General features: G+C 57.8%; 47 protein-coding genes. 16 read left to right on the plus strand and 31 right to left on the minus strand.

Translation table 11 applies throughout. The features are described 5' to 3' along the window. The first annotated feature begins 282 nt into the window (after positions 1–282). The gene (locus HFD87_RS17810) at positions 283–1,602 is read left to right on the plus strand and encodes a PAS domain-containing methyl-accepting chemotaxis protein (protein ID WP_033769877.1); all 1,320 of its coding nucleotides are present in this window, start codon (positions 283–285) and stop codon (positions 1,600–1,602) included. Positions 1,603–1,628: 26 nt separating this feature from the next. Here the strand turns inward: HFD87_RS17810 and mrdA are convergent, their stop codons facing one another. The 13 genes from mrdA to HFD87_RS17875 form a co-directional block, all read right to left on the minus strand. Further along, positions 1,629–3,500, minus strand: coding sequence for a penicillin-binding protein 2 (gene mrdA / locus HFD87_RS17815; RefSeq protein ID WP_010248949.1), 1,872 nt, complete (start codon positions 3,498–3,500; stop codon positions 1,629–1,631). Positions 3,501–3,719: 219 nt separating this feature from the next. Next, positions 3,720–4,433, minus strand: coding sequence for a purine-nucleoside phosphorylase (gene deoD, locus HFD87_RS17820; RefSeq protein WP_010248951.1), 714 nt, complete (start codon positions 4,431–4,433; stop codon positions 3,720–3,722). A gap of 26 nt (positions 4,434–4,459) precedes the next feature. After that, positions 4,460–5,683 carry a phosphopentomutase gene (deoB, locus tag HFD87_RS17825; RefSeq protein ID WP_010671093.1) on the minus strand — a complete coding sequence of 408 codons (1,224 nt, stop codon included), beginning with the start codon at positions 5,681–5,683 and terminating at the stop codon, positions 4,460–4,462. A 95-nt stretch (positions 5,684–5,778) separates the two neighbouring features. Then, complete coding sequence (gene deoA / locus HFD87_RS17830) at positions 5,779–7,107, minus strand: thymidine phosphorylase (protein WP_111534626.1); 1,329 nt, start codon at positions 7,105–7,107, stop codon at positions 5,779–5,781. 62 nt (positions 7,108–7,169) lie between these two features. Further along, entirely contained in the window at positions 7,170–7,949 is a 780-nt protein-coding gene (gene deoC, locus HFD87_RS17835; protein ID WP_010248957.1) for a deoxyribose-phosphate aldolase, read from the minus strand. A gap of 248 nt (positions 7,950–8,197) precedes the next feature. Next, on the minus strand, positions 8,198–8,995 hold the full coding sequence (locus tag HFD87_RS17840) for a TatD family hydrolase (RefSeq protein WP_167423738.1): 798 nt from the start codon (positions 8,993–8,995) through the stop codon (positions 8,198–8,200). Continuing rightward, entirely contained in the window at positions 8,992–10,044 is a 1,053-nt protein-coding gene (locus tag HFD87_RS17845) for a patatin family protein (protein ID WP_033769872.1), read from the minus strand. The genes HFD87_RS17840 and HFD87_RS17845 overlap by 4 nt, the downstream gene beginning before the upstream one ends. A gap of 220 nt (positions 10,045–10,264) precedes the next feature. After that, positions 10,265–10,426: a DUF1328 domain-containing protein gene (locus HFD87_RS17850; protein WP_003848537.1), complete on the minus strand. Its 162-nt coding sequence runs from the start codon at positions 10,424–10,426 to the stop codon at positions 10,265–10,267. A 112-nt stretch (positions 10,427–10,538) separates the two neighbouring features. Then, positions 10,539–11,153, minus strand: a complete 615-nt coding sequence (gene osmY / locus HFD87_RS17855; RefSeq protein ID WP_010671097.1) for a molecular chaperone OsmY — start codon at positions 11,151–11,153, stop codon at positions 10,539–10,541. 258 nt (positions 11,154–11,411) lie between these two features. After that, entirely contained in the window at positions 11,412–12,998 is a 1,587-nt protein-coding gene (gene prfC, locus HFD87_RS17860) for a peptide chain release factor 3 (protein WP_010671098.1), read from the minus strand. Between the two features lie 293 nt (positions 12,999–13,291). Next, the gene (locus tag HFD87_RS17865; protein ID WP_062758406.1) at positions 13,292–14,395 is read right to left on the minus strand and encodes a M20 peptidase aminoacylase family protein; all 1,104 of its coding nucleotides are present in this window, start codon (positions 14,393–14,395) and stop codon (positions 13,292–13,294) included. 4 nt (positions 14,396–14,399) lie between these two features. Beyond that, on the minus strand, positions 14,400–14,873 hold the full coding sequence (locus tag HFD87_RS17870) for a YjiG family protein (RefSeq protein ID WP_010248980.1): 474 nt from the start codon (positions 14,871–14,873) through the stop codon (positions 14,400–14,402). Further along, entirely contained in the window at positions 14,863–15,531 is a 669-nt protein-coding gene (locus HFD87_RS17875; protein WP_033772583.1) for a nucleoside recognition domain-containing protein, read from the minus strand. Before HFD87_RS17875 ends, HFD87_RS17870 begins: the two co-directional genes overlap by 11 nt. A gap of 489 nt (positions 15,532–16,020) precedes the next feature. Here HFD87_RS17875 and ftnA point away from each other — a divergent pair, with 489 nt between their 5' ends. Next, positions 16,021–16,527, plus strand: coding sequence for a non-heme ferritin (gene ftnA / locus HFD87_RS17880; RefSeq protein ID WP_010248984.1), 507 nt, complete (start codon positions 16,021–16,023; stop codon positions 16,525–16,527). 60 nt (positions 16,528–16,587) lie between these two features. Here ftnA and HFD87_RS17885 read toward each other — a convergent pair whose 3' ends face one another. Both HFD87_RS17885 and HFD87_RS17890 read right to left on the minus strand, forming a co-directional pair. Continuing rightward, positions 16,588–18,951, minus strand: a complete 2,364-nt coding sequence (locus HFD87_RS17885; RefSeq protein WP_167423739.1) for a TIM-barrel domain-containing protein — start codon at positions 18,949–18,951, stop codon at positions 16,588–16,590. Positions 18,952–18,961: 10 nt separating this feature from the next. Continuing rightward, positions 18,962–20,272 (minus strand): MFS transporter, encoded by a 1,311-nt coding sequence (locus HFD87_RS17890; protein WP_010248988.1) that lies wholly within the window; start codon positions 20,270–20,272, stop codon positions 18,962–18,964. Here HFD87_RS17890 and HFD87_RS17895 point away from each other — a divergent pair. After that, the gene (locus HFD87_RS17895; RefSeq protein ID WP_010671102.1) at positions 20,244–20,498 is read left to right on the plus strand and encodes a hypothetical protein; all 255 of its coding nucleotides are present in this window, start codon (positions 20,244–20,246) and stop codon (positions 20,496–20,498) included. The genes HFD87_RS17890 and HFD87_RS17895 overlap by 29 nt on opposite strands. Then, positions 20,495–21,559 carry a LacI family DNA-binding transcriptional regulator gene (locus HFD87_RS17900; RefSeq protein ID WP_010248992.1) on the plus strand — a complete coding sequence of 355 codons (1,065 nt, stop codon included), beginning with the start codon at positions 20,495–20,497 and terminating at the stop codon, positions 21,557–21,559. The genes HFD87_RS17895 and HFD87_RS17900 overlap by 4 nt, the downstream gene beginning before the upstream one ends. An 11-nt stretch (positions 21,560–21,570) precedes the next feature. On the opposite strand, the gene HFD87_RS17905 is transcribed toward HFD87_RS17900, so the two are convergent. The 6 genes from HFD87_RS17905 to HFD87_RS17930 form a co-directional block, all read right to left on the minus strand. Beyond that, entirely contained in the window at positions 21,571–24,420 is a 2,850-nt protein-coding gene (locus HFD87_RS17905; protein WP_167423740.1) for a bifunctional diguanylate cyclase/phosphodiesterase, read from the minus strand. A 178-nt stretch (positions 24,421–24,598) separates the two neighbouring features. Beyond that, the gene (locus tag HFD87_RS17910; RefSeq protein ID WP_022623869.1) at positions 24,599–25,687 is read right to left on the minus strand and encodes an MBL fold metallo-hydrolase; all 1,089 of its coding nucleotides are present in this window, start codon (positions 25,685–25,687) and stop codon (positions 24,599–24,601) included. Continuing rightward, a complete protein-coding gene (locus HFD87_RS17915) occupies positions 25,675–27,414 on the minus strand; it encodes an iron ABC transporter permease (RefSeq protein ID WP_167423741.1) in 1,740 nt (579 codons plus the stop codon). Before HFD87_RS17915 ends, HFD87_RS17910 begins: the two co-directional genes overlap by 13 nt. 2 nt (positions 27,415–27,416) lie before the next feature. After that, positions 27,417–28,418, minus strand: a complete 1,002-nt coding sequence (locus tag HFD87_RS17920; RefSeq protein ID WP_129063139.1) for an ABC transporter substrate-binding protein — start codon at positions 28,416–28,418, stop codon at positions 27,417–27,419. A gap of 15 nt (positions 28,419–28,433) precedes the next feature. Then, positions 28,434–29,501, minus strand: coding sequence for an ABC transporter ATP-binding protein (locus tag HFD87_RS17925; RefSeq protein WP_167423742.1), 1,068 nt, complete (start codon positions 29,499–29,501; stop codon positions 28,434–28,436). A gap of 133 nt (positions 29,502–29,634) precedes the next feature. Beyond that, complete coding sequence (locus HFD87_RS17930) at positions 29,635–30,234, minus strand: cupin domain-containing protein (protein ID WP_010249001.1); 600 nt, start codon at positions 30,232–30,234, stop codon at positions 29,635–29,637. Between the two features lie 330 nt (positions 30,235–30,564). Here HFD87_RS17930 and HFD87_RS17935 point away from each other — a divergent pair, with 330 nt between their 5' ends. Further along, a complete protein-coding gene (locus HFD87_RS17935) occupies positions 30,565–31,047 on the plus strand; it encodes a YlaC family protein (protein WP_010249002.1) in 483 nt (160 codons plus the stop codon). Here the strand turns inward: HFD87_RS17935 and HFD87_RS17940 are convergent. From HFD87_RS17940 to HFD87_RS17950, 3 genes are all read right to left on the minus strand, one after another. Then, a complete protein-coding gene (locus HFD87_RS17940) occupies positions 31,044–32,447 on the minus strand; it encodes a PLP-dependent aminotransferase family protein (RefSeq protein ID WP_010249003.1) in 1,404 nt (467 codons plus the stop codon). The genes HFD87_RS17935 and HFD87_RS17940 overlap by 4 nt on opposite strands. A 125-nt stretch (positions 32,448–32,572) precedes the next feature. Continuing rightward, complete coding sequence (locus tag HFD87_RS17945) at positions 32,573–34,747, minus strand: bifunctional diguanylate cyclase/phosphodiesterase (protein WP_167423743.1); 2,175 nt, start codon at positions 34,745–34,747, stop codon at positions 32,573–32,575. A 154-nt stretch (positions 34,748–34,901) separates the two neighbouring features. After that, complete coding sequence (locus tag HFD87_RS17950; RefSeq protein ID WP_167423744.1) at positions 34,902–36,983, minus strand: bifunctional diguanylate cyclase/phosphodiesterase; 2,082 nt, start codon at positions 36,981–36,983, stop codon at positions 34,902–34,904. Positions 36,984–37,526: 543 nt separating this feature from the next. Between HFD87_RS17950 and HFD87_RS17955 the strand changes: the two genes are divergently transcribed. From HFD87_RS17955 to HFD87_RS17975, 5 genes are read left to right on the plus strand one after another with little or no spacing between them, the layout of a single operon-like run. Then, entirely contained in the window at positions 37,527–38,096 is a 570-nt protein-coding gene (locus HFD87_RS17955; RefSeq protein WP_167423745.1) for a spore coat protein U domain-containing protein, read from the plus strand. A gap of 22 nt (positions 38,097–38,118) precedes the next feature. Next, positions 38,119–38,634 (plus strand): spore coat U domain-containing protein, encoded by a 516-nt coding sequence (locus HFD87_RS17960; RefSeq protein ID WP_010249007.1) that lies wholly within the window; start codon positions 38,119–38,121, stop codon positions 38,632–38,634. A gap of 25 nt (positions 38,635–38,659) precedes the next feature. Continuing rightward, a complete protein-coding gene (locus HFD87_RS17965) occupies positions 38,660–39,358 on the plus strand; it encodes a molecular chaperone (protein WP_167423746.1) in 699 nt (232 codons plus the stop codon). 7 nt (positions 39,359–39,365) lie between these two features. Next, a complete protein-coding gene (locus HFD87_RS17970) occupies positions 39,366–41,813 on the plus strand; it encodes a fimbria/pilus outer membrane usher protein (protein ID WP_163640212.1) in 2,448 nt (815 codons plus the stop codon). Further along, positions 41,810–42,787 (plus strand): spore coat U domain-containing protein, encoded by a 978-nt coding sequence (locus HFD87_RS17975; RefSeq protein ID WP_010249011.1) that lies wholly within the window; start codon positions 41,810–41,812, stop codon positions 42,785–42,787. Before HFD87_RS17970 ends, HFD87_RS17975 begins: the two co-directional genes overlap by 4 nt. Here HFD87_RS17975 and HFD87_RS17980 read toward each other — a convergent pair. The 3 genes from HFD87_RS17980 to exbB form a co-directional block, all read right to left on the minus strand. Continuing rightward, positions 42,784–44,106, minus strand: coding sequence for an MFS transporter (locus HFD87_RS17980; protein WP_060681082.1), 1,323 nt, complete (start codon positions 44,104–44,106; stop codon positions 42,784–42,786). The two genes, HFD87_RS17975 and HFD87_RS17980, sit on opposite strands and share 4 nt — an antisense overlap. A gap of 235 nt (positions 44,107–44,341) precedes the next feature. Beyond that, positions 44,342–44,764, minus strand: coding sequence for a TonB system transport protein ExbD (gene exbD, locus HFD87_RS17985; protein ID WP_167423747.1), 423 nt, complete (start codon positions 44,762–44,764; stop codon positions 44,342–44,344). Between the two features lie 6 nt (positions 44,765–44,770). After that, a complete protein-coding gene (gene exbB, locus HFD87_RS17990) occupies positions 44,771–45,493 on the minus strand; it encodes a tol-pal system-associated acyl-CoA thioesterase (protein ID WP_010249014.1) in 723 nt (240 codons plus the stop codon). Between the two features lie 352 nt (positions 45,494–45,845). On the opposite strand from exbB, the gene HFD87_RS17995 reads away from it, so the two are divergent. The 5 genes from HFD87_RS17995 (at position 45,846) to HFD87_RS18015 (ending at position 50,872) form a co-directional block, all read left to right on the plus strand. After that, positions 45,846–46,817, plus strand: a complete 972-nt coding sequence (locus HFD87_RS17995) for a TRAP transporter substrate-binding protein (RefSeq protein ID WP_022623878.1) — start codon at positions 45,846–45,848, stop codon at positions 46,815–46,817. Between the two features lie 48 nt (positions 46,818–46,865). Continuing rightward, on the plus strand, positions 46,866–47,372 hold the full coding sequence (locus HFD87_RS18000; RefSeq protein ID WP_010671117.1) for a TRAP transporter small permease: 507 nt from the start codon (positions 46,866–46,868) through the stop codon (positions 47,370–47,372). 14 nt (positions 47,373–47,386) lie between these two features. Further along, positions 47,387–48,673 (plus strand): TRAP transporter large permease, encoded by a 1,287-nt coding sequence (locus HFD87_RS18005; protein WP_010249018.1) that lies wholly within the window; start codon positions 47,387–47,389, stop codon positions 48,671–48,673. 135 nt (positions 48,674–48,808) lie between these two features. Beyond that, a complete protein-coding gene (metC, locus tag HFD87_RS18010) occupies positions 48,809–49,999 on the plus strand; it encodes a cystathionine beta-lyase (RefSeq protein WP_069025384.1) in 1,191 nt (396 codons plus the stop codon). A gap of 210 nt (positions 50,000–50,209) precedes the next feature. Further along, the gene (locus HFD87_RS18015; RefSeq protein WP_010249020.1) at positions 50,210–50,872 is read left to right on the plus strand and encodes a DedA family protein; all 663 of its coding nucleotides are present in this window, start codon (positions 50,210–50,212) and stop codon (positions 50,870–50,872) included. Positions 50,873–50,904: 32 nt separating this feature from the next. Here the strand turns inward: HFD87_RS18015 and HFD87_RS18020 are convergent, their stop codons facing one another. Continuing rightward, complete coding sequence (locus HFD87_RS18020) at positions 50,905–51,813, minus strand: AraC family transcriptional regulator (RefSeq protein WP_010249021.1); 909 nt, start codon at positions 51,811–51,813, stop codon at positions 50,905–50,907. A gap of 204 nt (positions 51,814–52,017) precedes the next feature. On the opposite strand from HFD87_RS18020, the gene dkgA reads away from it, so the two are divergent. Beyond that, positions 52,018–52,842 carry a 2,5-didehydrogluconate reductase DkgA gene (gene dkgA, locus HFD87_RS18025; RefSeq protein WP_010249022.1) on the plus strand — a complete coding sequence of 275 codons (825 nt, stop codon included), beginning with the start codon at positions 52,018–52,020 and terminating at the stop codon, positions 52,840–52,842. Positions 52,843–52,940: 98 nt separating this feature from the next. Here the strand turns inward: dkgA and ftsP are convergent, their stop codons facing one another. The 3 genes from ftsP to parC form a co-directional block, all read right to left on the minus strand. Beyond that, positions 52,941–54,371 (minus strand): cell division protein FtsP, encoded by a 1,431-nt coding sequence (ftsP, locus tag HFD87_RS18030; RefSeq protein ID WP_010249023.1) that lies wholly within the window; start codon positions 54,369–54,371, stop codon positions 52,941–52,943. Positions 54,372–54,512: 141 nt separating this feature from the next. Further along, entirely contained in the window at positions 54,513–55,250 is a 738-nt protein-coding gene (locus HFD87_RS18035; protein WP_010671121.1) for a 1-acylglycerol-3-phosphate O-acyltransferase, read from the minus strand. 45 nt (positions 55,251–55,295) lie between these two features. Further along, positions 55,296–57,569 (minus strand): DNA topoisomerase IV subunit A, encoded by a 2,274-nt coding sequence (gene parC / locus HFD87_RS18040; protein WP_010671122.1) that lies wholly within the window; start codon positions 57,567–57,569, stop codon positions 55,296–55,298. Positions 57,570–57,671 lie beyond the last annotated feature (102 nt).

The following is a 57,671-nucleotide window of genomic DNA, read 5'->3' on the forward strand; positions in this document are numbered from 1 at the left end:
ATCGAACCAGGGACACGGGGATTTTCAATCCCCTGCTCTACCGACTGAGCTATTCGGGCAACGGGGCGCATTAAACCAAAGCGGCCAGGCAGCGTCAAACGCTTTTCACCAAAATCAAATCGACTGACCGCTTTTCCATCAACCCAAAGAGTGGGTCTGACCTGCCGCCATAAACCTCTCTGTTGGCCGGATATATTTTAGTCAGAAAGCAGGCAGAGTCTGCATTGTGACGCGAAATTGCCGATATAGCATGCGAGACCAACACTAATAATAAGGATCGCCATGTTTTCCACCATTACATCAGGTATCGCTTCCCGTCACAGCTGGCAGAAGCGTTCACACTCAGCGGCAACGCTGAGCTCTCTCAATGGCTCCATCGCCATGATTGAATTCTCTCCCGATGGCTCCATTCTCAGCGCGAATGCGCTGTTTCTGGCGCGCATGGGCTACGCGCTGGCGGAGATCGAAGACCAGCACCACAGCCTGTTTTGTACCGCAGAGCAGCTTGAGTCGCGGGACTACCAGGATTTCTGGCTGCGACTGAACCGGGGCGAAAGCTTCAGCGATAAGTTCCTGCGCGTGGCGAAAAACGGCCGACCGGTATGGCTCGAAGCCAACTATGTGCCGGTGCAGAACCGCCATGGCCGGGTGATTAAAATCGTCAAACTGGCAACCGACATCACCGATCATATCAACGATGCGCAGGAGCAGCGCGCCATCACCACCGCCATAGAACGGTCGATGGCGGTAATCGCTTTTAACCTCAAAGGTGAAGTGCTGAAAGCCAATGACAACTTCCTGAAAACCATGGGTTATCGTCGTGAGGAGGTAGAAGGTGTTCACCACCGCCGCTTCTGCTCGCAGGCGCTGCGCGACAGCCGCGAATATAGCGAGTTCTGGCAGCAGCTGAACCGCGGCGAATTTGTCTCAGGTCAGTTTCCCCGAGTCAATAAACGGGGCGAGACTATCTGGCTGCGCGCCACCTACAATCCGGTATTTGACGAACAGGGCAGGCTCTACAAAATCGTGAAATTCGCCACCGATGTGACCGCGCAGGTGGAAAAGAATCAGCAGGAACATGATGCGGCACAGCGGGCTTATCACACCGCGCTGCAAACGGATGAAAGCACAAAGCTGGGTGCCGATGTTATCGCCAGCAGCGTGCAGACCATGAACGCCCTGGCGGGTGAACTGCAGGGGATCTCCGGTGATATTACCGGCCTGAGTGAATCCTCAGAGCGTATTGGCGCGATTGTGGAAGGTATCCGCCGGATAGCCGATCAGACTAACCTGCTGGCGTTAAATGCCGCTATTGAAGCGGCGCGGGCCGGAACCCATGGCCGCAGCTTTGCGGTAGTGGCTAATGAAGTCCGCACGCTGGCAGCAAACATCAACCGCGCCACCACCGACATCGAAAATCGGATACAGCAAAACCATCTGCTGGCGAGCCGGGCACTGAAAGGAATTGAATCCAACCTGAAGCGCGCCGATCAGGGCGTACAGCTGGCCCAGGAGGCGGGCGGCGTGATTGCGGAAATCCGTGAAGGCGCAACCGATGTAGTACGCGCCATCGGCCAGGTGACCAAAACGCTTAAAGTCTGACGCTCTGCGGGGGCAACCGCCCCCTTTTAAGGTGTTGCCTGAACCGGCGCTTCTGGCACCGGCGGGATAAAGATATGATCCAGAATCGCCCGCATTACAGGTGCCGCAGTAATTCCTTCGTTGCCACCATTCTCCAGAATTAACGCTACCGCCACTTTCGGGTCATTAAAGGGCGCAAAGGCGGTGTAGAAGATATGGTCACGCAGCCGTACCGGTATCATCTTCGCGTTATAGGTCTGGTTCTGGCGCAGGCTGAACACCTGCGACGTCCCGCTTTTCGCAGCGATGCCATAGGGTGCCGTGTGGAAATATTTATAACCGGTGCCGTTGGGTGCGTTAGCCATGCCAAACATCGCGTGGCGTACCAGCGACCAGTAAGGTGAATGAGGATCGCCAATCTGCGCTTCATGCTGCTGCGGATGATAGTTCTCCACCAGCGTGCCGCGCTGGGTTTTCTCCAGCAGATGGGGAGCAATGACCCGACCGTTATTAATCAGCGCCACCATCGCTTTCACCATCTGAATGGGTGTCGCAATCCAGTAACCCTGTCCGATACCGACTGAAACCGTATCGCCCTGATACCAGGCCTTTTTATGCACCTTCTGCTTCCACTCACGGCTCGGCAGTAAACCGCTGTACTCCTCATTCAGATCGATACCGGTCGATTTACCATAGCCAAACTGGCTGAGCATGGTGTGAATGCGATCAATGCCCATCATAAACGCCACCTGGTAGAAGAAGGTGTCGGCGGACTCTTCGATTGCCCGCGTCACATCCAGCATGCCGTGCCCGGTTTTTTTCCAGTCGCGATAGCGCCGGTCCGTGCCTGGCAGCGTCCAGGTGGGTGCGCCAAAGAATTGCGACTGCGGCGTAATCACATGAGTCAGCAGCGCCGACATCGCCATGTAAGGCTTCACCGTGGAGGCGGGCGGATAGAGTCCCTGCGTGACGCGGTTAATCAACGGCAGGTCTTTATCCTGTAGCAGCTTTTTATAGGCCTGATAGCTGATGCCTTTCACAAACGGATTGGGATCGTAGCTGGGGCTGGAGACCATCGCCAGCACGGAGCCGTCGTGCGGATCTTCAATCAGCAGCGCCGCACGCTGCCCCGCCAGCAGGCTTTCCACATACTGTTGCAGGTGCAGATCCAGCGTCAGCGTCAGGTTTTTACCCGCGACCGGCGGCACCTCTTTCAGCACCCGCACAATGCGGCCATGATTATCCACTTCCACTTCCTGATAACCCGGCTTGCCGTGCAGCAGCGCTTCGTAATAACCCTCAATCCCCTGCTTACCAATGTTATGGTCAGCCGCATAGTTTTCAGCGATGCCTTCCGCATTCAGCCGTTTATAGTCGTTATCGTTGATTTTCGACACATAGCCGATCACATGCGCCAGATCCGCGCCATAGGGATATTCACGATCCTGGTAGGTCTCAATGCTGGCGCCGGTGAAGTGAAACTGATTGACTGCAAAGCGGGCGACCTGCTCTTCAGTCAGCTCCTCTTTCAGCACCACCGGCTTGTAACGGCTGGTCTGCTTCAGCGCATGGCGGAAGGTGTCGATTTCGTCCGGCGTCAGATTAACGATCGGCGTGAGTGCCCGCAGCGTGGCGTCCATGTCGCTGATTTTGTAAGGCGTCAGCGTAATGGCGTACCAGCTGACGTTTCGCACCAGCGGAATGCCATTGCGGTCATAAATCAGCCCACGCGTCGGCGCAATGGGGATCATTTTGATGTCGTTCTGGTTGGAGCGCGTCTGGTAATAGCCATGGTCGCGCACCTGTAAGCGAAAAAGGTTTACGCCAAGAATGGTGAAACAGAGACAGACCAGAGCAAAGGCTATTGCAGCGCGGCGGGCAAACAGCTTCTCTTCAGCTTGGAAATTACGAAAGTTCATCAGGGGGCATTATCAGGCGATTAATTATTATCTGTTATTGCGCACCATGATAAAGCGCGATCGCGGGCGTGCCAGCGCGAAGATGCACAAGCCTGACCAAAAGTGTGTCATTTGATGTGAATGTTACCGGGACGGCGAGGCGGGAAAATGCAGATCCCCCGGTTAAGGGGGATCTGCGCAAGGGGATCGGGCAGCAGGCGTCAATGCCTGCCACGCTGATTAATCACCCAGCAGAACAGACTCCAGCGCAATCTTGATCATGTCGTTGAAGGTGGTCTGACGCTCAGCAGCGGTGGTCTGCTCGTGCGTACGGATGTGGTCTGATACGGTGCAGATGGTCAGCGCTTTAGCACCGAACTCTGCGGCCACACCGTAGATACCTGCAGCTTCCATCTCAACGCCGAGGATGCCATATTTTTCCATCACGTCGAACATCTGCGGATCCGGGGTGTAGAAGAGATCGGCAGAGAAGATGTTACCCACGCGCGCTTCAACACCCAGGTTTTTCGCCGCATCAACCGCGTTACGCACCATGTCGAAGTCAGCAATCGCAGCAAAATCGTGATCTTTGAAACGCATACGGTTCACTTTGGAATCGGTGCAGGCACCCATACCAATCACGATGTCACGCAGTTTTACATCGGCACGCACGGCACCACAGGAGCCCACACGGATGATCTTTTTCACGCCGAAGTCGGTGATCAGCTCTTTGGTGTAGATGGAGCAGGAAGGAATACCCATTCCGTGGCCCATTACAGAGACTTTGCGGCCTTTATAGGTGCCGGTGTAGCCCAGCATCCCGCGCACGTTGTTCACTTCTACCGGATTTTCCAGGAAGGTTTCAGCAATGTGCTTTGCACGCAGCGGATCGCCAGGCATCAGCACGACGTCTGCGAAATCGCCCATTTCAGCATTAATATGAGGGGTTGCCATTGTTTAATCCTTATTAAATTGCTGATTTACAGCATGTTCTTGCCATAGTCCATCTCGGACAGGCCAAAATAGTGTGCAATTGTCTGACCAATATCGGCGAAAGTTTCACGGTAACCGAGTGAACCCGGCTCGACTTTCGGTCCGTAGATAAGAATCGGAATGTGCTCACGCGTGTGTTCAGTACCTTCCCACGTTGGGTCACAGCCGTGGTCAGCGGTCAGAATCAGAATGTCATCTTCTCCGACTAACTCCATCAGCTCAGGCAGACGACGGTCAAACAGCTCCAGCCCGCCCGCATAACCGGCAACATCACGACGATGTCCCCAGGTTGAGTCGAAATCAACGAAGTTAGTGAAAACAATCGCCTGATCCGGCGCGGTTTTCATCTCCTGAATCGTCGCGTCAAACAGCGCATCCAGACCGGTCGCTTTGACCTTTTTGGTAATGCCCTGCTCAGCATAGATATCGGCGATTTTACCCACGGAGATCACGTGACCGCCCTTCTCATCCACCAGCTTTTTCAGCATGGTGGCGGATGGCGGCTCGACTGCCAGGTCGTGACGATTACCGGTACGCTCGAACTGACCCGCTTTGTCGCCCACAAACGGACGGGCGATAACCCGGCCAATGTTGTAGCCACCTTCGGTCAGCTCTTCACGGGCGATTTCGCACAGCGCATAGAGACGATCCAGACCAAAAGTCTCTTCGTGACAGGCTATCTGGAACACCGAGTCCGCAGAGGTATAGAAAATCGGCTTGCCGGTTTTCATGTGCTCTTCGCCCAGCTGGTCGAGGATCACCGTACCTGAAGAGTGGCAGTTACCGAGATAGCCCGGCAGATCTGCGCGCTCGACCAGTTTGTCCAGCAGTTCCTGAGGGAAGCTGTTCTCTTTGTCGCTGAAGTAGCCCCAGTCAAACAGCACCGGCACACCGGCGATCTCCCAGTGGCCTGACGGCGTATCTTTACCTGACGAAAGCTCGCTGGCGTAAGCGTACGCGCCGGTGATTTTCGCCTCAGGATCCAGACCTGCCGGGAAGCGGCCGGTCGACAGCTCTGCGGCTTTGCCCAGACCCAGCGCGGTAAGATTAGGCAGATGCAATGGGCCTTTACGTCCCTTGTCTGCTTCACCCCTGAAACAGGCTTCGGCGATGTGACCTAACGTATCCGAACCTGCGTCGCCGAATTTATCGGCATCTTTACTGGAGCCAATTCCAAAGGAATCGAGAACCATAATAAAAGCACGTTTCATGCAAGTCTCCTGCGCATCGGCGCGTGACAAGTCAAAAAAAAGCGATCAGATCAGTATACCCGAATGCATCGCGGCTGGCACCGGTTACCGGTCAGTTAGCTGATATCGCTCACACGGCGATAGACAACCGGCGTCTCAGCCGGGGCGGAATTACCGAGCACCAGCGCGGCTTTGACCGCGGCGGCGGCCTGCTGCCATTTGTCTTCGCTGCTGGCGTGAATGATCGCCAGTGGACGCTGCGCATCGGCACGTTCGCCCAGGGTGATCATGTCGCTTAAGCCGACGCTGTAATCAATACTGTCGCTGGCACGCTGACGTCCGCCGCCCATTGCCACCACCGCCAGACCCAGCGCACGGGTATCCATGCTGCTGACGATGCCTGGCTGGTCGGCATACACCGGCTTGCTCAGCATTGGCGCGGGCAGATAAGCGTCGTAGCGTTCCACGAAATCGGCAGGTCCCTGCTGGGCAGTGACCATACGACCAAATACCTCGGCTGCTTTGCCGTTATCCAGCACCGTCATCAGCTTCTGACGCGCTTCGGTGTCGCTGGCGGCCAGTTTGCCGGAGACCAGCATTTCGCTGCAGAGCGCCAGCGTCACTTCCAGCAGGCGCGGATTCCGCTCTTCGCCCGTCAGGAAGCGAACCGCTTCACGCACTTCCAGCGCGTTCCCGGCTGAGGAGGCGAGAACCTGGTTCATATCCGTCAGCAGTGCGGTGGTCTGGCAACCTGCGCCATTGGCGACGCCAACAATTGACTGCGCCAGACTTTCTGACGCCTCGTAGGTTGGCATAAACGCGCCGGAACCCACTTTGACATCCATCACCAGTGCATCCAGCCCTTCTGCCAGCTTCTTCGCCAGAATCGAGGCGGTAATCAGCGGGATCGAATCGACGGTGGCGGTGATGTCACGCGTGGCGTAGAAACGCTTATCCGCCGGTGCCAGCGAGCTGGTCTGGCCGATAATCGCCACACCCACCTGCTTGATGATCTCGCGGAAGCGATCATCGCTCGGGAAGATATCGAAGCCCGGAATCGCTTCCAGTTTATCCAGCGTGCCGCCGGTATGGCCAAGGCCACGACCCGAGATCATCGGAACATATCCGCCGCAGGCCGCGACCATCGGCCCTAACATCAGCGACGTCACATCGCCGACGCCGCCGGTCGAGTGCTTATCCACCACCGGGCCATTGAGATTAAGTGATTTCCAGTTCAGTACCGTACCGGAATCACGCATCGCCATAGTCAGCGCGACCCGCTCAGGCAGCGTCATGTCGTGGAAATAGATGGTCATCGCCAGCGCGGCAATCTGACCTTCCGAAACGGTGTTATCACGCACGCCATTGATGAAGAAGCGAATCTCCTCTTCAGTCAGCGCATGGCCGTCACGTTTTTTGCGAATTATTTCTTGTGGCAGGAACAAGGTAACCCCCTGGTTCAGGGAAATCAGGATGGGGAACAGGCGGTCAGCGACCGCCTGAAGGATCAGTAACCCGCTTTGCTGGTGTCGCTGTCATGGCCCAGGGTGTTGAGCAGGCTCGCCAGCAGGCTTGAAGCACCAAAGCGGAAATGACGCGCATCGGCCCAGTCGGCACCCAGCGTCTCTTCCGCCATTTTCAGATAGATAGCGGCATCTTCAGCGGTGCGCACGCCACCAGCGGGCTTAAAGCCAACCTGCTGGCTGACGCCTTTATCACGGATCACGTTCATCATGATCTGCGCCACTTCAGGAGTGGCGTTAACCGGCACTTTACCGGTAGAGGTTTTGATGAAATCGGCACCGGCATCAATGGCAATCTCAGAGGCCTGACGGATCAGCGCTTCCTGCTTCAGTTCACCGGTTTCGATGATCACTTTCAGCAGCACATCGGCTTCGGCACAGGCGGTTTTACAGGCTTTCACCAGATCGAAACCGACCTGACTGTTACCGGCGATCAGCGCACGATACGGGAACACCACATCCACTTCATCGGCACCGTAGGCGATAGCGGCGCGGGTTTCTGCCAGCGCAATATCAATGTCGTCATTGCCGTGCGGGAAGTTAGTCACCGTGGCGATGCGGATCTCCGGAGTTCCCTGCTCGCGCAGCGTTTTACGGGCAATCGGAATAAAACGCGGATAGATACAGATTGCGGCGGTGTTGCCTGCCGGGGATTTGGCCTGATGACACAGAGCGATCACTTTTGCGTCGGTGTCGTCGTCATTCAGGGTGGTTAAATCCATCAGTTTCAGGGCGCGCAGGGCAAGGTCTTTGATATCGGTCATGAGGCTCTCCAAAGGATCGGGGTGCAACCCACCGGCTCGCCGGCGGAATGTTATAATAATAACACTCTGATGCGGCCTGATATGTGCCAGGAGTCACATAGGAATAAGAAATTAGTGCAACATTGCCACGTTTACTGTGACTAACATTACAGATAACAGGGCTTGGTGGTTATTATACGCCAGCGGGTGCAATGTTACTATTATCACATTTAAGCGCGAAGGCTGCAGGTCGGGTGAGACGCGGGGGGTCAGTTGCGCAGCGCCGGGAAAGCGGGGTCGAGCTGAAATAGCTGCTGACTGTTGTGCCACAGCGCATCAGCAATCTCCTCCGGTGACTCTTCACGCAGGCTGCAGAGCACCTCCCACACCTGACGCGCCCGCTCCGGACGATTAGGCTGGCCCTGAAAGCCCTGCAGCGGCATATCGGGTGCATCGGTTTCCAGCAGCAGCGAAGAGAGCGGCAGCTGCGCCACGGTCTGACGGGTTTTGCTGGCGCGTTCATAGGTAATGGTCCCGCCGATGCCAATCGCATAACCCAGCTTAATAAAGGCCTGCGCCTGCTGCAGACTGCCCGCAAAACCATGCACCACGCCACGGCGCGGCAGATCGTAACGACGCAGAATCTGCGCCAGTTTGTCATGAGTGCGGCGCGAATGCAGGATCACCGGCAGCTGATACGCTTTCGCCAGCTTAAGCTGCGCCTCAAGAAAGCGTTGCTGCTTATCAAACTGCGGATCGTCGCGATAGAGATCCAGCCCGATCTCGCCGATCGCCACCAGCTTACGCGGCCGCTGTTGCAGTAAGGTTTCCAGCTGGTCGAGATGGGCCTCCTGATGATTTTCGATGACGATCGGATGCAGGCCCAGCGCGGCATAGAGCGGCGGATGCGCCGAGGCTAACGCGCAGACCCGCTCAAAGCGGCTGGCATCGATCGCCGGAACGATAATCTTTTCCACGCCCGCTTCTGCAGCACGTGCCAGGCTGCCAGAGATATCCCCTTCAAACGGCGGGAAATCGAAGTGGCAGTGCGTATCAATAAACTTCATGCCAGCGATCCTTTGTCGTAATCAGCATCATTATCCGCCAGCGGCGGTGTGATGATGAGGCGGGTATCGGGTGCATTGGCTGCCGGAGCAGGCGGCGTTACGATACGCGCCGTGGTCATCGGTTCCGCATCACTCAGCCACTGGCCCAGCGTGGCGAGGAAATAGCGACCGCAACGCCGTCCCAGATGATAATCCTGATTCAGTGAAGCGATGCGGCTGCCCAGCGCACTGCTGGCCAGCGCATGCGGCGGAAAGATTTCGATAATGCGCAAATCATCGGGCGGATTCTCAATGAACTGCTGAATTTCCCGATAGCTCTGCTCATGCTTATTCAGCACGTTGATCATCGGCTGCAGTGCGCCGGTGCTGAGCCAGCGTTCCATCCGCTTAAACCATTTCGGGGTGTAGAACATCTGCGAGGGCACGGTGCGGATCACCACAATGGTATCAGCGCCACGGCGGGCGGCTTCACGCACCGGAATCGCATCGCTGATGCCGCCATCGAGATAGCTGATCCCTTCCAGACTGACCCCCAGCCGGTAAAAACCGGGAATGGCACTGGAGGCTTTGATCAGATCCAGCCAGTTATCGGCGGTCGGATTGAAGTAGCCGGGCGTGTAGTCGTCACTGCGGCAGGCGCACATATAAAACTCGCGGCCGCTGGAGAACAGCTGCTCCGCGCTGCTCATCGCCAGCGGAAATTCACTGCGGGTAATATCTATCAGCCAGTCGAGGTCGATCAGATTGCCACCACGCACAAAGCGCAGCGGATCAAAAAAGAGTTTACTGGTGGTATAGCGGGTAATCACACGTCGGGCATAGCCGGGCTGACCACAGACAAAGGCAGAAAGATTTTGTGCACCGGCAGAGGTGCCGAGCATCAGCTGAAAGGGGTTGAATCGGGCACGCTGAAATTCATCTAACACGCCTGCGGTGAAAATGCCGCGTTGACCGCCGCCTTCACAAACCAGCGCAATTTTCTGAGATTTAAACGGAGTCAGGGCCAGAGGTTCAATGGCGCCGAGCGTGACAGGAATGCGTATACCCACTGTACGAAACTCAAAAAGGGGTTCCGGGTCTGCTGGAGGATCGATCCGTTAAAGACGGCAGCATTCCGGAGAACCAGTCATATGTTCCTTTAACCGGCAGGCCAGCAGGGCTGGCTTACCTTGCAGCGATGTGAAGGTGTCCCTCTCTTCACGTCAGTCGCTACAGATGACTGGTCTCCGCTCTATGCTTTGCGTTGCATTACACTGCAGGACTCATCGGCTAAAGCTTTTTACGGCCGGTAAACAGGCTGATGAGGAACAGGATAATACCAACGACGAAGACAACTTTAGCTGCCCATGCTGCTGTGCCCGCTAAACCGCCAAAACCTAACGCTGCAGCGATCAGTGCGATCACCAGAAAAATAATGCCCCAACGAAACATAAGCCTCTCCTTACCCTATTTAAAAATCGAATATTTTAAAATCGATCTGCTTATTTCATCCCCGGATGGGTATCTTTTATTCGTACGGCCACAGAAGTGGCCGTACGCAAGCTTAAGATTTAACCGTCAGGTCATTCTTAACGCTTTTCACGCCTTCAATGGCTTTAGCAATGCTTTCTGCACGATCTGACTGTGCCTGATTAGCAACCTGCCCTGAAAGCTGAACAACGCCGTCTGTGGTCTCAACTTTTACGTTGCGCGACGGAACAATGTCATCCGCTAATAGCTTAGCTTTAATTTCGCTGGTCGTGGCGGTATCGCCCGCATAACCTTTCATTGATGATGCTTTGCTGTCTCTGACGTGTAGTTTGTCGCTGACGGATTTAACACCTTCGATTTTCTGCACCACAGCCACAGCCTTCTCAGCCTGATCCTGTGAGGTGACGAAACCGCTTAAGGTCACGACGCCGCTATGCGTTTTTACCGAGATATCCGTGCTTTTAATTGCGTCATCATCTACCAGCGCCGCTTTGGCTTTGGCGGTGATGCCGCTGTCATCCATATAACCATCGACTTTTTTCATAGAACTATCGATTTTTGAACCCGCGCTGTCGGCTGTCTGTGACGCTTTCTGCGACATTGATTCGTCAGCCAGTGCGCTGCCGCTGATCAGTGCTGAGCCAATCATGGCGGCCATCAGGGTTTTAGCAATCTTAGTCTTGTTCATCGATATCTTCCTTCTATCAGTTAACTCACCCAAAAACTGTGGGCGCAACAGAGGCACAGGTGCCGCTGCGTTACAGGACGTAAGGACAAGAGAAGTCTCTTCCGCCGTCCGATAGAGTAATCATAGACGGCATTTTGCAATTTGCCTGGCTAACTGGTTGATCACACGTCAAAACAGAAGAAAAACGGGGTTTTTAGGAGGAGTCTGGAAGGAGGAAAACAGGGCCACTCCCAGCTGGAATGGCCCGGAAACAGGCGATTAGTGCTCGCGCGTTTTGCGGAAACGGACGTCAGGGTAACGTTCCTGCGTAATATTAAGATTAACCATGGTTGGCGCGATATAAGTCAAATTATTGCCGCCATCGAGTGCCAGGTTAACTTCGTTTTTACGCTGGAAGTCCTCAAACTTTTTCGCGTCGCTGCATTCAACCCAGCGCGCCGTAGAGACGTTGATCGCTTCGTAGATCGCTTCGACGTTATATTCGCTTTTCAGACGGGCAACCACCACATCGAACTGCAGCACCCCGACCGCGCCCACGATCAGATCGTTGTTATGCACCGGGCGGAACACCTGTACCGCACCCTCTTCCGACAGCTGAACCAGCCCTTTAAGCAGCTGTTTCTGCTTCAGCGGATCGCGCAGACGAATACGGCGGAACAGCTCTGGCGCGAAGTTCGGAATACCGGTGAACTTCATGTTTTCACCCTGAGTAAAGGTGTCGCCAATCTGAATGGTGCCGTGGTTATGCAGGCCGATGATATCGCCAGGATACGCTTCTTCAACGTGCGAACGGTCGCCCGCCATAAAGGTCAGGGCGTCGGAGATCACCACATCTTTGCCGGTGCGCACCTGACGCAGCTTCATCCCTTTTTCATATTTACCGGACACCACACGCATAAAGGCCACGCGGTCGCGGTGTTTCGGGTCCATGTTGGCCTGGATCTTAAACACGAAACCGGTGAACTTCTCTTCTTTCGCTTCTACCGTGCGGGTGTCGGTGTCACGCGGCATCGGACGCGGTGCCCATGCCACCAGGCCATCCAGCATATGGTCAACGCCAAAGTTACCCAGCGCGGTGCCGAAGAAGACCGGCGACAGTTTGCCGCTCAGGAAGGCTTCCTGCTCAAACTCGTGCGATGCGCCCTGTACCAGCTCCAGCTCTTCACGCAGCTGTGCCGCCAGATCGTCACCGACTGCGGTGTCGAGGTCCGGGTTGTTCAGCCCCTTCACGATGCGGACATCCTGAATGGTGTGGCCTTTACCGGTCTGGTAGAGATAGGTCTCATCTTTGTAGAGGTGATAAACCCCTTTGAACAGTTTGCCGCAGCCGATAGGCCAGGTGATCGGTGCGCAGGCAATTTTCAGCTCGCTTTCCACCTCATCCAGCACTTCCATCGGGTCGCGGATGTCACGGTCAAGTTTGTTCATAAAGGTCAGGATCGGCGTATCGCGCAGACGGGTAACTTCCATCAGCTTACGGGTACGATCCTCGACGCCTTTAGCGGCATCAATCACCATCAGACAGCAGTCAACCGCGGTCAGCGTACGGTAGGTATCTTCCGAGAAATCTTCGTGACCCGGGGTATCCAGCAGGTTCACCAGGCTATCGCGATAGGGGAACTGCATCACCGAAGTCGTAATGGAGATACCACGCTGTTTCTCCATCTCCATCCAGTCCGACTTAGCGTGCTGGTTAGAGCCACGGCCTTTTACCGTACCGGCGGTCTGGATAGCCTGTCCGAATAGCAACACTTTTTCGGTAATGGTGGTTTTACCGGCATCCGGGTGCGAAATGATCGCGAAGGTGCGGCGGCGTGCCACCTCTTCTAAAAAGGGATTAGACATGGAATTCTTCTCAATAGGCAGCGCAACTTACTGGCGCTGCTGATAAATCACGGTGGCCGGCAGAACCTTACCGGCGGGTAAACGGTGCCAAAAACGATCTTTCATCGTTGGCGGGTCAGCGCGAAGTTACATTGGCGTGAATTCCGGTTACCTGGTCAGCTTTAAGGCGGCATAGCATACAATATTTTGCGCGCGCGGCCTACAGGGAGAGGGGCAGGATTTCAGGGGCGGGGAATCGGGGAAAGGTGGATGCCGCAACAAAGCGGGACGGGTCTGCACCCGCCCCGCCTACCTTATCCCAGCACCTTTCTGACGCAGGCTTTGAAGATCTGCACACCAATCTCCAGCGAGTCGAGATCAAAATGCATGTCGGGATGATGCAATCCTGGCGTCAGGTTGGTGCCCAGTCCCCAGAAGCCCGCTTTAATACCCGGACGCTTCACCGGATAGTAGAAAAAGTCCTCGCTGCCTGGCGTGGTCCGGGTTGACAGCGCGCCCTCTTCGCCCAGCACCTCGACGATCGCGGCGCGGATCACCGCCGTCGCCTCATCATCAATCTCGGCGGCGGGCATCTCTTTTAATACGCGGACCTCGGCGCTGGCACCCAGTGCCGCCACGCTGTGAGTAATGGCGCGCGTGACCTGCTCTTTCAGCAGCGTCATCGGCCCGTTCTCCTGCGAACGCAGATCCCAGACTACGCGGGCTTCATCCGGCACCGAGTTGGTGACACCGGCATCGCACAGGAAGCGGGTCGCTTTGACGCTCCAGGTCAGGCCGGGCGAGAGGTGGATGGCGTTGACCGCCTGAACCGCCTGTACGGCAGCATCCAGCGCATTCACCCCCAGGTGCGGACGCGCCGCATGGGCGGGCTGGCCTTTGATGGTCGCTTCCAGCGTGCTGCAGGCTGAGTAGAGCACCGCAGGCACCGCCTGTCCGACCACGCACTCCTCCAGCGGACGCAGATGGAACCCCAGAATCATCTCCACATCATCCAGTGCGCCACCTTCGATCATTGAGAGCGCACCGGCGCCCAGCTCCTCGGCGGGCTGGAACAGGATCTTCAGCCGGCCACGTTTCACCGCGCCCTCCTGCAGCAGAGCCGTCGCCGCCGTCAGCACGACCGAAGAGTGACCGTCGTGACCGCAGGTGTGGCGCGCGCACGGCACGCCATCAATGATGTGCCCCAGCGCATCCATATCCGCGCGCAGTGCCAGCACCGGACCCGGCACACCGCTGTCGATCTCGGCCACAATGCCGGTGGTGTTATTGATATTGCGCGTCACCTTCAGGCCCGCTTTCTCCAGCTGATCGGCGATGTAGGCCGAGGTTTTCACCTCCTGAAAGCCCAGCTCCGGAATTTCGTGCAAATAGTGGTAATGCTCTAATACCTCAGACACAGCGTTACTCCTGAATAAACAGACGCATAACAGACATTGCGATCAGCGCGTTGATGATGCTCACCAGCATCAGCAGCGGCCAGTATTTTTTTGGCACATCGGCCACGCCCAGCAGCCGTCCCATATATTGCAGCTGCGATCCCATCAGGAAAATCGCCGGGGCCAGAATCGTGATATCCGCGCCGGTCAGCAGCCCTTTGGTCAGCAGACTCACCGCTACGCCGGTACCCGCCGACGATGAGAGCCAGGCGGTGAGCAGCACCGTAATTGCCTCACCCGGCAGCCCGAACAGCCCCATCACTGGCGCAAAAACGTGCCCGAGAAACTGCATGATGCCGAGCAGATTGAGCACTTCTGCCAGTACATAGGCCATCACCACATTTGGCATCAGATTGTGAATGGCAATGTGAAAGCCCTTACGCGCGCCGGTCACAAACACATCAAAGGGATTACTGCTGGTCGTGATTTTATTTTCCATCGGCGAAATCCTTCTTATAAACACTGTTTAACACAGCGCGCGTTATCGCCGCACCGACAAATTTCAGCACGAACATTAATAACAGCGGAATAATAATCGGCAGCGTCATTGAGGCGAATAGCGCGGAGCCGATGGCGAAGTAATTATTGATTAAGCCGGCACCGGAATATTGCCAGGCACTCATCACCACCACCTCTTTTTTACCGATCTGTTTCTGGTCTGCCATCTCTTTGGTTAATGCCGCGCCCGCGTCGGTACTTTGCAGGTCGGTGATTAACGCCAGACCGCAATGGCCCGGCAGCCCCATCAGCGGCTTAAGCAGCGGCGTCAGCAACCGATGCGCCGCGCGAATCGCGCCGTAGTGGGTGAAGATTTCCAGCACACCCAGCGCCAGCATCACCGTGGGCGTCAGCGACAGCGCAAACAGGAAACCCGCTTTGGCACTGAGTCCGCCTGCGCCAAGAAAGGTGTTGCTGGCGGGATCTTTCATGGTGCCAAAGCTGCCGCCCAGCGTGGTGAAGTCAAAGGCGCCCAGCCATGAAAGACCCTCGACGTTATAAAACAGCCCTGAGAAAAACAGGATGGCAAAAATTAACGCGACATAACTGCCTTTGGTCGCCGTCATTTTTACCGGACTAATCACACTTTCATCTGACATTATTTTCTCCTGATAACCTGGCTTGCCGCCTGTTCCCTGCCGTGGCAAGTTTCAATATATGGAACTGAGTTCTAAGCATGATTTATGCCAGAGCCGATTGGCGCGCGATGATTAATGGCCCTGCTGTCACCTCTGGGCGTTTAATCCACGCCATGCCTGTTATGGCTCTGCGAAATATCTTTTTCTGACGGCAACGTGATATTTCCGGCGCGTTATCAGATGACCGCTATTTCTCCAGCTTCAGCGGCGATTGCACCAGCAGGATAGCGACCGGGCGCACTATCATGGTGCTGAAATTCTGATTTTGTTGCCCGATAAGGAGTGATGCAGAATGAGAATCGCTCGTATTCAATTTGTGAAATAATTCTATTTAAATCAATCAGATAAATTAGCTGTTTTTGCGGAAAAGCCTTCGCTTTACTAACATATTTGATGCATAATTCACCGACTATACCTGTTTATTTAACATCTTCTTAAAAGGACTCGGCCATGCTGACTGCTGAAATGACTGGGCGTTTAAACGACCAGCTGAACCTGGAATTTTTCTCTGCCAATCTTTATCTGCAAATGAGCGCCTGGTGCAGCGACAAAGGCTTTGAGGGTGCCGCTTCCTTCCTGAAGATGCATTCACGCGAAGAGATGCAGCATATGCAGCGTCTGTTTGATTACCTGAGCGATACCGGCGGCATGCCGGTGCTGGGTACCATCGCTGCGCCGCCAGTTTCTTTCACCTCGCTGAATGAAATTCTGCAGCAGGCGCTGGAGCATGAGCAGCTGATCACCAGCAAAATCAATGAACTGGCCCATGCTGCCATGACCTCACAGGATTACTCTACCTTCAACTTCCTGCAGTGGTATGTCGCCGAGCAGCATGAAGAAGAGAAGCTGTTCAAAACCGTGCTGGATAAACTGGCGCTGGTCAGCAACAGCGGCAACGGTCTGTTCCTGGTCGATAAAGATCTGGGCCGCATGAGCACCGAGAACCACGCAGAATAATGTTTATCGGCCCCTTTTCGGGGCCGATCTTATTGCCGTCTTGCTGACACCACTGCACCGCTATTCCAGCCGGTAACTCACGGCTTTCACGCCATTCACCCACAGTTCACGGCTTTCACCCGCAGGCAGTAACAGCGCGATCTCCCGCCAGGCTGGCTGGTAATCTCCACGTTTTTCCACCGTCAGGTCGATACGCGTGGCGCTGCTGCAGAGCGTCCAGCGAAGCCATAGCGCATTACCCTGCTGCCAGCCGTGGCTCTCGCCATCGTCATCAAACATTTCGCCTTGTGTCTGCACGCCTTCGGGGGCAGGCCATAGCTGCCATTGCCGCACCGTATCACGCCGCGCATCGGTGGTGCTTTCGCACTCGCCCAGCGGGATCACCGCACCGGCCCTTACCAGCAGCGGCAACCGATCCAGCGGCGCATCCAGCGTGATGGTCTCACCGCCCGCAAACGCCTTGCCGCTGTGCCAGTCATACCAGCCGCCGCGGTTACGGGGCAGATAGACTTCACGACTGCGCGCGCCCTGCTCCACTACGCTGGCGACCAGCAGATCGCGCCCCAGCATAAAGTCATCACACTCCTGATAGGTCAGCGGATCCTGCTCGTGATCGAGGAAGGTCGGGCGCAGCATCGGCTCATCTTCCACACTGGCCTGCCACGCCAGGTTATAGAGGTAGGGCATCAGGCGATAGCGCAGCCGGATCGCCTCGCGGATCATCGGCGTGACCTCCGGGTACATCCAGGGCTCGTTTACCGTGTGATCGTCATTCCAGGAGTGGATAGTAAAGCGCGGGTGCATAACGCCATTCTGAACCCAGCGCACAAACAGCTCGGCATCCGGCTTATCGCCCGAGAAGCCGCCGACATCGTGCCCGACGTTAAACAGCCCGGAGAGGCTCATTCCCAGTCCCATGCGGATGTTGTAGCGCAGGGTTTGCCAGCTGGTGCGGTTATCGCCGCTCCAGGTCTGTACATAGCGCTGCATCCCGGCGCAGCCGGAACGGGAGATCAGATAAGGGCGTTTGTCCGGTGCAAATTGCTGCTGGGCTTCCATTGAGGCGCGCATCATCAGCAACGGCATTACCGGCCGGATATGCTTGATGGCGATCGGCTGACCAAAACCGTGACAGCGCGCTTCGCCATCCCACACCTCATATTCGTTGTTGTCATTCCAGGTAGAATCGATGCCCTTTTCCAGCAGCTGCCGGGTGACATTTTCCTGCCACCAGCGCACCGCCTGCGGATGAGTGAAGTCGAGGTGCGAGCCTTCATCGTCCCAGAACACCGAACGCTCAGGACGATCCTGCTCAGAGTCACGAATAAACAGCCCCTGCGCGGCCACTTCCTGATAGCGCGGATGATCCTGCAGCAGGCAGGGCTTGATGTTGGCCGCCAGCTTCATTCCGGCAGTATGAAACGCGTCGCTCAGCGCATTGGGATTCGGGACTTTGTCGTAGTTCCAGTTGAAGACGTAGCGCTTGTTGTTAATCGAGGTGTAACCCGATGAGAGCTGGAACGAGTCGCAGGGAATTTCATGCTCGCGACACAGACGGATAAAGGATTGCAGCTGCTGTTGTGCGTCGGGCGCGTCGGTGTAGTGCATGGTGGACCCGCTGTAACCCAGGCTCCACTTCGGCTGAAACAGGGTGCGACCGGTCAGACGCACAAAGGCTTTGGTGACGTCGAGCAGCGTCGGGCCCAGCATCATGTAGTAATCGAGATCGCCCGCCTCGGCGCGGTAGCGACGATAAGGGAGATGGTAGTTATCCAGCTCATTCCCCAGATCGAGCCAGCTGCTGCTCAGGTTGTCATAGAACAGGCCAAAACTGACGCCATCGCGCTGCGTCAGGGTAAACGGAATATGTTTATAGAGCGGATCGGTGCTGGCGGCGTTGTAGCCCATGGCGTCCAGATTACGCATCTCAAAACGGCGGTTAACGCGGTTCAGGTCGCCGCTCTTCTCGCCCAGGCCATAAACCCGATCCTGCGGCTGGCGACGCTGATAGTGCTCGACTCCATCACCGTGCGCATTGAGCAGATAGGCACCGGTGTGACGGTCGGCGGCCAGCGGCTGCCAGCTCTCACCATCAAACTGCTCCCAGCTCAGGCAGAGCGGCTGATGCACCGTGACACGCAGCCGTTGCGTGCTGATGCACAACTGCTGCGCATCGTGTTCAACCTTAAATGCCGGCAGCGTAAAGCCATCCAGCGCCTCACGATCCCGCCCCTGCCAGGGCACGTCGCTGACAGGGGCAATGCTCCAGGTGCGGTTCAGCGCCAGCTCACCGTCGCGCTTCAGCAGCACGCGCATCAGCTTATCCTCCAGCACGTAAAGCCGCAGGAAGTGACGATCTTCAACCTTGAGTTCAACAAAGTGATCGGCCTGCTGATGCAGCGTCCAGTTCTTCAGGGTTTTCATCGCGATATCCTTATGGGTTAGCAGGGCGCTGGCGGCGTTCGGCGACCAGCATCACCAGGAAAACGGCACCAATCAGGTCAAAGAAGCCCATCGCCACAAACAGCGGATTGAAGCCGATGGTATCGGCGGTGACACCGATAATCAGCGAGAAGATAAAGCTGGCGATCCAGGCGCAGGAGCCGCGCATGCCGTTGACCGTGGCCATCTGGCGGCGATCAAAACGCTCCACCACCAGCGCGCTCAGCATGCAGGAGATCACCTGATGGCCGAAGCCACCGACGGAGATCAGGGCGATCGCCAGCCAGGGATCTTTTACCAGCGTCATCAGCGCCAGTGAGACCATCAGCAGTGCGCCGGTCACCGAACTGGCGACAATCGAATTGACGCGGGTGAGACCAAACCAGCGCACATAGATTTTGGTCAGATAGCCGCTGGCAACGCTGCCGAGGTCGGCGGCCAGAAACGGCAGCCAGGCAAACATCACGATCTGCTTGAGATCCATGCCGCGCTCATTGGCCAGATAGAGCGGCACCCAGAAGCTCAGGACCGCCCAGGCCGGTTCGGCCAGAAAAGCCGGGATGGCGATGCCGTAGAATTTCTTCTCTTTACCAATCACTTTCAGCGCGGTGAAGAACGGCAGTTTTTCCCCGATCGCTTCGTTGTCCTGATTAATAAAGGCCCGCTCTTCATCAGAGAGACGAGGATGGCTCTCAGGCGAGTGATAGCCCCACCACCAGAGTGCAACCCACAGCAGGCCCAGCCCGCCGGTCAGCAGAAAGGCGCCCTGCCAGCCAAACGTTATGTGCGCGACATAGATAATCGGTGGCGCCAGCATGGCACCAATCGAAAAGCCGACGCCCGCCCAGCCCGCCGCGACCGGGCGCTCCTTTTTCGGAAACCAGTCACCGATCGCTTTGGCGTTAGCTGGCGTTGCCGCCGCCTCAGAGGCGCCCATGACAAAACGCAGCAATGCCAGATGCAGCCAGCTTCCCGCACCGGCGTGCAGCAGACAGGTCACCGACCAGATCAGCGCGCAGATCAGGAAGCCCATCTTCAGTCCGATCACATCGATCAGCCAGCCGCAGATTGGCTGAAACAGGGTATAGGCCAGCTGAAACGCCGCCACCACCCAGGAGTACTGTTCGGTCGTCATGTGCAGACTGTTTTTAAGTTCCGGTGCCAGAATGCCGAGCGAGTTGCGGGTGATGTAGTTGACGGTTACACCCAGCAGGAACATTCCCAGCATCCACCAGCGTAAATTTTTAATCACGCGCACCGTGCGGGATGCACTGATGGGTTTGGTTGTTGATTCGAGGCTCATTGTGCCACTCCTGATTGCCATTGATGACGCACACCGCCTGCTGGCGTACCGCGTGTCCTGTAACGAACTTAGAAAAGTGCGAAACGTGGGTACAGACACTTTTTTGCAACGCTTTTCATGGCAGGCTGAATCCCGCCAGAAAATGGCACTGAAACGCTTATCTGACGCGATTCAGCAGGTTATGAAAAATTTTTCATCAGCAGATTTGAAGGCGATCACAGAATGAAACAAAGGCTGAAAGTAAGCGAGATTGCGGCACTCAGCGGCGTCTCCATCAGTACGGTGTCGCGGGTGCTGGCGGGTAAAGCCAATACCCGGCCTGCCACCCGTGACAAAGTGCTGGCCGTGGCGCAGCAACAGGGCGTGCTAAACAACCTGCACAGTGGTCGCCTGCTGCTGAATAACCTGATGGTTTTTGCCCCGCCGCGCGCCTTTGATGTACGCAGTGACATCTTCTACTACAAAGTGATTCAGGGGATCAGCCAGGCGGTGGAGCCGCATGAGGTGCGGCTGCGCTACTGCCCGCTGGAGGAGGTGGAAAGTGATGCCGCGCTGTTTATCGACAAGATGCAGCAGACCGAAGCGGCACTACTGATCGGCATTGATGATGAGCATATTCATCAACTGGCGGCGGAGATGAACAAACCCTGCGTGCTGATTAACGCCCGCGATCGCCGAATGCGTCTGCCTTCGGTCTCGCCCCATCATCAGCTGATTGGTGAATTCTCAGCGCGCTATCTGTTTGAGCAGGGACACCGGCAGATCCTGTCGCTGCATTGCTTACGCCGCTACACCATGGAGCAGCGATTGCAGGGGGTGCGCGACGCCTGGCATGCCATGAACCTGCGGTTTGACAGCCGCCAGCATCTGCTGACCCTGAACAGCTTCAGCAGCAATGAAGCGGCGGAGCGGCTGAGTGAATATCTGCGCCACTGCCCTGATGCGCTGCGCCCGACCGCAATTCTCGCCAGCGGTGATTATATTGCGGCGGGCGCCGTCACTGCGCTGGAGCAGGCCGGTCTGCGGGTGCCGCAGGATATTTCGGTGATGAGTATGGATGGCTTTAACCTGGCCGCTATCCACGATATTCCGCTGACCTCGGTGCAGGTGCCGCGTGATGAGCTGGGCGCAGCGGCAGTGAGAATGTTGCAGGAGATGCGACTGAATCCCGGCACGCCCACCGGCAGCCTGCTGCTGAATGGCAGGCTGGTGGTGCGCGAGTCGGTGCGGCGCATTCGCGATAATCTCAGCCATGCGCCGGTCCAGCAGCATGGCCTCTATGATTAACACGGTATGGATTAACCCAGCGTTTTCAGCCGCAGTTCCGACGGCTGAGGCCGTCCGAACAGGAAGCCCTGGAACAGGGTACAGCCCTCATCGCGCAGCTTAGCGAACTGCTCATCGCTCTCCACCCCTTCGGCAGTAATCTGGATATCAAGACTGCGACTCATGCCGGTGATGGCGCGGATAATCGCCAGCGCCTCGCGGCTGTCACCCATATCATTGATAAAGGATTTGTCGATTTTGATTTTGTCGAACGGGAAAGATCGCAGATAGCTCAGCGACGAATAGCCGGTGCCGAAATCATCCAGCGCAATCTGCACGCCCAGCGCCTTGAGATTTTGCAGGGTACGGATATTACCCAGCGAATCATCCAGCAGCACTGATTCGGTGATCTCAACCTCCAGCCGTGCCGGATCGAGACCCGACTCTTTCAGCGCGCCTTCCACCACCGGCACCAGCGAGCTGTTTTTAAACTGCAGCGGTGAGAGGTTGACCGAGACCGACTGCTCCCCTTCCCAGCTCGCCGCTTCGCGACAGGCTTCGTAGAGTGCAAACGCCCCCAGCATATGAATCAGGCCGGTCTCTTCAGCGATCGGGATGAAGTCGTTGGGCATGATCAGCCCGCGAATCGGATGATGCCAGCGCATCAGCGCCTCATAGCCAATGATGGTGCGGTTATCGCCGTTGGTGATGGGCTGATAGTAGAGCCGCAGATGCCCGCCGCTAATCGCATCGCGCAGATCGTTTTCTATCAGGCGTCGACTGCGCGCCACATCGTCCATCTCCAGCGTGAAATGCTCATAGCGGTTGCGGCCGTTACGTTTGGCTTCATAAAGCGCCATGTCCGCACAGCGCAGCAGCTGCTCCGGCGTATTGGTAATGGTGGTGCTGAGCGCAATACCCACGCTGAGCCCGACCGACAGATTATGGCCTTCAACGTTGACCGGCGGGCGAATCGCCTCAATCAGGCGCTGCGCCACAATGCTCGCCTCTTCATTACTGGCCACCGAAGGCAGCACGATGGCGAACTCATCGCCTCCGATACGCGCCAGAGTATCCTGGTCACGCAGCGCGTTACGCAGACGCTTAGCCACACTGCGCAGCAACTCGTCGCCAATCTGATGGCCCAGCGCATCGTTCACATTTTTGAAGTTATCGAGATCAAGGCAGAGCGCGGCAGTCTGGCGCTGTATCTGACCGGCAGTGCGCAAGGCTTCACTCAGACGCTGGCGGAACAGAATGCGGTTCGGCAGGCTGGTGAGGTTGTCGTGGTGCGCCATATGGTGAATACGGGCATCAGCGGCGCGCTGGTCAGTGACATCTTCCACCAAGAGCATCAGGTAGTTACGTCGCGCATCCTGACCGTTAATCGCGGTGGCGCGGGTATGCAGAATGCGTTCGCCGCTGGCGGTCATCAGCAACTGCTCACGCTCATGCATGCCCTCACTGCGCAGCGCAACATCCGCCAGATTATTAAAGTAATCGCTGAGTTCGGGCGACATGCATTCGTGCGGGCGCTTGTTGACGATCAGCGATTTCGACAGGCCAAACAGCTGCTGAGTGCGGTCGTTAACCAGCAGGATCTCGCGGGTGATCGCATCTTCCACAATCACGCAGGAGGGAATGTTGGCGATGATATTATCCAGGAATTTAGAGAGCGCGGTTTTCTGGGTGCTCTGGGCTTCAGCCAGATCCCGGGCGCGCAGCACCTGCTGCTCCTGCTCACGGCGTTCCGTGCGGTCGCGGGTGATCTTAGCGAAGCCAACCAGCTTGCCGTCATCATCGTGGATCGCGTCGATGACCACATGCGCCCAGAAGGCGCTGCCATCTTTGCGGTAGCGCCAGCCCTCATCTTCAAAACGGCCGGTCTTAAGCGCGATACCGAGATTCGCTTCCGGGATGCGGTTCAGCCGCTCCTGGGAACTGTAAAACAGCGAGAAGTGCTGACCCACCACTTCATCCGCTTTGTACCCTTTGGCACGCTGCGCACCGGCATTCCAGTTCACCACCACGCCATCGACATCGAGCATATAGATGGCGTAATCGGTGACCCCTTCTACCAGCAGACGGAAACGCTGCTCCTGCTCCCGTTGCTGACTGCGGACGCGCTGCTGTTCGGTGCAGTCGCGGGTGATTTTAGCGTAGCCCAGCAGCTTACCCTGATCGTCGCGGATCGTGTCGATCACCACATGCGCCCAGAAGGCGCTGCCATCTTTGCGGTAGCGCCAGCCCTCATCTTCAAAGCGGCCGGTGCGATAAGCGGTTTGCAGGTTCTGCTCCGGGACACGGTTCAGGCGATCCTGGGCGCTGTAAAAGCGGGAAAAATGCTGGCCGACAATCTCTTCCGCCACATAGCCTTTGGCGCGCTGTGCCCCGGCATTCCAGTTCACCACGTTGCCGTCATGATCGAGCATATAGATAGCGTAATCGGTAACGCCCTCCACCAGCAGGCGGAAGCGCATCTCCTGCTCCCGCTCTTTGCGCTGCTGCTCCTGCTGCTGAGTACAGTCGCGGCTAATACAGGCGTATCCCACCAGCAGACCGGCGTCATTGCGTATCGGGTCGATCGTCTCATGCGCCCAGAAAGCACTGCCATCTTTGCGATAGCGCCAGCCTTCGCTTTCATGGTGTCCGGCAGTGGCAGCCATATCCAGTCCACGCTGCGGCAGGCCCTGGCGGCGATCTTCTTCGCTATACAACAGGGCGAAGCTACAGCCAATCATCTCGTCTGGCGTATAGCCTATCGTGCGCTGAGCACCCTGATTCCAGCTGCCGATGATACCGTCAGGTTTTAGCATAGTGATGGCGTAATCATTCACGCTTTGTACCAGCATGCGATAGATGACCTCAGAGTTATTATCCATTGTGATTAGCCTGCTGCTCTGTAGCCGGATGACGGCTTAGGAATGTTCTTAATAGCGTGCGCAGACTACAGCCGAAAAGAGCTGAGATGACAAGCGCATTAAGAAGATTAATCAGTGTTTATAGGGGGTTTATCGGCAGCGGCGAGTAAATGTTCAATGACTCCGCGGTGGCGGCGCGTCAGGCGACCCGCTCCCAGCGCGAGGAGAGCGAATAACGGTGCTGCCAGCAGAGCATTGCCGGACTTTGGCTCATCAGCTGCTGGCACTCTTGCGGCGCGACAAACGCCGGGATCACTTTCTGGGCCGCCGTCTGTCTGATCAGCGCCAGCTGATCGTCGAGCGGCGGATGCACATTCCACGGCAGCCAGCGTGCCATGCCGGATTGCAGCATCTCAAAGGCACGGGTGCCGCTGGAAACGTGACTGCTGAAGATCAGACGAAAGTCGGGCTGATGGCTGAGCTGCGCCGCCAGCCCGCTGTCAGCCACCGCATCCGCCGCGACAATAACCGTATCCGGTCGCCAGCGGTCGGGTGTTGCGACGCGCAATAACCGGGCCAGCGCCAGCATCGCCGCGGCGGGCAGGCTGTTGAGCGCCAGCAACTGCGCCACCTCTTCGCGCACCTGGGGACACATCACCACCGGCAGCCCGCGAGCGCTGAGCTGCAGCGCCATCTCAGGGCCGCGCCCGTGCAGCGGCGCGGTGACCACGGCGCCCCCTTGTGCCGCCAGGGCCAGCGCGTCGATCTGCTGCGCCAGTCGCTGATTGCGGTCGCCATAGGAACCATCGGTAATCAACAGCCGTGCGCGTGGCGGGCAATCAAACGGCAACAGCAGCGATTCGCGACTCCAGTCGCCCATATAGGTGATGCCACCCGCAATTGGCAGATGAAACCAGATCGATCCCGGCGAATGCCCGCTGCGACCGGTAAAGAGATTCAGCGGCCCCAGCGCGCACTGGCCGCGCAATGGCAGGATGCGTCGCGCCTGAGCCGGAACGCCAGCCTCACCCAGCTGCTGCCAGGTAATCTCACTGGCATAGACCGGCGGTGAACCGATGTCGGCCCAGCTATCCAGCGCCGCCGCGTGATCCACATGGGAATGGGTCAGGCAGAGCGCATCGACCTGGCCGATGGCGTCCATTGCGGGCCGGACGCCCGGCTCCGGCCCGGCACCTAAATCCCATAACAGACGGTATCCCTCTATCTCCAGCAGGAAAGCGGCCGGCAGTTTTCCGCCGACGCCGCTGATCACCGTCAGGCTTGCCATGGCAGGACTCCCTGCGGCAGACGGCGCGTCAGTCGTGAGGCCAGTAGCATTAAGCCCAGCACGATCCCAATCATCAGGCATCCGACCGCCGCCGCCAGCGGCGCCGATCCGCCTTCGTCCAGGAAAATAATGGTCGGGCCAAGCGTCTGGGTTTGCGCGGTAACCAGCAGCACTGAAACCTGTATTTCATTCAGCGCGGTGAGGAACACCAGCAACGCACCGGCCAGCACAGAAGGTGCCGCCAGCGGCAGCAGGATGTCAGTCATCCGCCGCATCAGACCCGCGCCGCATAAGCGCGCCGCCTCATCCAGTGACGGTTCGATTTGCGCGAACCCGGCCAGCGTCGGCCTTAACACCAGCGCCAGGAAGTTGGCCAGATAGGCCGCGAGAATAATCCACACCGTTCCGTAAAGAGAAAATTCCAGCAGCGGCAGTGGCCGCAGGAAAAACAGCATCGCCGCCACGCCGGTGACAATGCCGGGCAGCGCATAGGTCAGCTCGCTGGCGAATCCCAGCCCCCGCACCAGCCGGGTACGATGCCAGCTGAGAAAGAAAGCCAGGAACAGTGCCATGACGCTGAGCAGCAGCGCCGTCAGGCCGGTGAGCCACAGGCTGGTAAAGAACGCCTGCCGTATCGCCGGATAGCCCCACAGCGCCTGCTGAAAATTCTCCAGCGTCAGGGTTTGCCAGTTCAGAGCCTGACCGAAACCGCGGGTTAAGGCGGTGGTCAGCAAGGCGCTGAGCGGCAGCAGCAAGGTGATCACCATCCACAGCCAGGCGATGATTTCGCCCGGCAGTCGCGCGCGCCGCAGCGGCTGGTGCCAGGGTCGTGGCGATCCGCTGACCCGGACATCGCGTCGTCCGCCCAGCCAGCCGCTAATCAGCATCCCGGCGAGGGTGATCAGCGCAATCAGCATCGAGTAGACGGCGGTATTGGGCAGCGCACCGGGGCCGAGGGTATTGAGCTGCTGATAAACCAGCGTAATCAGCGTCGGCACCCGCGCCGGAATACCCAGCATCGCCTGGATACCGAAATTCCCGACCGCAGCGACAAACGCCAGCGCCGCCCCGGCGAAGATCGCGGGGCGCGCCAGCGGCAGGATCACCGTGAACAGAATCTGCCGGGGTGATGCGCCGCTGATACGGGCCGCCTCCACCAGTTCGGCGGGGAGTCGACGCAGGCCAGCCCGCACCGTGAGGAACACCAGCGGCGCATTGTGCAGACCCAGCAGTAGTACCATGCCGGTCGCGGAATAGAGCGGTTGCTGACCGGGTGCCAGCCACGTCCCGCCCAGCGCATTCACCGCTGTGGCCAGCAGACTGCCCGGTGCCAGCGCCTGTATCCAGGCCAGCGCAGTCACCTGCGGCGGGATCATCAGCGGCAGGATAAAGGCAAATACCCAGGCCGCTTTGGCACGCAAATCGGTGAGCGCCACCAGCCAGGCGGCCACTGTTCCCAGCAGCAGCGACAGCAACGTCGCGCTGATGCCGATCGCCAGGGTATTCAGCGTGGCACTGAGCACCCGCCGGCTGGTCAGCAATCTCAGCAGGCGATCGCTATCCAGTATGCCATCCGGTGCCAGCGCGGTTCCCATCAGCCGGGCAAAGGGTGCCACCGACAGCAGGCCGATCACCAGCACCAGTACGCCCAGCACCAGCGGTTCCGCCCGCCATCTGCGATGCCTTGCGGCCTGGCCTCTTCGCCATTCGTTGCCCAGCACGCTCACGATCAGCCGCCAAACAGTTCAGTAAAGGTTTCGCGGACCTGAGCATCCTCGGCCACCGCTTGTGCCACATCCGGCGTCAGCAGCGTGATTTGCTCAATCGGCGCAAAGCCACCGGGTGCCGCCACGCGGGCATCGACCGGCCGGTTGCCCTGCTTCGCCACCAGCTGCTGTCCCGCTTCCGACAGCATGAAATCAACAAAGGCTTTGGCGGCCGGCAGATTATGCGCCGACTTCATGATCGCCACCGGCTCGGTCACATAGGAGACGCCCTCCTGCGGATAAACCAGATCGATGGGCGATCCCTGCTTTTTGGCGCGGATAATATCGGCATCTGTGATCACGCCATACTTATCCATGCCGCTGGCAACCGCTTTCAGCGCCGGTCCATTGCCGCCCTGTGGCGCAATGCCGATGGCGGCCAGTTGCTGATAGAACGCCCAGCCAATCGACGGGGTATGGATATCGGTATGCAGCTTATAGAGCGCCGCACCGGAATAGAGGGGACTGGGGACCGCAATCTGGCCTCTGTTTTCTTCTACTGCCAGCGCTTTCCAGCTACTGACTGGCTTCGCACGCTGGGTGTTATAGGCGATCACCGTGGCGATAATTTTGGTGCCGAAAAAGGTTTTATCCACATCGTAATAGGCAGGCTTCAGGTGGCTGACCGGGGCGGCCGGATATGAATAGAGCTGCCCCTCTTTCTTGAGCGCGCCCAGATTGATCGCGTCGGCCACCAGCAGCACATCGGGTTTGACCTGGCCGCTCATCATCTCCGTGCGCAGCACGTTCATCAGTTGAGTGGTGCCGTTGCGGGTCCACTCCACCTCCACCGCCGGATACGCGGCCTTAAACGCATCGATGGTCTGTTGCGCAATTTCAGGTGCCTGCGACGTGTAAACCACCAGCTTGCCGCCGGGCGCGTCGGCCGCCTGCAACAGGGTTGAGGCCGCCAGGCTCGATAGCAACAACAGCGCGTGAAGCGGAGTACGAAAAGCCGTTTTCATGGTTTCTGAAACCCTTTATGCAGGAAGAATCCAGCCGTCATCGACGGCGACGCCGACGGTGTCATCAACCGCCAGTAATGCAGCATCATTAAGCGTCAGCGACAGGCTGACATCCGGTTGATTAAGCGGTCGAAGGTTGATCTGATGGTAGCCACCGCGAAAGATAATGCGCTCAACGCGGGCGGCAAACTGCCGCTCTCCCTCAGTGGCGAGGTGAAAACTGACGCTGTGGAAGCTGGCTTTGCCGTGCGGCAGCGGGCGCTGGTGAGGCGAGCAGCGCAGCAAAACCCGCAGCCCGCAGAGCGTGGCGGTTGCCTGACCCGGATCGAGCGGCTCAATGTCGCTGACCGGCAGCACCCGCCCCTCATCAATAAAGGTCGCCACCATCTCATTAGCCGGTTCGCGCCACAGGGTCTGCGGGCTGGCGAACTGCATCACTCTGCCGTGTTCGAGCACCACGATGCGGTCGGCCAGTGCCATCGCTTCGCGTTGATCGTGGGTGATATAGAGTAAGGTGGCGCCGCTGTGGCGATGGAAGCGGCGGAACTCCTCTTCCATGGTGGCGCGCAGATGGACATCAAGGTTAGCCAGCGGCTCATCCAGCAGCACCAGCGTCGGCCGTGCCACCAGGCAGCGAGCCAGCGCCACGCGCTGGCGCTGACCACCGGAGAGATCGGCGGGTCGGCGGTCGGCGAAGCGATCCAGCCCGACCAGCGTCAGGGCCTGGGTGGTGCGCAGTTCGCGTTCTGCGCGCGCCACACCGTTCACCTTCAGGCTGTAGCCGACGTTCTCCGCGACCGTCATATGCGGCCACAAAGCGTAGTTCTGGAACACTACGCCGAGCTCGCGGGCTTCCGGCGGCAGGTGCAGCCCGTCTGCGGCAACCTGGCGTTCACCGATGCGGATTTCACCGCTGTCGAGCGTTTCAAAGCCGGCCAGCAGGCGCAGCAGGGTGGTTTTGCCGCAGCCAGAAGGCCCAAGAACGGCGACAAACTCGCCCTGATTAATCTGTAACGAAATCGCGTCCAGTACCGGCTGGGCGCCGAACGCTTTGCTCAGTCCGGTTAACGATATTGCCGCCATCTTACTCTGCCTTTGCCGTTAACATGCTGGGCAAAACGCTACGACAGTTTGATGACAGCCCGGTGACAGCCAGGCTTACGGGACGCGAAAGCCGGGCTGGCGGAGCGGCATCGGGGCGTGCTCGCCCCGTGGCTTACTGCTGGGCGGTGAGCGCCGCAATCGGCTGCCAGATCTCGGTTAATGCGCCCTCTTTGCCGGTAAAGGGGTCCTGCGTCGGCAACGGCACTTTTTTCACCTGCTCCTGGGCCATTTTCAGCTTCGCGGGCTCATCGCGCAGCGTCTCCGGCGACATCCCGTGCGGATAGGCACCTATCACCATAAAATCTTCGCTGGCGCTGACCTGCCGATGGCCGACACCCGCCGGAATCAGGACCGCATCGCCTGCGCGCAGGGTCACCATGCGGCCACTGTCGCCGCCAAACAGCACTTCCGCCCAGCCTTCAGCGACGCCCAGCAGTTCATGGGTATTAGGATGATAATGGGTGTATGGGAAGATCGGATAGCGCCAGGCGGGAGGCCAGCCGTTCTCCTCAAAGGTTTTCTCAAACCACGCGGCGATCTCCTCCTCTTCCGGCACCACGCGCGGCCAGATAATCAGAGGTAACGGGTTATTGGGTACACCGCCCGACGGGCTGGCAAGCATCAGATGCTGAGGATTGTCAGAGGCCCCGGCCGAGAAGGTGCCAGCGGCAAAGGACATCATTAATAGCAGACTGGAGGATGAGGCACGCATACAGGTTCTCCGATGTTTTTCTAAGTGTGGCAAACCCGCGGCACAATGCAATGTGCGCCAGACGACACAATTGATATAATTGACTGATATTGCTGACTAAAGCCAAATGTGTCGTTAACTATAGGGTCGGAGTGTGCCTGCGCGACAGAGGGTAGCGGTTCTTACTGCGGCAAAGTGTTGCAAAATGTCAGGCGGGAAGTCTAAAGGCGCAGCAGCCCGACGCCCCGGTCACTGTCGTATAAACTGTTATATAAAAAAAGCACAGATCTGTTTCTGATATGCTTGACTGTTATCTGTTGTAATAGCTAACAGATGACAGTGAGGTAACAAATGGACGCTATTAAACAAATCCTGATTGACGAGATCGCCCTGCTTAACCGCGAAGAACGTCGCGACAATTTGCCGCGTTTCAGCCTCTCGTTTCTGAAGAACCACCCTGGTCTCTGGGCAGTAATGTACCTCTGCTACGGCCTGTGCGTGGCGCTGATTTTCACCACCGAGATGCTCGGCTGGCCCGCCTTCTGGTTTGCCACCGTGTTTGTGCTGGTGATGAGTGTGCTGATGCTGCTGGATATCAACCCGAAATATCGCTTTGAAGATATCGATGCCCTCGATCTGCGCGTTTGCTACAACGGCGAGTGGTATTACATTCAGCCGGTGCGCGAACAGGCAATCTCACGCATTCTGTCGCTGCCTGAGACACCAGAACGCGTGAAGAGCGGTATCCAGCGTCTGCTGACGCAAAAAGGGGAAGTCGACTTCTATGATGTCTACTACCTGACCTGGGGCCATCAGGAAGCGGCGCGGGTTTAATCCGCCTGCCCTTCCGCCATCAGCTGACCCAGCTTCACGATTGCCGCCTCGGCCCGACTATCCCACGGCCAGGCGGTATTTAACCTGAAGCAGTGCCTGAACTGCTCACCTGCCGAAAATAGCTGCCCCGGTGCAATACTGATCCCCTGAGCCAGCGCCCGCTGATAGAGCCGGGTCGTATTGATGCTTTCCGGCAGCGTCACCCAGAGAAAATAGCCGCCACGCGCTTCGCTGACCGTGGCCTGCGGCGGCAGCACCTTCATTAACGCCTGGCGCACCATCTGCTGTCGCTTCGCCAGAATCTGCCGCAGCCGCTTCAGATGGGTGTCGTAACGCCGCGTGGCAAGAAAATCGGCCAGCGCCAGCTGCATCGGCGCACTGGTAGAGAGCGTGCTCATCAGTTGCAGCCGCTGAATACGCTGCGCATGCTGTCCCGCCGCGACCCAGCCGACCCGAAATCCTGCCACCAGCGACTTTGAAAATGAGCCGCAGTGCAGCACGTTCCCCTGGCGATCCCAGGCTTTCGCCGGCAGCGGCGGCGCATCACCCGCCCAGAGTTCGGCATAGACATCATCTTCAATCATCGGCACCTGATAACGCGCCAGCAGTGCGACCAGCTGCTGTTTGCGTTCCGGCGTTAAGGTTACGCTCAGCGGATTCTGCAGGGTGGTCATCAGCCAGCAGGCTTTCACCGGCCAGCGCTGCAGGGCCTCCTCCAGCTGGACGAGGTCGATGCCATTTCTGGCATCAACCGGAATCGCCAGCGCCTTGAGCTTAAGCCGCTCTATCGCCTGCAGCGCGCCATAAAAACTCGGCTGTTCAATCACCACATAATCACCCGGCTCGGTCAGAGATTGCAGACTGAGGTTCAGCGCCTCCAGCGCCCCGCTGGTGATGACAATTTCATCCGGCGACAGGGTGATGCCCTGACGCGCATAGCGCTGCGCCAGCAGCTGTCGCAGTGTGGCGTTGCCGGGCGGCAGATTGTGCAGCGCATCGGTTGGGGTCAGATGATGAGAGACGTTAGCCAGCGAGCGCATCAGCTGGCGCTGCGGAAAGAGTGCGGGATCGGGAAAGGCGGAGCCAAACGGCACGATGGCCGGATCGCGCGTGGCCTGCAGCACATCAAACACAAAGTCGTTGATATCGACCTGTTCACTGATCGCCACGCTCAGCGGTGCGGGTGCTAAGGCACGCGGTGCAACGTAGTAACCCGACTGTGGACGAGAGACGATCCAGCCCTGACTCTCCAGCAACTCATAGGCATGCAGCACCGTCATCAGGCTGACGCCCTGTTGCGCGACCTGCTGACGCAATGACGGCAGACGGGTGCCCGGCAGCCAGATGCCGGCCTCTATCTGCTGCTGAATCTCATCCATCAATCGCTGGTATTTCGCCACGGGTGACCTCTCCTTGTTTGACCGTGAATAGTCTGACCGCGAGACTTTACCACGCACGGCGACCAATGACAGGCGGCGCGAATCGCTTTATCCGATTGCGCTGATTCTTCACGGCTTCAGGCAGGTCAGATCACAGCGACCTGCGGCGTCAGCGGCTGCCCGGCTTCGGCTTCGGCTTCGGCTTCGGCTTCGGCTTCGGCATTAAGACTCACTTCCGCAATTGCCTCTTCAATTTCTGCCACCACATAATCAGCCAGCTCCGGCACCCGCTCCGGGGGAACCGGCTTGCCCAGCAGATAGCCCTGCAGCGTATTACAGCCCAGGCTGGTCAGGAAGGCCTGCTGCTCAGCGGTTTCAACGCCTTCGGCCACCACTTTCAATTGCAGCGACTGCGCCAGCGCCACTATCGCCGACACGATGGTGGCATCTTCTGTGTGATGCTGCAGCTCGTTCACAAAGGCCCGGTCAATCTTGAGTTCACTGGCCGGTAGCCGTTTCAGATAGAGCAGGCTGGAGTAGCCAGTGCCAAAGTCATCAATTGAAGCTTTCACCCCGAGCTGGGTCAGCTCAGTCAGAATACGCACGCTCTCATCGGGATCGCGCATCGCGGTGGTTTCCGTCACCTCCAGCGTCAGCAGTTCGGCCAGAATCTGATGTTTTTCCAGCGCATCCACCACCGTCTTCACCAGATTAGATTGCTCAAACTGCAACGCCGACAGGTTCACCGCCACCGACCAGTGCGGATGGCCCTGCAGATGCCACTGGCGCAGCTGGCGACAGGCTTCATGGATTACCCAGTTGCCGATATTGACAATCATTCCGGTCTTTTCTGCCATTGGCAGAAATTTATCGGGCGACAGCAGGCCGCGCTGCGGATGCTGCCAGCGCAGCAGCGCCTCAAAACCGAGAATCGGACCGCTCGGCGCGCAATATTTTGGCTGATAGAACAGGCGCAGTTCATCATGATCCAGCGCCTGCCAGAGATCGTTATTCAGCTGAAGCTGGCTCTGGGCCTGAATGTTCATAGAAGGCTGAAAGAAGGTGTAGCCGTTACGGCCATTATTTTTAGTGTGGTACATCGCCGCATCGGCGTTGAACATCAGTTCGCGCTCATCCACGCCATCGCCGGGATAGACCGCGATGCCAAGACTCAGCGATACCACCAGCTCATAGCGTGAGATATCAAACGGACGATCCACCGCTTTGACCAGCTTATCGGCGATGGCCGCCGCATCATTGGGATCGTCGATCTCCACCAGCAGCACAAACTCATCACCGCCGAGCCGCGCCAGCGTGAAGTAGCCGGTCATCTGCTCGCTCATGCGCTCGGTCACGCCGACCAGCAGACTGTCGCCAATGTGGTGCCCGAACGCGTCGTTGACCGCCTTAAACCCATCGAGGTCCATAAACATCAGGGCAAACTGCCTCTGCTCACGGTTCGCTTTGTTAATCGCCTGCTCCAGCCGATCCTCCAGCAGGATGCGGTTGGGCAGCCGCGTCAGGTTGTCGTGCAGCGCCAGCTGTGCCAGCTCGCGATTGGCTTCAGCCAGCGAACTGGCGAGAATCGAGGTACGCGCCTGCATCCGAGCATCCAGCATCGACACCAGTAAGGTAATGCCCAGAATCGAAATAGTGACCACCGTGACCAGAATCGCCAGCCAGTTGCTGTTGACGCCCTGCCCGACCGGATGACTGTGGACGGGAAACTCTGCCGCCATCATGCCGGTATAGTGCATGCCGGCAATAGCACAGCCCATCACCACCGATGCGCCAATGCGCAGCAGGGTGACCCGGCTGGTCTGTCCTTCCCGCAGGTTAAACGCCAGCCACAGCGCGGTGCCAGAGGCGGCCAGGGCGATCGCTACCGACAGTGCCACCCAGCCCCATTTCCAGACGATACCGGGGGAGAACATCAGCGCCGCCATGCCGGTGTAGTGCATCGCGACTACGCCGCTGCCGAGGATCAGCGCGCCGCCCGCCAGACGCGGCAAAGGCAGATCGCCATTGCAGACCAGCCACAGCGCAAATATCGACGCACAGACAGCGATGGCCGCAGAGAAGGCGGTGAGCCCGGCGTTGTAGCTCATGACCATCTCCATGTTCATCGACAGCATGCCGATAAAGTGCATCGCCCAGATGCCGATGCCCATGGAAAAACCGCCGCCGAACAGCCAGACCAGCGCAACTTTGCCGGTTGAATGCACCACCCGTCCCGCCATATCTAAGGCGGTGAACGAAGCCAGCATCGCGACAAGAACGGAGACGATGACGATAAAAGAGTCGTATGAGGTCGCTAACATAGTGCATTCCCGCGAAAGCAGAGCTTGTGGTTGGGCAGAGGTTTTTTAAAATTATTCTCTTAGTTATCGGCACAGCCCGGCGGTTAATGAGCCGCGAACCCTGCATCCTTCCACTCATTCTGAGTGATGAAATCTATCGTTGCTGTCAGCGCTATCAGCCGGACAGTGACGCCACCGGCTGTCGCAGTGAGGGAAAACTTAGCGCCTCAACCCGGTCCGCTGGCGTTGGCTTGCCCAGCAGATAGCCCTGCAACGCATCAAAGCCTAAGCTGGTGAGCAAATGCTGCTGCTCTTCAGTCTCCACCCCTTCCGCCACCATGCGCAGATTGAGGCTCTGCGCCAGGGTCAGCATGGCGCTGACTACGGTCGCATCTTCACTGCCGGGCCGCAGGCAGTTGATAAAGCTGCGATCAATTTTGAGTTCACTGGCATCCAGATCTTTGAGATGCAGCAGGTTGGCATAGCCGATGCCGAAGTTATCAATCGCGACGCTGACACCCGCCTGCTGCAATTCACGAATGCGCTGCTGGCTGAAAGCGGGATCGCGCATGGCAATCGCTTCAGTGATCTCCAGCATCAGCGCGCTGCCTGGCAACTGGTTACGCGCCAGGGCCTGCGTCAGGATAGTCAGCAAATCACGCTGGTGAAACTGCAACGCGGAGAGATTCACCGATACTGTCCAGTCACTGTGGCCCTGGCTGTGCCATAGCCTGAGCTGACGGCAGGCCTCCCCGATTACCCAGTTACCCAGCGCAATAATCTGACCGGTTTTTTCGGCGCGCGGCAGAAACAGCTCAGGCGTCAGTAAACCGCGCTGCGGATGCTGCCAGCGCAACAACGCTTCAAATCCCATTAACCTGGTGCCGCCGGAACAGAATTTCGGCTGATAGAATAGCCGCATCTGCTCGCGCTCTATCGCCTCCCACAGATCGTTCGCCAGCTCCAGCTGATGCTGCGTCGCGGCGCTCATGGCTGGTTCAAACAGGCACCAGCCGTTTCGTCCGCTGTGTTTGGTGTGATACATCGCCGCATCAGCATTAAACAATAGCTCCTGCCGGTTGCGACCGTGCAGCGGAAAGATCGCAATGCCCGCGCTGAGTGAAACGTGCAGCACATAGCGGTCAAGTTCAAACGGCGAACTGATGACTTTAACCAGTTTTTGCGCCAGCTGGCGGGCTGCGCTGATATCGCACTCAGCCATCAGCACAAATTCATCGCCCCCCAGACGCACCAGCAGCATCGTGTTGCTGAGCTGGCTGCACAGCCGTTCCGCCACCGCCACCAGCAACCGGTCACCGACGTGATGTCCCCATGTGTCATTGACCGCTTTGAAGCCATCGAGATCCATATAGATCACGGCAAAGCGATGCTCATTAAGCATCGCCTGTTTAATGGCGAGATCGAGCTGCTGCTCCAGCATTACACGATTGGGCAGCGTGGTCAGGTTGTCATGCATCGCCAGCTGACGCAATTCCTGGTTAGCGCGATTGAGGCGGGTCGCCAGACGCGCGGCGCGCAGCTGCGCATCCAGCATCGAACTCAGCAGAGTGATACCCAGAATAGTCAGGGTAATCAGCGTTACCCACACCGCCAGGCCCGCATTACTGACGCCGTGCGGCTGCATCATACTGCTGTGGCTGAACTCTGCTGCCGCCATACCTACATAGTGCATACCGGCGATGGCGATGCCCATGACCAGAGAGGCCAGCCCGCGCATCAGCATCAGATGATGATCGCCCTGGCGCAGATGAAAGGCCAGCCACAGCGCCAGGCCAGAGGCCGCAAACGCAATCAGCACAGAGAGCGCCACCAGCAGCGCATTCCACTCCGGTTGCGGTTCAATCAGCAGGGCATACATACCAAGATAGTGCATGACCACCACACCCGCGCCCAGGATCAGCGTGCCGCGCAGCAGCCGCTGGCGGGTGAGATGCAGGCCACCCACCGTCTGGCCAAAAGCCAGCACAGACGCCAGGATCGCCACCAGCAGCGAGAGGATCGTCAGTCGCGTGTCATAGCGCATCATCATCGGCATCATCATCGCCAGCATCCCGATAAAGTGCATTGCCCAGACGCCAATCCCCATTGCTATGCCGCCCACCAACAGCCAGAACCGGGCGCTCCAGCCACGGGATACCGCCACTCGTCCGGCGGTATCCAGGGCTGTAAAAGAGGCAATGAACACCACGATCAGCGAAACGCAGATCAGGACGCTATCCCAGGTGACAGGCAACATGTGCAACTCCTCACCACCCGCGGAGAAACGGGTGCTGTGTACAGTCTGATAAGTGATCTGAAAACACCCGATGGGTGAAAGTGATTAAATTTCGATATTTTGTGGTCCTGAAGGTCAGGCAAAACGCGCCCGCCGACGCTGGCCATTTATAACCTGCATCTTATTAGCCGCCCGCAGAGCAAGCCGGTAAACCGTTATTATGTCTGATTGGTACAGGAACATATCACCGAAGCAGAAAGCATGCCAGATACCGAAAAAACAAAGAATTTTGTTTTATCGCCTCGTCTTCGCGCCTTGCTGTTACTGGGTTATCGGCCGGAGTGACGTTTTGATTAATCAAAAATAAATAGCAAGGCTTCGCGTAACGCTTTAACTGATCTATAGTAAGTAAAACTGATATAAATCAGCATTCTTAAGTCTAATATTTTTCTTAAGATAGCGGCACTGCCTACCTTGTTATTTTATTTCCTTTATTTTGGGTTGAATCGTTAATAAACACCGGGTGAAAAAGCACTGACTCTGGATAATCCGTAAGGAAATATTATGAAACTCAAGCTTTTTCTGTTTGCCGCTGCAGGATTAACTGTCGCTATTCCGTCATTAATCCAGGCGGCGACGACCTCGGGAACCATCAATGCCACGTTAACCCTGACCACCGGTTGTCTGGTGAACGGCCAGTCGGCTACGGCGGGCGTTAACTTCGGTACCCTGAACTTTGGTAGCAGCGCAGCCACGTTCGATACCCTGAACGCCACACTGGTCGGTGCGGCTGGTAACGGTATTTTTGTGCGCTGCACCACCGGTCAGGATTACAACGTGGTGGTCACCAGCAGCAATGCTGCGCCAGCGACCATCTACGGCACCGCCTCTGCATCGCCGCGTTATCTGGTACTGGGATCGGATAATGCGCAGGGCATCGCCTATACCCTCTACAGTGATGCCTCCTTTACCACGGCGATCGCCAACAATACGCCTATCGCCGCCAGCGGTACTACCGATCCGACGCTGGGGACCAACTACGCCATCTATGGCCGGGTGGTCGGCGGCGGCTTTAACCCCCTGATCCCTGCCGGAACCTATACCGACACGATTAACGTTGCCGTGAACTATTAACTGCTGTCGCAGGTAAATACGGGTGGTTCTCTGGCGATCCTGCCTGACGATCGCATGCGGTCTGCCCCTGCTGACAGGGAGTATCAGCGCCTGGAGTCTGCCAACCAGCACCTTCCAGGTTACCGCGTCGATTGTGGCAGGCTGCGTGATATCCGGTACCAATACCGGCGTCTTTGGCACGCTTAATTTCGGTACACAGTCTGGCGTGGCGGCGAATACCGTCAACGCCAGCTATCTGCAGAGCACCTCGATTAATCTCGCCTGTACGCCGGGCACCACGCTGAGCATGAGCATTAATCAGGGCAACAATTTCACCACGACCCGTAACCTGAAGCTGCCCAATTTCAGCAACACCGTTCCCTACACGCTCTTTAGCAACGCCAGCCGCACCACGGTGATCCCGGTGAACCAGGCGGTGCCGCTGAGTTATAGCAATGCCAATAACATTACGCTGCCGATCTACGGTCAGCTACAACTGCCCGGCACTGCGCGCGCCGGCGTTTATACCGACACGCTGACCGTCACCCTGAGCTGGTGAGGTGATAGAAAACAAGGATATGATCATGAAGCCACTGCGCGCCCTGTTGCTGCTGCTAAGTTCCACCCTGCTCTCCCCGGCCTTCGCCGCGAATTCGGTCATGATCTGGCCCATCGATCCCGCCATTAATCCTGAAGAGAAAGCCAGCGAACTCTGGCTGGAGAATCGCGGTAACAGCACCACCATGATGCAGATCCGCGTCTTCAGCTGGCAGCAGAACAATGGCCAGGAGCAGTATCAGACTCAGCAGCAGGTAGTCGCCAGCCCGCCGATGGTGCGGATGGAGCCAGGCCAGAAACAGCTGGTCAGGCTGATTAAACAGACGCCGCCTGCGGCCGGTAAAGAGCTGGCCTATCGGGTGGTGCTGGATGAGATCCCAACCCCGCGTAACCCCGGCGAGAATCAGGCCGGGCTGACCTTCCAGATGCGCTATTCGGTGCCGCTGTTTGTTTACGGTACCGGGCTGAACACAGACAGCGCTCGCCCGGCTCTGCGCTGGCAACAGGTCAGCGAGGGCGGCAGGCGCTGGCTCCAGTTAACCAACAGCGGCAGCGGTCACGCCCGGTTGAGCAATGTGGCGATTGGCGGTCGCAAACTGGGCGAAGGCTTATACGGCTATGTGCTGGCTGACAGCTATCACCGCTGGCCGCTCACCTCGCCGGTGAGCGGCGAACTCACCGCAGAGGTTAACAAGAGCCAGTGGCGCGGCGCTGCCCAGAAGTAAGCGCTGAATGAGACCGTTTTCCCTGCATCCCTGCGCGCTGGCCGTGGCCAGCGTTATTTACGCTGTTACGCCAGATCCTGTGCTGGCGGAGACTTACTCATCCCTGCCCCCGCCACCCAGCCTGCAGACCAGCAGCAACGGTCAGCAATATATGCTGGAGCTGGTGATTAACCAGCAGGAGAACGGCAATATTGTGCCGGCAGAGCAGCGCGACGGTCATTTCTGGATTCGCAGTGGCGATTTGCAGCGTGCCGGCCTGCCAGCGGATAAGCTGGGCCAGCAGCCGCAGGTCGATGTCAGCAGCCTGCAACCCATCAAAGTGGAGTATGACGCTGCGCGACAGCGTCTGCTGCTGACCGTACCGCCTGAGTGGCTGCCCGGTCAGGTGATTGGCGAGGCGAAGAACGGACCGCGCTATCCGGGCCGTACCAGCAGCGGCGCGCTGATTAATTATGATCTTTACGCCAGCCGCACGGATAACAGTGGCTCCCGCCTGTCCGCCTGGAACGAACTGCGGCTGTTTGGTGATGCCGGTCATTTCTCCACTAACGGCGTCTGGCAACAGCAGCTGGAAGGCAGTACGACTTATCAGGATGATGGCTATATCCGCTACGACACCTGGTGGAGCAATGAAGATGAGAATGCGGCGGTAAGCTGGCGGGTCGGCGATCTGGTCACCGACTCGCTGGCCTGGAGCAGCAGCGTGCGGCTCGGTGGCATCCGCGTCGGTCGCGACTTCAGCGTCCGTCCCGATCTGGTGACCTATCCGCTGCCCGCCTTTTCCGGTCAGGCCGCCGTGCCTTCCACCGTCGATCTGTTTATTAATGGCTATCGCTCCAGCCAGGCGAACGTGCAGCCTGGCCCCTGGTCGATGACCAATGTGCCATTCGTTAACGGCGCGGGTGATGCCGTGATCACTACCACCGATGCGGTTGGCCGCCGTGTCACCACCACCATGCCGTTTTACGTCTCCAGTAACCTGCTGAAATCGGGGCTGTCGGACTACGCCTTCTCTGCCGGGGCAATCCGCGAAAACTACGGCATAAAGAACTTCGATTATGGTGAGGCAGCGGCCAGCGGCTCTTATCGTTACGGTATGACCGACTGGCTGACGCTGGAGAGCCACGCCGAAGGCAGCGAAACGCTGGCGATGGGCGGGCTGGGTGGTCAGCTGCGCGTCGGCAGCTGGGGCGTGGTCAACGGCGCGGTGGCGCAAAGTCAGCTCGATGGCGAGAGCGGCAGGCAATATAGCTGGGGATATCAGTACAACAACCGCTGGTTCAACATCGGCACTCAACAGACCCAGCGCAGCAGCGACTTCGGCAATCTGGCGCTGGTCGGCAGCCGTGCCGGTAGCCAGGCGGATAGCCGCTACGCACTCTCACGCCGCAGTGCTCAGTACAGCGCCAGCGTCTCGCTGAACCGCTTTGGCAGCGTCGGTGCCGCTTTCATCGACATCACTGACGGTCAGGGCGATCGCACCCGGCTGTGGAACCTCTCATGGAGTAAAAACCTGTGGGGTAACAGCAGTCTGTATGTCTCGGCCAGCCGCGATCAGCAGGAGAAAAGCTGGACCGGGGCGATTTCGCTGGTGATCCCGTTTGGCGAACAGGGCAGCGTTGCCCTCAGCACCGAACGCGACCAGCGTGGCCGCGACAGTCAGCGCGTTTATGCCTCACGCGCCATGCCCAGCGACGGCGGGTTCGCCTGGGATGCCTCCTGGGCGAATCAGAGCGGAGACAGCGGCGATTATCGTCAGGGCAGTCTGCGCTATCGCAACAACCAGATTGACACCTCGGCGGGCTTCTATGGCGATGATGACAACCTCACCCAGTGGGCCGATCTCTCGGGTGCGCTGGTGTTAATGGACAACAGCGTCTTTGCCGCTAACGAGATCAACGACGCCTTTGTGCTGGTGAAGACCAACTATCCCGATGTTAACGTGCGCTACGAGAATCAGTCGATGGGACGCACCAATCAACAGGGCTATCTGCTGGTGCCCGCCATCAGCAGCTACTACCCGGCCAAATATGATATCGACACCCTCGACCTGCCGGCAGATATGACCACGCCACGGGTTGAGCAGCGCTTTGCGGTGAAACGCCAGAGCGGTTATCTGCTCAACTTCCCGGTGGAGAAACTGCGCTCAGCCAGCGTAATCCTGGTCGATGCGCAGGGCCAGCCGCTGCCGGTATCAAGCCTGGTGCAGCGTCCCGATCATCCCACCGAGTATGTCGGCTGGGATGGCATCGTCTGGATGGAAGATCTCACCGCAAGTAACCCGATGCAGGTGGTGACGCCCGATGGCCGCCAGTGCGAAACCGAACTGCGCATCGCCAGCGGTCAGCCGCAGGCGCTGAAAACTTACGGCCCCCTGACCTGTGCGCTGCCCGCCCCTGCCGCAGGCAGCGCCCCCTCTCCCGCTGAATCTTTTACGTCCGGAAACCGACCATGATGAAATCTGTGATACTGGCTGGCCTGCTACTCTTACTGCCGTCGCTGGGCTACGCCGCCTGCGCCCTGCCCGCATCGACCGCCAGTTTCGGTTCAGTCACAACCTTTGTGGCTAACACCACCGTCAGTTCCACCACCACCAATGCCAACGTCAACTGTGGCGCGGGTGCCGGGCTGTCGCTGCTGGGCAATAACCAGATCACCTTTCAGCTGACGGGCGCGACCAATAGCAACGGCACGCGCGGTACGCTGAAACGCAGCGGTGATACCGGCAGCGATAATGTGCCGGTGCGGCTCTGCACCGACACGGCCTGCGCTACCGAACTGACGATTGGCGGCACGCCATTTGTCTATGGTTCGCAGACCCTGATCAACCTGGCGGGTTTGCTGGGCAGCCTTAACTTCGCCATCCCGGTCTATCTGCGCACCGTTCCTGGTCAGGTGGTCGCCGCCGGGACCTACCAGCTGACGCTGAATATGGCCGTGACTTATCGCATCTGCACCAGCGTTGCGATTGGCAATATCTGTTTAAGCGAGCAGAACGGCAGCGGTGTCATCCCGATTAATATCACCGCCATTCTTACCAATGACTGCACCACCATCACCGCGCCGAATATAAGCTTTGGCAGCGCGCCGCTGGTCGGCAGCTTCTCCGCCGTGTCACAGACCATCAACGTGTTGTGCAGCAAAGGCAGCACCTATACCGTCGGGCTGAGCAATGGCAGTTATCCGGTGGGCAGCGTCAGGAATATGGCGAGCGGCGCGAATCGGCTGAGCTATGAAATTTATAAAAGTACCACCAGCAATCGCTGGGGATCGGCAGGCACTGAACGCTGGAGCAGTACCACCTCGACGGCGGTATCCACGGATGGACTGACGCGCGGTTTTAACTACACCGCGCGCATCCTGACCACGCAGAACACGCCGCCAGCCGGAAACTACAGCGACAGCGTGGTGGTCGATTTGTCGTTTTAGAGTGAAGCACTGACCGGCGTGCCGCTGTGACGGATCTGATACTGCTTCACCATCCGGCCTATCAGCAACGTGCCGATCAGCCCACAGACTGCGGCAAAGGTCAGCCACACGCCCGGCATCGCTTTGTCACCGGTGGCATGGATCAGGTAGCTGGAGATGGCAGGCGTAAAGCCGCCAAACAGCGCCGTCGCCAGGCTGTAAGCCATAGAGAAACCGGCGGCGCGCACCTCAGCAGGCATGATCTCCGCCAGATAGACCACCATCGCACCGTTATAGCTGGCATAGAGAAACGACAGCCACAGTTCCGCTTCCAGCAGGTGGGCGAAGCTGGCCGATCCCACCAGCCAGTGCAGCACCGGCCAGGTGGTGACAATCATCAGCAGGGTAAAAATGATCAGCAGCGGACGGCGTCCGACGCGGTCTGACAGCGCCCCCATCAGCGGCAGCCAGATGAGGTTTGAGACACCGACACAGAGCGTCACCAGGAACGCCTGCTTGTCACTCATCATCAACACCGTTTTACCAAAAGTCGGGGTAAAGGCGGTGATCATGTAGAACATCACCGTGGTGGTGACCACCATCAGCATCCCCGCCAGCACCAGCGCCCAGTTGCTGGCGACTGACCGCATGATTTCCGTCATGCTCGGATGATGTTTACGTTTGCTGAACGCTTCGGTCTCTTCCAGCATCCGGCGGATATAGAACAGGAACGGCACAATCAGACAGCCGACCACAAACGGGATACGCCAGCCCCACTCCGTCACCGCCTCTTTCGCCAGCAGATGATTCAGCATCAGACCCAGCAGAGCAGCAAAGATCACCGCAATCTGCTGGCTGCCCGACTGCCAGCTGACGAAAAAGCCTTTGCGTCCTTTGGGCGCGACTTCGGCCAGATAGACCGACACGCCACCCAGCTCCACGCCCGCCGAGAAGCCCTGCAACAGCCGTCCCAGCAGGATCAGAATCGGCGCTGCCACGCCCAGGGTGGCATAGCCCGGCACCAGCGCGATGGTCAGGGTGCCCATCGCCATTAAGCCCAGCGTCAGCAACAGTCCTTTACGACGACCATGATGGTCGATGTAGGCACCGAGGATGATCGCCCCCAGCGGGCGCATCAGGAAGCCGGCACCGAAAGTCATCAGGGTCAGCATCAGGGAGGCAAACGGGTCATCGCCGGGAAAGAAGGTTTTTGAAATGGCAGTGGCGTAGTAGCCAAACACCATAAAATCGTACATCTCCAGGAAGTTACCACTGGTGACGGTGAAGATGGTTCGGGCGGCACTTTTCGGCGGCTTTTGTAAAGACGGGGTGTGACTCATAACGGCTTCCTGTTGTTTTTTAGCCGTTTTAGCCTGCCTGATGCGGGATTAATGTGACCTGGCTCACCATTGCACTTTACAAATCTATGTACATAAGTAACAACCAATTAACAATTCAGCTCAGGCAGCATAAGTGATTACCCTGGCCCTGATTTACCTGATTTTATAGGGCTGGAGAGCAGCCATAAAAAAAGGCGACCTGAACAGTCGCCTTTTTTCTGAACCGGATAACCCGCTATTTCTTCACGGTTTCCATGCCCATCAGACCAATTTTCAGATAGCCCGCCGTGCGCAGCTTATCCATCACGCTCATCAGCGTTTCATAATCGACTGACTTATCCGCCTGGAAGAAAATGGTGGTCTCTTTGTTGCCCTGGGTCTGGTTAGTCAGCACGTTAACCAGCGACTCCGACGTAACCTGATCGTTACCGACGTAAAGCTGCTTATCCGCTTTAATCGACAGGTAAACCGGCTTTTCCGGACGCGGCTGTGGCGCGCTGGTTGAGGCGGGCAGATTGACGCGTACGTCGACCGTGGCCAGCGGCGCGGCCACCATAAAGATGATCAGCAGAACCAGCATGACGTCGATAAACGGCGTCACGTTGATCTCATGCATTTCACCATCCGTTTCCAGATCGTCGTTTAATCGCATTGCCATAAGAACTTACCCTAAGCGCAGTTTCTGAGCCGTCGCAGGACGAGGAACATCAGTGGCGACGGTGCCCAGATCGATATCACGACTCTGCAGCAGCATCACCTGAGCGGCGACATCACCCAGCGAGGCTTTGTAGTTGGCGATCATGCGGGCAAAGACGTTGTAGATCACCACCGCCGGAATCGCAGCGATCAGGCCAATCGCGGTTGCCAGCAGCGCTTCGGCGATACCCGGTGCAACAACCGCAAGGTTCGTCGTCTGGGTTTTAGCGATGCCGATAAAGCTGTTCATGATGCCCCATACGGTGCCGAACAGGCCGATAAACGGCGCAACCGAACCGATGGTCGCCAGGAAGCCATTGCCCCGGCCTGCATAGCGGCTGAACGCAGCGACGCGGCGCTCAAGGCGGAAACTGGTGCGATCTTTAATCCCGTTGGTATCTTCCACGCCAGCCGACAGTTCGAGTTCATTCTGCGCATCATTCAGCAGCACCACACTGTGGCTGTGGCCGGTAAACGACTGGGCAATGCGGGCGGCGTCATTCAGATTGCGGGCTTCGCTCAGCGCCAGATGCTCGCGCTTCAGGCGGCGCTTAGCGGCGCTGAGTTCGGCGTATTTGCCGAAGAAGATCGCCCAGGTCACCACTGAGGCCAATAACAGGCCAATCATGACCACCTTTACCACGATATCGGCATGTTGATACATGCCCCAAACGGAGAGGTCCGTTTGCATCAAATCACTGGCTACCACGCTGCTTCTCCAACTTCTGATTCAGGGATGCGAGACAAGCGCGAATAATAGCAAAACGACGGCGAATTGATAGTAGTTCTCATTAGTATTTACAAAGCTGATCGACGCCATTTACCCGCAATTGACCAGGTTTAAACACTTTTGACAAGGATGTTTCGAAAATGTGAAGTTGCATGAAAATTTATTAAAACATCGTTTCAAAATGTGATGGCATTCATTCAATCAGCATTGCCGTATTTTACTGGCGCGCGTTTTCACTATGCTGGCTCCACACGGTTCTCTCCGGTTAGCCCCCGACGCCGGACGCCGTCCTACCTCAGCGGGAGACAAAATAATGAGAATGACGAAAACATGCCTGGCCAGTGCCCTGGCGGCGATGATGATGAGCGCCACCGCCACGGCACAGGTGATCAAAGTGGCTGAAGTCCAGCCTGCCGGTTATCCGACCGTGGTCGCGCTGCAGCACATGGGCGACAAACTCAAACAGGCTACCGATGGACGGCTGGAGATGAAGCTCTTCGCCGGTGGCGTGCTGGGGGACGAAGATCAGACGCTGCAACAGGTGCAGCTGGGCGCAATCGACATGATCCGTGTGTCGCTGGCGCCGGTCACCTCGATCGCCCCGGAAACCAGCGTGCTGACCCTGCCCTACATTTTCCGCGACATTGACCACATGCACAAAGTGCTGGATGGCGAGATAGGCCGCGAGATTGCCGACAAATTCGATAAAGATCCCAACGCCCGCATGGTGTTCCTGGGCTGGACCGATGCCGGTGAGCGCAACATGATCACCAAGAAGCCGCTGGCAAAACCGGAAGATCTGAAAGGCATGAAGATTCGGGTGCAGAACAGCGCCATCTCATTGGCGACCCTGAAAGCGATGGGCGCGAATCCGGTGGCGATGGGCGTCAGTGAAGTGTTCAGTGCGATGCAGACCGGTGTGGTCGATGGCACCGAGAACAACCCACCGACCTTTGTCGCCCATAACTATATGCCGGTGGCGAAGTACTACACCCTCAGCGGCCACTTTATCCAGCCAGAGATGATCCTGTTTTCAAAACGCGCCTGGGATCGCCTGAAACCCGAGGATCAGGCGCTGCTGAAGAAGCTCGGCAAAGAGGCGCAGGATGAGGAGCGTCAGCTCTGGGCGACCTATACCGAGCAGTCGATCGCCAAAATGAAGGCAGGCGGCGTCACCTTCCAGCAGACCGACCGCGACTACTTCGTCAAAGCGACCCAGCCGGTGCGCGATCAGTTTGGCGGCAAATATCAGGATCTGATGACCCGGATCGCTGAGGTGAAATAACCCCTCCGCGCCACACTGCCGTGTGGCGTGCTTAATCAGGTATCAATTATGGCTGCTTATACACGTCTGATGGATGGGCTCTATCTGCTGTGCATGCTGATTGCCGCCGTGGCACTGATGATTATGGTGACGGTGATCCCGATCGGGATCTTCGCCCGCTACGTGATGAACGGCGCGCTCTCCTGGCCGGAACCGGTGGCCATTATCTGCATGATCATTTTTACGTTTATTGGCGCACCGGTCGGACTGCGGGCCGGAACGCATATCTGCGTTTCCATGGTCACCGATCGCCTGTCACCCGCCCGGCAGCGCCTGATGCTGCGCGTCAGCGATCTGCTGATGATCATCACCTGCCTGGTGATCTTTCAGGCCAGTTACAGCCTGTGCGAAGCGATGTGGGTGCAGACGCTCGCTTCATTACCGGCAGTGACTTACGGCGAGATGTATCTGCCTATTCCGATTGGCGCGATCTTCACCCTGCTGTTTGTTGTTGAGCGATTGCTGACCGGCGATCAGAGCCAGCGGCCGATTGTCACGCTGGGCGGCACCCACTAACGCGGAGCAGAAAAATGGATGCATTGATCTTGATAGGCAGTTTGCTGGTGTTGCTGATGGTGGGTTTTCCGGTCGCCTTTGCGGTGGGGCTGAGCGCCTTTATTGGCGCCTGGTGGATCGATCTGCCGCTGGAAGCGGTGGTGATTCAGGTGACCAACGGCATTAACAAATTTTCGCTGCTGACTATCCCGTTCTTTATTCTCGCGGGTGCGATTATGGCGGAGGGTGGGATTGCCCGGCGGCTGGTCAACTTCGCCTATATCTTTGTCGGCTTTATTCGCGGTGGCCTGTCGCTGGTGAACATTGTCGCCTCCACCTTCTTCGGCGCGATTTCCGGCTCATCGGTGGCGGATACCGCCTCGATTGGCTCGGTGATGATTCCGCAGATGGAGGAGAAAGGCTATCCGCGTGATTTCGCCGCCGCCGTCACCGCCAGCGGCTCAGTGCAGGCGGTGCTGACGCCACCCAGCCACAACTCGGTGATCTATTCGCTGGCGACCGGTGGGCTGGTAACTATCTCTTCCCTGTTCGTGGCGGGTATCCTGCCTGGCCTGATGCTGGGTGGCTGCCTGATGGTAATGTGCCTGGGCTTTGCCCATAAACGCGGCTATCCCAAAGGAGAACGTATTCCGTTTCGTCAGGCGCTGAAAATCTTCTTCGACGCGTTCTGGGGACTGTTTACCGTGGTGATTATTATGGGTGGCATTCTCTCCGGTATTTTTACCGCCTCGGAGTCCGCCGCGATCGCCTGTATCTGGGCCTTTTTCGTCACCATGTTTATCTACCGCGACTTTAAATGGAACCAGCTGCATATCCTGCTGTTCCGCACCATTAAAACCGTCACCATCGTGATGGTGCTGATCGCCTTTGCGGCCGGATTCGGCGCGGTGATGACCTTTATGCAACTGCCGACGATTATCACCGAGGCGTTCACCAGCCTCTCCGATAACAAATATGTGATCCTGATGTGTATCAACATCCTGCTGCTGGTGGTGGGGACGCTGATGGATATGGCGCCGCTGATCCTGATCCTGACGCCGGTGCTGTTGCCGGTCGCTACCGCGCTTGGCGTCGATCCGGTTCACTTCGGCATGATCATGCTGACCAACCTCGGGATCGGCCTGATCACCCCGCCGGTCGGTACGGTACTGTTTGTCGCCAGTGCGGTCAGTAAGCAGAAAATCGAGCAGGTGGTCAGAGCCATGCTGCCGTTTTACGGCATGCTGTTTATCGTGCTGATGCTGATTACCTATATTCCCGCCATCTCCCTCTGGTTACCGCGCCTGATGGGTGTGATGTAGCGTCGGCAAAATCGGGTCCGGTGGCGGACCCGATTTTCATCCTGCGAAGCACTCTGATAATCACCATTGAGTCTCAACCCTGCTGGTCGTTTCGTGGTAACGTGAGGGCTTAGTCAGAAGCGGCAAAGGCGACTCATGACCACCAGAAAAATTGATACCACGCTCGTCAGTGCAGGACGCAGCAAGCGTTATACCCAGGGCTCGGTGAACAGTGTGATTCAACGGGCCTCCTCGCTGGTTTTTGATACGGTCGCGGAGAAGAAACGCGCCACCGCCGGTCGGGCAAAAGGCGAACTCTTTTATGGCCGTCGTGGCACCCTGACGCACTTTGCGCTACAGGATGCGATGACGGAGCTGGAAGGCGGCGCAGGCTGTGTGCTCTACCCCTGCGGCGCGGCTGCCGTGGCGAACGCGATTCTGGCGTTTGTCGAGGCGGGCGACCACGTGCTGATGAGTGGCGCAGTCTATGAACCGACCCAGGATTTCTGTACTAAGATCCTGACTAAGCTGCAGGTTTCAACGGGCTGGTTCGATCACTGCATCGGCAGTGAAATCGGTGAGCTGGTGCAGCCCAATACCCGGGTCGTTTTCCTGGAATCACCGGCCTCTATTACGATGGAAGTTCAGGATATTCCGGCGATTGTGGCGGCGGTTCGCGCCAAAGCGCCCGAGGCGATCATTATGATCGACAACACCTGGGCGGCCGGTATTTTATTTGATGCGCTGGCGCACGGCATCGATATTTCGATTCAGGCGGGCACCAAATATCTGATTGGTCACAGCGATGCGATGATCGGCACGGCGGTCGCCAATGCGCGCTGTATCGATCAGCTGCGCGAGAACTCCTATCTGATGGGTCAGATGGTCGATGCCGATACCGCCTACATGGCGAGTCGGGGGCTGCGCACGCTGGGCACCCGTCTGCGTCAGCATGAAGAGAGCGCGATTCAGGTGGCAGAGTGGCTGGCAGCGCGTCCCGAAGTGGCGCGGGTTAATCACCCGGCGCTGGCGCAGAGCAAAGGTCATCAGTTCTGGCAGCGTGATTTTAACGGCAGCAGCGGCCTGTTCTCTTTTATCCTGCAGGAAAGACTCAGCGCGCCCCAGCTGGCGGAATATCTCGATCACTTCCATCATTTCAGCATGGCGTACTCCTGGGGCGGCTATGAATCACTGATCCTGGCGAATCAGCCGGAAGAGCTGGCCGCGATTCGTCCGGCGGGTGGAGTCGATTTCACCGGTACGCTGGTGCGGCTGCATATTGGTCTGGAGCACGTTGACGATCTGCTGGCTGACCTGGACGCCGGTTTTGCGCGCCTGACGCGTTAATAAACTCAGGCAAAAGATAAACAGACGCTAAACAGAAGATGAACCGGGTAGCGGCCACCCGCAGAGTTTGCCGGGCTGCTGCTCATTTATTGTTAAAATTTATCCCAGACCGTTCAGGTCATCAGTGAGGTCGCTGCATTTATTGCGCAGCGCCGCGACCGATTGCCTGAATGCAGACGGATAGTTCCTTGTGACGTGATGGAATAGCAAATGGGTGTTTTACACGAGATTGTCCACGCGCTCTGGCATCAGGATTTTGCCGCGCTGGCAAATCCGGATGTGGTGTGGGTGGTGTACGGCGTGATGTTCCTGACGCTGTTTCTGGAAAATGGGCTGTTACCCGCCTCTTTCCTGCCGGGCGATAGCCTGCTGCTGCTGGCGGGTGCGATGGTGGCAAAAGGGGTGATGGATTTTGTGCCGACGATGGTGATCCTCACCACCGCCGCCAGTCTGGGCTGCTGGCTGAGCTATCTGCAGGGTCGCTGGCTGGGGAATACCCGGCTGGTGAAGAGCTGGCTGATGCATCTGCCAGCGCAGTATCACCAGCGCGCCTGGAATATGTTTAACCGTCATGGCCTGATGGCGCTGCTGGTGGGCCGTTTTCTGGCTTTCATCCGGACGATCCTGCCAACCATGGCGGGCATTGCGGGCTTACAGAATGGTCGCTTTCAACTGTTCAACTGGCTCAGCGGCGTGCTGTGGGTCGGCATCGTCGTGACGTTTGGCTATGGCATCAGCCAGGTGCCGTTCATCAAGCGTCATGAAGATCAGGTGATGGCGATCCTGATGATACTGCCGATGGTGTTGCTGTTTCTCGGGCTGTTCGGCAGCATTCTGGTTATCTGGAAAAAGCGTCGGCAGAAACAGGCCTGACGTCAGCGCGTAGCATCAGGATCCGCCGCCACTCAGGCGGACGGATCCGCTACCGTCTGCCGCACACGATTCACCTCTTCCCCTGGCGTCACGCCAAAATAGCGCTTAAATTCCCGCGAAAACTGTGAGGGACTTTCATAGCCAACCCGCACCGCCGCCGCACTCGCTTTCAGTCCATCGTGCAGCATCAGCAATCGCGCCTGATGCAGGCGATATCGCTTGAGATACTGCAGGGGCGACGTCTGCGTGACCGCTTTAAAGTTATGATGAAAGGCTGAAACGCTCATGTTCACTTCCGCCGCCAGCGCATCGACGCTGAGGTTTTCCGCATAGTGATTCTCAATCCGTCGCAGGGCACGCGCGATCAGGCTGAATTGCGTCTGTCGGCTCACCAGTGAGAGCAGCGCACCACCAATCGGGCCAGTCAGCACGTAGTAGATAATCTCCCGCACGATGTGCGGCCCCAGCACCCGCGCATCGCGCGGCTGGGTCATCACATCAAGCAGCCGCTCAGCGGCACACAGCATCGGTTCCGTCAGCCACGCCGAGTGGATCCCCGAGGTCTGCGGCTGCGGCTGGAACTGATCGTCATCGCCGATTTCAATCAGCAGATCCTGCAGGCTGGCGGTATCGACATTAAGACACAGCCCGGCAATCGGCACCTCTGGCGAGGCCCAGGTTTCGCACTCCACCGGCAGCGGCACGGTGAGCATCAGGTACTTGCTGGCGTCATACTGAAACACCGTGCTGCCGAGATAGCCGGTTTTGCTGCCCTGAAACAGGATCACAATGCCGGGCTGATACATCATCGGCGTACGGGGACGATATTGATTAGCGTAAATCAGCGACACATTTTCGACCGGACAAAGACGGTCGTGACCATGGGTCATTAATGTGACGACCTGCTGCGCCAGCCGGTGACACAGGGCATCGTGCGCCATAGCGACTCCTTTTACGGGCAAAAAGCCAGTGTGCCGTGCGAATGCCTGAATCACCAGCAGCCTGGAGAATCAGGCAAGAAATTTACCGGATCGGGCATGACGGCAGAACCGCTGTTGTTGCCTCAGCTAAGCAGGCTGAGAATTGTTGGCTAGACTTAAGCACAGTGAAATCTCACGGATTAACCGCAACGGAAAGGAGCAACTATGGCAGACCAACCCATTATCAAACTGCGCGATGGCAATATGATGCCGCAACTCGGACTCGGTGTGTGGCAGGCCAGCATTGAAGATGCACGTCATGCGGTGCTGAAAGCGCTGGAGGTCGGCTATCGCTCAATCGATACCGCCGCCGCCTATAAGAATGAAGAGGCGATTGGCCAGGCACTGCAGGAAACTGACGTGCCGCGAGAAGAGATTTTCGTGACCACCAAACTCTGGAACGACGATCAGCAGAACGTTCAGCAGGCGATGGAAACCAGCCTGGAGAAACTGAAACTGGAGCAGGTTGATCTCTATCTGATGCACTGGCCGTGCCCGGAAAAAGACAATTATGTCGATGCCTGGAAGAAGATGATTGAACTGCAGCAGCAGGGGCTGACCAAAAGTATCGGCGTCTGTAACTTCCATGAGGCGCATCTGAAGCGACTGCTGGATGAAACCGGTGTCACGCCGGTGGTGAACCAGATTGAGCTGCACCCGATGCTACAGCAACGCACGCTGCATGCGTGGAACGCACTGCATCAGATCCAGACCGAATCCTGGAGTCCGCTGGCGCAGGGCGGCAAAGGGGTCTTCGATCAGGAGATCATCAAGTCGCTGGCGAAGAAATATGGCAAGACGCCGGCACAGATCGTGATCCGCTGGCATCTGGATAGCGGCCTGGTGGTGATTCCGAAGTCGGTCACACCAGCCCGCATTGAAGAGAACTTTAAGGTGTTCGACTTCCGTCTGGACAAGCATGAAGTGAGCGATATTGCGAAGCTGGACAGCGGCAATCGTCTGGGGCCGGATCCGGAAACCTTTAACTAAGGCTGGGCGTCACCAGGTGACCTCACCTTATCTGCCCTGCGGCTGGGGCAGCTAACGATTAACGCGGTCAGACGGGCTCTCCCTGCCTGACCGCGCTGTTATGCGCTGGGCTGCACCACCAGCTGACCGGCAGTACCGCGGTCGGCCAGTTCCAGCGTCTGACTGTAGTAGACGAACGGGAAGTGATCTGACGAACTTTGCGGGAAAGTGACCATCAGTTCCACGCTGCCATCGACCCACACCGTATCTTTCCAGCCACGATCTTCGCCCATCGGCTGTGCACCATTCACACTTTTAATCAGGAACATCACGCCCTGGATATGCAGCGACTGTGGCCGGTCAGCATGCAGGATCCAGCGCTCAAAGGTGCCCTGCTGTGCCGTGGTGTCAATGCGGCTCATATCCCAGATCGCGCCGTTAATGCCCGGCATGCTGTCACCGATGCGGAATTCACGGGTGCGAACCGCCACGCCATCCAGAATCTGATCGGCCAGCAGCCGCATCGGCAGATTATCCGTCACCAGCGGCAGCAAGCCGGTTGGCCGCAGCGTCAGGATCAGGGTTGACGTCAGAATGGAGGATGGCTCAAAGAAGCCGCGCAGCCGATCCATAATGCCCGCCGCCGTACCTGCGGTAATCGACACTTCATCGCCCTGCGACATATCCACCAGCACTTCGCGGCGTTCGCCTGGCGCCAGTGACAGGCGCTGCACCGCGACCGGCGCAGGCAGATAGCCCTGATCGCTGGCGATGACCATAAACGGGCGATTGTCGCTGAGCACCATCTCATAGCGGCGCGCATTCGAGGCGTTCAGCAGACGCAGACGCACCCAGCCGCGTGATACCTCCACAAACGGATTGCGTACGCCATTCACCAGCAGCGTGTCGCCCAGGAAACCACCATCCTGCGGCGGGTCATAGACCGGCGTGGCAAAGTTATCGAGCCGCTTGTCCTGAATGATAATCGGGAAGTCATCGACGCCGTAATGCTTCGGCAACGGCAGCTGCCTGCCAATATCATCTTCCACCAGCCACATCCCGGCCAGTCCGTTATAGATGTGCGGAGCCATGCGGTTCGGCGTGTTGGCGTGATACCAGCAGGTTGAGGCCGCCTGACGAATCGGCAGCACCGGCGACCAGTCGACACCGGCTGACATCATACGCGGCGCGCCACCCATCAGCGCACCCGGCAACTGCAGGCCGCTGATAGTCATGGAGACCGGCTCGTTCAGACGATTGCTGTAGATCAGCTTAACGTCATCGCCGCTGTAAACCCGGACGGTCGGGCCAAGATAGAGGCCATTAATGCCCCACACCGGCACTTTGTTGTTGTCGCCATTAAAAGACCAGTGGCTGCGCTGCATTGTCAGGAACAGCGGCTGGCCGCGACGGGATTCCAGCAACGGCGGAACCGGAAGTGGCGTGTCGCCATTAGCTGAAGAAGCGGCACGCGCCGCATGAGGTAGTACACTGGCGCTAAGCGCCGCTCCGGCAGAAAGCTGGATGAACTGACGTCTGCTGAAAGACATAAAACTTCTGACCCTTTACGCGTGGCGCTAAGCGCCGACCCTGTTTTTATTGATCTGTTTTTGCTGTGCTGCGTTCACGGCGGGCGGACGTGCCCCGCCGTGCGGCATCCCTGCAGGATAGTTCGGCGAATGGTTCGCCGGTCAGATATTTCCGTTTTTTTCGCGTTCTGCGACTTCGGCGTTCAGCTCTTCCAGCTTTGCCGCCATCAGTTCGCGACAGTGGGTCGCCAGCTTACGCACCGACGACGACTCGAAAGCCTTTACATCAATCGGTGGCAGCATCTCAACGATTACCAGCCCGTTTTTCCAGCGATTGAGGTTGATCTTGCCATGCGTGTTAGAGACCACAATCGGAATGATCGGCACACCCGCCGCCACAGCGGCGTGAAAGGCACCGGTTTTAAACGGCAGCAGGCCACGACCACGGCTGCGCGTTCCTTCCGGGAACATCCAGATGGAGATGCGCTTACTGTTAAACTCATCTACCAGCTGACCGATCGTGCCGCGTGCTTTTGCACGGTCATCGCGATCGATCAACAGGTTACCGGTCAGCCAGTAGAGCAGGCCAAAAAATGGCACCCACAACAGGCTCTTCTTGCCCACCGTCACCGTACAGGGCTGCACCATTTTAGCCGCGGTGACCATGTCGTAGTTGTTCTGATGGTTCGCGATGTAGATCGCATTACCATAATTCTCAGCACCTTCCGGTCTGCGCAGTTCTACTTTAAGGCCAAACACCGTCGACAGTTTGCCGAACAGATGGCCAAATGTGGCGACATGACGCGGATTGCGCGGTGAAAACAGACACCAGATACAGCCAGATATACAGACTAAGATCGAATAGATGACGACAATAATGGCACGCAGAATCAGTAACATAGTTCCCTCATTGAGCCACGGCTGACGCGGTGTCAGCCGGGTAGTTTACGCTTCGCTATCCGGGCTCGCCGGACGCGCAGGCGCATCCAGTTCAACACGATCAATTTTTTGCAGGCCGCGCGGTAACAGCGTGCCGCGACGTCCGCGATCGGCGCGGAATTTTTGTAGCTCTTCACTGCGCAGCAGCATTTTACGCTTGCCTACGTGCAGCGTGATAGCGCTGCCCGGCGGTAAAATCATCAGCCAGGCCAGTTTGTCCTGACCGGCGGCCGCTTCCGCGGATGGAATCGAGATGATTTTGTTGCCCTTGCCTTTCGACATCTGCGGCAGCTCCCCGACCGGGAACATCAGCATCCGTCCCGCCTGGGTGATCGCCAGCAGCATGTCATCTTCATGATGGACGGCCATCGGCGTCATCACGCGCGCGTTTTCCGGCAGCGTCAGCAGCGCTTTACCGGCGCGGTTGCGCGACACCAGATCGCTGAAGGTACAGATAAAGCCGTAACCCGCATCAGAGGCCATCAGCAGGCGCTGATCATCCGGCTCCATCAGCACCTGTTCAACTACCGCACCCGGCGGTGGCGTCAGCTTGCCGGTCAGCGGCTCGCCCTGCCCGCGCGCTGAAGGCAGCGACGTCGGATCCAGAGTGTAGCTGCGGCCGGTGGAGTCGATAAAGGCCACCGGCTGATTGCTCTTGCCGCGTGCTGCAGCCAGATAGCTGTCGCCCGCTTTGTAGCTGAGTCCGGCTGGATCGATATCGTGGCCTTTGGCGCTGCGCACCCAGCCCATCTGCGACAGCACAATGGTCACCGGTTCAGACGGCACCAGCTCGGTTTCGCTCAGGGCTTTGGCTTCTTCACGCTCACGCAGCGGCGAGCGACGATCGTCGCCGTAGCTGGCGCTGTCAGCCTGTAACTCTTTTTTCAGCAGGGTGTTCATCTTGCGTTCAGAGGCCAGCGTGGCCTGCAGCTGATCGCGCTCTTTTTCCAGCTCCGCCTGCTCGCCACGGATCTTCATCTCTTCCAGTTTTGCCAGGTGGCGCAACTTCAGTTCGAGGATCGATTCGGCCTGGGTTTCGCTGATGCCAAAGCGTGACATCAGGACCGGCTTAGGCTCATCCTCAGTACGGATGATCTCGATCACTTCATCGATGTTCAGGAACGCAACCAGCAAACCTTCCAGGATATGCAGGCGGCGCAGCACGCGATCCAGGCGGTGATTCAGACGACGTTTGACCGTATCGCGGCGGAACACCAGCCATTCGGTCAGGATCTCATGCAGATTTTTCACCGCCGGGCGGTTATCCAGCCCGATCATGTTGAGGTTAACGCGGTAGCTCTTTTCCAGATCGGTGGTGGCGAACAGATGGTTCATCACCTGATCGAGATCGACGCGGTTGGAGCGCGGAACGATCACCAGGCGGGTCGGGTTCTCGTGATCCGATTCATCACGCAGATCCTCCACCATCGGCAGCTTTTTATTGCGCATCTGGTTCGCAATCTGCTCCAGCACGCGCGCGCCCGACACCTGATGCGGCAGCGCGGTAATCACCGCCTCGCCCTCTTCCTTCTTCCAGACTGCACGCTGGCGAATCGAGCCGCGACCGGTCTGATAGATTTTGCGGATCTCGTCACGCGGCGTGATGATCTCCGCCTCTGTAGGATAATCAGGCCCCTGGACAATATCCAGCAGCTGTTCCAGCGTGGTTTTCGGCGAGTCGATCAGTGCGATGGCGGCCTGAGCCACTTCGCGCAGGTTGTGCGGCGGAATATCGGTCGCCATACCCACGGCAATCCCGGTGGTGCCGTTCAGCAGAATATTGGGCAGGCGCGCCGGTAACATCTTCGGCTCCTGCAGCGTGCCATCAAAGTTCGGCTGATAATCGACCGTCCCCTGACCCAGCTCACCCAGCAGCAGCTCGGCATATTTTGACAGGCGGGATTCGGTGTAACGCATCGCCGCGAACGACTTGGGATCATCCGGTGCCCCCCAGTTACCCTGGCCATCGACCAGCGGATAACGGTAGGAGAACGGCTGCGCCATCAGCACCATCGCTTCATAACAGGCGCTGTCGCCGTGCGGATGGTATTTACCCAGCACGTCACCTACGGTACGCGCCGATTTTTTGAATTTTGCGCTGGCGCTAAGTCCCAGTTCGGACATGGCGTAGACGATACGTCGCTGAACCGGCTTTAATCCGTCGCCAATGTAAGGCAGGGCGCGGTCCATGATGACGTACATCGAATAGTTTAAGTACGCATTCTCGGTGAATGTGTGCAGGGCAAGACGCTCTGCACCATCCTGAGTCAGTTCACTCATTAATTTCTCATCCTCACATCGTGGCCCACAACGGCGGGACACCCGGCGGTGGTTTGGCGAGGATAGTACCTTATTCGCTGGTGTTAGTCACAGGGGAAGCGC

The organism is Pantoea sp. EKM21T (assembly GCF_011800405.1).
Taxonomy (GTDB): Bacteria; Pseudomonadota; Gammaproteobacteria; order Enterobacterales; family Enterobacteriaceae; genus Pantoea; species Pantoea agglomerans.

Bases quoted from the DNA above. Each gene is read 5' to 3' on its own strand.
- deoC (WP_010248957.1), bottom strand. From the start codon at position 7,949: ATGACCGATATCAAAGACCTTGCCCTGCGCGCCCTGAAACTGATGGAT.
- HFD87_RS17885 (WP_167423739.1), bottom strand. From the start codon at position 18,951: ATGAAAACCCTGAAGAACTGGACGCTGCATCAGCAGGCCGATCACTTT.
- HFD87_RS18035 (WP_010671121.1), bottom strand. From the start codon at position 55,250: ATGTTACTGATTCTGCGTGCCATTATTGTCGTCATCTATTCGATCTTA.
- HFD87_RS17965 (WP_167423746.1), top strand. From the start codon at position 38,660: ATGAAGCCACTGCGCGCCCTGTTGCTGCTGCTAAGTTCCACCCTGCTC.
- prfC (WP_010671098.1), bottom strand. From the start codon at position 12,998: ATGTCTAATCCCTTTTTAGAAGAGGTGGCACGCCGCCGCACCTTCGCG.
- HFD87_RS17910 (WP_022623869.1), bottom strand. From the start codon at position 25,687: ATGGCAAGCCTGACGGTGATCAGCGGCGTCGGCGGAAAACTGCCGGCC.
- HFD87_RS17850 (WP_003848537.1), bottom strand. From the start codon at position 10,426: ATGTTTCGTTGGGGCATTATTTTTCTGGTGATCGCACTGATCGCTGCA.
- HFD87_RS17945 (WP_167423743.1), bottom strand. From the start codon at position 34,747: ATGTTAGCGACCTCATACGACTCTTTTATCGTCATCGTCTCCGTTCTT.
- HFD87_RS18015 (WP_010249020.1), top strand. From the start codon at position 50,210: ATGGGTGTTTTACACGAGATTGTCCACGCGCTCTGGCATCAGGATTTT.
- osmY (WP_010671097.1), bottom strand. From the start codon at position 11,153: ATGAACAAGACTAAGATTGCTAAAACCCTGATGGCCGCCATGATTGGC.
- HFD87_RS17975 (WP_010249011.1), top strand. From the start codon at position 41,810: ATGATGAAATCTGTGATACTGGCTGGCCTGCTACTCTTACTGCCGTCG.
- HFD87_RS17995 (WP_022623878.1), top strand. From the start codon at position 45,846: ATGAGAATGACGAAAACATGCCTGGCCAGTGCCCTGGCGGCGATGATG.
- HFD87_RS17935 (WP_010249002.1), top strand. From the start codon at position 30,565: ATGGACGCTATTAAACAAATCCTGATTGACGAGATCGCCCTGCTTAAC.
- HFD87_RS17925 (WP_167423742.1), bottom strand. From the start codon at position 29,501: ATGGCGGCAATATCGTTAACCGGACTGAGCAAAGCGTTCGGCGCCCAG.
- HFD87_RS17895 (WP_010671102.1), top strand. From the start codon at position 20,244: ATGGGTTTGGTTGTTGATTCGAGGCTCATTGTGCCACTCCTGATTGCC.
- HFD87_RS17920 (WP_129063139.1), bottom strand. From the start codon at position 28,418: ATGAAAACGGCTTTTCGTACTCCGCTTCACGCGCTGTTGTTGCTATCG.
- parC (WP_010671122.1), bottom strand. From the start codon at position 57,569: ATGAGTGAACTGACTCAGGATGGTGCAGAGCGTCTTGCCCTGCACACA.
- HFD87_RS17980 (WP_060681082.1), bottom strand. From the start codon at position 44,106: ATGAGTCACACCCCGTCTTTACAAAAGCCGCCGAAAAGTGCCGCCCGA.
- HFD87_RS18020 (WP_010249021.1), bottom strand. From the start codon at position 51,813: ATGGCGCACGATGCCCTGTGTCACCGGCTGGCGCAGCAGGTCGTCACA.
- HFD87_RS17870 (WP_010248980.1), bottom strand. From the start codon at position 14,873: ATGGAAAATAAAATCACGACCAGCAGTAATCCCTTTGATGTGTTTGTG.
- mrdA (WP_010248949.1), bottom strand. From the start codon at position 3,500: ATGAACTTTCGTAATTTCCAAGCTGAAGAGAAGCTGTTTGCCCGCCGC.
- HFD87_RS18005 (WP_010249018.1), top strand. From the start codon at position 47,387: ATGGATGCATTGATCTTGATAGGCAGTTTGCTGGTGTTGCTGATGGTG.
- HFD87_RS17970 (WP_163640212.1), top strand. From the start codon at position 39,366: ATGAGACCGTTTTCCCTGCATCCCTGCGCGCTGGCCGTGGCCAGCGTT.
- deoD (WP_010248951.1), bottom strand. From the start codon at position 4,433: ATGGCAACCCCTCATATTAATGCTGAAATGGGCGATTTCGCAGACGTC.
- HFD87_RS17890 (WP_010248988.1), bottom strand. From the start codon at position 20,272: ATGAGCCTCGAATCAACAACCAAACCCATCAGTGCATCCCGCACGGTG.
- HFD87_RS17810 (WP_033769877.1), top strand. From the start codon at position 283: ATGTTTTCCACCATTACATCAGGTATCGCTTCCCGTCACAGCTGGCAG.
- exbB (WP_010249014.1), bottom strand. From the start codon at position 45,493: ATGCAAACGGACCTCTCCGTTTGGGGCATGTATCAACATGCCGATATC.
- deoB (WP_010671093.1), bottom strand. From the start codon at position 5,683: ATGAAACGTGCTTTTATTATGGTTCTCGATTCCTTTGGAATTGGCTCC.
- HFD87_RS18000 (WP_010671117.1), top strand. From the start codon at position 46,866: ATGGCTGCTTATACACGTCTGATGGATGGGCTCTATCTGCTGTGCATG.
- ftsP (WP_010249023.1), bottom strand. From the start codon at position 54,371: ATGTCTTTCAGCAGACGTCAGTTCATCCAGCTTTCTGCCGGAGCGGCG.
- HFD87_RS17875 (WP_033772583.1), bottom strand. From the start codon at position 15,531: ATGTCAGATGAAAGTGTGATTAGTCCGGTAAAAATGACGGCGACCAAA.
- HFD87_RS17900 (WP_010248992.1), top strand. From the start codon at position 20,495: ATGAAACAAAGGCTGAAAGTAAGCGAGATTGCGGCACTCAGCGGCGTC.
- HFD87_RS17950 (WP_167423744.1), bottom strand. From the start codon at position 36,983: ATGTTGCCTGTCACCTGGGATAGCGTCCTGATCTGCGTTTCGCTGATC.
- dkgA (WP_010249022.1), top strand. From the start codon at position 52,018: ATGGCAGACCAACCCATTATCAAACTGCGCGATGGCAATATGATGCCG.
- HFD87_RS17905 (WP_167423740.1), bottom strand. From the start codon at position 24,420: ATGGATAATAACTCTGAGGTCATCTATCGCATGCTGGTACAAAGCGTG.
- HFD87_RS17840 (WP_167423738.1), bottom strand. From the start codon at position 8,995: ATGAAGTTTATTGATACGCACTGCCACTTCGATTTCCCGCCGTTTGAA.
- HFD87_RS17955 (WP_167423745.1), top strand. From the start codon at position 37,527: ATGAAACTCAAGCTTTTTCTGTTTGCCGCTGCAGGATTAACTGTCGCT.
- ftnA (WP_010248984.1), top strand. From the start codon at position 16,021: ATGCTGACTGCTGAAATGACTGGGCGTTTAAACGACCAGCTGAACCTG.
- exbD (WP_167423747.1), bottom strand. From the start codon at position 44,764: ATGGCAATGCGATTAAACGACGATCTGGAAACGGATGGTGAAATGCAT.
- HFD87_RS17930 (WP_010249001.1), bottom strand. From the start codon at position 30,234: ATGCGTGCCTCATCCTCCAGTCTGCTATTAATGATGTCCTTTGCCGCT.
- metC (WP_069025384.1), top strand. From the start codon at position 48,809: ATGACCACCAGAAAAATTGATACCACGCTCGTCAGTGCAGGACGCAGC.